The organism is Quadrisphaera granulorum (assembly GCF_003149145.1).
Classification (GTDB): Bacteria; Actinomycetota; Actinomycetes; order Actinomycetales; family Quadrisphaeraceae; genus Quadrisphaera; species Quadrisphaera granulorum.
Window position 1 is genome coordinate 115,344 of sequence record NZ_QGDQ01000005.1, and the last position, 53,424, is coordinate 168,767.

At 72.1% G+C, this 53,424-nt stretch carries 66 protein-coding genes and 1 tRNA gene (2 of these 67 running past the window's edge); 36 read left to right on the forward strand and 31 right to left on the reverse strand.

All coding sequences use genetic code 11. The annotated features are described in order from the left end of the window. The 3 genes from BXY45_RS05995 to BXY45_RS06005 all read left to right on the forward strand — a co-directional run. A protein-coding gene (locus BXY45_RS05995; RefSeq protein ID WP_109773410.1) for a cytochrome P450 crosses the window boundary here: on the forward strand, positions 1-621 show its final stretch. It extends 834 nt beyond the left edge of the window; only the last 621 of its 1,455 coding nucleotides appear in the window; its start codon lies beyond the left edge, outside the window; the stop codon is at positions 619-621. Between the two features lie 163 nt (positions 622-784). Further along, positions 785-3,166, forward strand: a complete 2,382-nt coding sequence (locus BXY45_RS06000) for a putative bifunctional diguanylate cyclase/phosphodiesterase (protein WP_109773411.1) — start codon at positions 785-787, stop codon at positions 3,164-3,166. A 16-nt stretch (positions 3,167-3,182) separates the two neighbouring features. Further along, a tRNA-Lys gene (locus BXY45_RS06005) sits at positions 3,183-3,255 on the forward strand. Positions 3,256-3,339: 84 nt separating this feature from the next. On the opposite strand, the gene BXY45_RS06010 is transcribed toward BXY45_RS06005, so the two are convergent. The 5 genes from BXY45_RS06010 to BXY45_RS06030 all read right to left on the reverse strand — a co-directional run bounded on the left by BXY45_RS06010 (position 3,340) and on the right by BXY45_RS06030 (position 6,670). Next, positions 3,340-4,419 carry an alpha/beta hydrolase gene (locus BXY45_RS06010; protein ID WP_146211100.1) on the reverse strand — a complete coding sequence of 360 codons (1,080 nt, stop codon included), beginning with the start codon at positions 4,417-4,419 and terminating at the stop codon, positions 3,340-3,342. 196 nt (positions 4,420-4,615) lie between these two features. Further along, complete coding sequence (locus BXY45_RS06015) at positions 4,616-5,317, reverse strand: DUF305 domain-containing protein (protein ID WP_109773413.1); 702 nt, start codon at positions 5,315-5,317, stop codon at positions 4,616-4,618. Positions 5,318-5,409: 92 nt separating this feature from the next. Next, positions 5,410-5,859: a DUF6153 family protein gene (locus BXY45_RS23125; protein ID WP_170131335.1), complete on the reverse strand. Its 450-nt coding sequence runs from the start codon at positions 5,857-5,859 to the stop codon at positions 5,410-5,412. Between the two features lie 23 nt (positions 5,860-5,882). Further along, a complete protein-coding gene (locus BXY45_RS24480; RefSeq protein ID WP_109773415.1) occupies positions 5,883-6,206 on the reverse strand; it encodes a metal-sensitive transcriptional regulator in 324 nt (107 codons plus the stop codon). A gap of 29 nt (positions 6,207-6,235) precedes the next feature. Beyond that, complete coding sequence (locus tag BXY45_RS06030; protein ID WP_109773416.1) at positions 6,236-6,670, reverse strand: DUF3237 domain-containing protein; 435 nt, start codon at positions 6,668-6,670, stop codon at positions 6,236-6,238. A 181-nt stretch (positions 6,671-6,851) separates the two neighbouring features. Here BXY45_RS06030 and BXY45_RS06035 point away from each other — a divergent pair, with 181 nt between their 5' ends. The 5 genes from BXY45_RS06035 to BXY45_RS06055 are packed head-to-tail and all read left to right on the forward strand — an operon-like array spanning position 6,852 to position 12,611. Further along, positions 6,852-8,057, forward strand: coding sequence for a sugar ABC transporter substrate-binding protein (locus tag BXY45_RS06035; RefSeq protein WP_109773417.1), 1,206 nt, complete (start codon positions 6,852-6,854; stop codon positions 8,055-8,057). Next, positions 8,057-9,643 carry a sugar ABC transporter ATP-binding protein gene (locus BXY45_RS06040; protein ID WP_146211101.1) on the forward strand — a complete coding sequence of 529 codons (1,587 nt, stop codon included), beginning with the start codon at positions 8,057-8,059 and terminating at the stop codon, positions 9,641-9,643. The genes BXY45_RS06035 and BXY45_RS06040 overlap by 1 nt, the downstream gene beginning before the upstream one ends. After that, positions 9,640-10,713: an ABC transporter permease gene (locus BXY45_RS06045; protein ID WP_109773419.1), complete on the forward strand. Its 1,074-nt coding sequence runs from the start codon at positions 9,640-9,642 to the stop codon at positions 10,711-10,713. The genes BXY45_RS06040 and BXY45_RS06045 overlap by 4 nt, the downstream gene beginning before the upstream one ends. Then, positions 10,706-11,734: a helix-turn-helix transcriptional regulator gene (locus BXY45_RS06050; RefSeq protein ID WP_170131336.1), complete on the forward strand. Its 1,029-nt coding sequence runs from the start codon at positions 10,706-10,708 to the stop codon at positions 11,732-11,734. Before BXY45_RS06045 ends, BXY45_RS06050 begins: the two co-directional genes overlap by 8 nt. Next, complete coding sequence (locus BXY45_RS06055) at positions 11,691-12,611, forward strand: alpha/beta hydrolase fold domain-containing protein (protein ID WP_172601928.1); 921 nt, start codon at positions 11,691-11,693, stop codon at positions 12,609-12,611. The genes BXY45_RS06050 and BXY45_RS06055 overlap by 44 nt, the downstream gene beginning before the upstream one ends. A gap of 93 nt (positions 12,612-12,704) precedes the next feature. On the opposite strand, the gene BXY45_RS06060 is transcribed toward BXY45_RS06055, so the two are convergent. Beyond that, positions 12,705-13,229 (reverse strand): nitroreductase/quinone reductase family protein, encoded by a 525-nt coding sequence (locus BXY45_RS06060; RefSeq protein ID WP_109773421.1) that lies wholly within the window; start codon positions 13,227-13,229, stop codon positions 12,705-12,707. Between the two features lie 82 nt (positions 13,230-13,311). Between BXY45_RS06060 and BXY45_RS06065 the strand changes: the two genes are divergently transcribed. Next, entirely contained in the window at positions 13,312-13,791 is a 480-nt protein-coding gene (locus tag BXY45_RS06065) for a MarR family winged helix-turn-helix transcriptional regulator (protein WP_109773422.1), read from the forward strand. A 297-nt stretch (positions 13,792-14,088) separates the two neighbouring features. Here the strand turns inward: BXY45_RS06065 and BXY45_RS06070 are convergent, their stop codons facing one another. From BXY45_RS06070 to BXY45_RS06080, 3 genes are all read right to left on the reverse strand, one after another. Continuing rightward, positions 14,089-14,331: a hypothetical protein gene (locus tag BXY45_RS06070; protein ID WP_109773423.1), complete on the reverse strand. Its 243-nt coding sequence runs from the start codon at positions 14,329-14,331 to the stop codon at positions 14,089-14,091. Continuing rightward, positions 14,328-14,636 carry a hypothetical protein gene (locus tag BXY45_RS06075; protein ID WP_109773424.1) on the reverse strand — a complete coding sequence of 103 codons (309 nt, stop codon included), beginning with the start codon at positions 14,634-14,636 and terminating at the stop codon, positions 14,328-14,330. Before BXY45_RS06075 ends, BXY45_RS06070 begins: the two co-directional genes overlap by 4 nt. Positions 14,637-14,953: 317 nt before the next feature. Continuing rightward, complete coding sequence (locus tag BXY45_RS06080; protein WP_109773425.1) at positions 14,954-16,078, reverse strand: CobW family GTP-binding protein; 1,125 nt, start codon at positions 16,076-16,078, stop codon at positions 14,954-14,956. A gap of 106 nt (positions 16,079-16,184) precedes the next feature. Here BXY45_RS06080 and ykgO point away from each other — a divergent pair, with 106 nt between their 5' ends. From ykgO to BXY45_RS06105, 5 genes are read left to right on the forward strand one after another with little or no spacing between them, the layout of a single operon-like run. Next, a complete protein-coding gene (gene ykgO, locus BXY45_RS06085; protein WP_109773426.1) occupies positions 16,185-16,307 on the forward strand; it encodes a type B 50S ribosomal protein L36 in 123 nt (40 codons plus the stop codon). A 17-nt stretch (positions 16,308-16,324) separates the two neighbouring features. Continuing rightward, complete coding sequence (gene rpmB / locus BXY45_RS06090; protein ID WP_109773427.1) at positions 16,325-16,561, forward strand: 50S ribosomal protein L28; 237 nt, start codon at positions 16,325-16,327, stop codon at positions 16,559-16,561. A gap of 2 nt (positions 16,562-16,563) precedes the next feature. Next, positions 16,564-16,731, forward strand: coding sequence for a 50S ribosomal protein L33 (gene rpmG, locus BXY45_RS06095; protein ID WP_109773428.1), 168 nt, complete (start codon positions 16,564-16,566; stop codon positions 16,729-16,731). 1 nt (position 16,732) lies between these two features. Continuing rightward, positions 16,733-17,038, forward strand: a complete 306-nt coding sequence (gene rpsN / locus BXY45_RS06100; RefSeq protein ID WP_109773429.1) for a 30S ribosomal protein S14 — start codon at positions 16,733-16,735, stop codon at positions 17,036-17,038. Between the two features lie 13 nt (positions 17,039-17,051). After that, positions 17,052-17,309, forward strand: a complete 258-nt coding sequence (locus tag BXY45_RS06105) for a type B 50S ribosomal protein L31 (RefSeq protein WP_109773430.1) — start codon at positions 17,052-17,054, stop codon at positions 17,307-17,309. On the opposite strand, the gene BXY45_RS22840 is transcribed toward BXY45_RS06105, so the two are convergent. Beyond that, positions 17,288-17,752, reverse strand: a complete 465-nt coding sequence (locus BXY45_RS22840) for a hypothetical protein (RefSeq protein WP_146211102.1) — start codon at positions 17,750-17,752, stop codon at positions 17,288-17,290. The genes BXY45_RS06105 and BXY45_RS22840 overlap by 22 nt on opposite strands. Further along, a complete protein-coding gene (locus BXY45_RS06110; RefSeq protein WP_119700366.1) occupies positions 17,667-19,085 on the reverse strand; it encodes a YibE/F family protein in 1,419 nt (472 codons plus the stop codon). Before BXY45_RS06110 ends, BXY45_RS22840 begins: the two co-directional genes overlap by 86 nt. A gap of 270 nt (positions 19,086-19,355) precedes the next feature. On the opposite strand from BXY45_RS06110, the gene BXY45_RS06115 reads away from it, so the two are divergent. After that, positions 19,356-20,612 carry a CvpA family protein gene (locus BXY45_RS06115; RefSeq protein WP_170131337.1) on the forward strand — a complete coding sequence of 419 codons (1,257 nt, stop codon included), beginning with the start codon at positions 19,356-19,358 and terminating at the stop codon, positions 20,610-20,612. Beyond that, complete coding sequence (locus tag BXY45_RS06120) at positions 20,602-21,297, forward strand: hypothetical protein (RefSeq protein ID WP_109773433.1); 696 nt, start codon at positions 20,602-20,604, stop codon at positions 21,295-21,297. Before BXY45_RS06115 ends, BXY45_RS06120 begins: the two co-directional genes overlap by 11 nt. A gap of 380 nt (positions 21,298-21,677) precedes the next feature. Here the strand turns inward: BXY45_RS06120 and BXY45_RS06125 are convergent, their stop codons facing one another. After that, complete coding sequence (locus tag BXY45_RS06125; RefSeq protein ID WP_109773494.1) at positions 21,678-22,373, reverse strand: HEAT repeat domain-containing protein; 696 nt, start codon at positions 22,371-22,373, stop codon at positions 21,678-21,680. A 153-nt stretch (positions 22,374-22,526) separates the two neighbouring features. Here BXY45_RS06125 and BXY45_RS06130 point away from each other — a divergent pair, with 153 nt between their 5' ends. The 3 genes from BXY45_RS06130 to BXY45_RS06140 all read left to right on the forward strand — a co-directional run bounded on the left by BXY45_RS06130 (position 22,527) and on the right by BXY45_RS06140 (position 24,423). Beyond that, entirely contained in the window at positions 22,527-23,192 is a 666-nt protein-coding gene (locus BXY45_RS06130; RefSeq protein ID WP_109773434.1) for a DsbA family protein, read from the forward strand. A 156-nt stretch (positions 23,193-23,348) separates the two neighbouring features. Beyond that, a complete protein-coding gene (locus BXY45_RS06135; RefSeq protein WP_109773435.1) occupies positions 23,349-23,897 on the forward strand; it encodes a VanZ family protein in 549 nt (182 codons plus the stop codon). A gap of 37 nt (positions 23,898-23,934) precedes the next feature. Further along, positions 23,935-24,423, forward strand: coding sequence for a YbaK/EbsC family protein (locus BXY45_RS06140; protein WP_109773436.1), 489 nt, complete (start codon positions 23,935-23,937; stop codon positions 24,421-24,423). A gap of 36 nt (positions 24,424-24,459) precedes the next feature. Here the strand turns inward: BXY45_RS06140 and BXY45_RS06145 are convergent, their stop codons facing one another. The 4 genes from BXY45_RS06145 to BXY45_RS06160 form a co-directional block, all read right to left on the reverse strand. After that, positions 24,460-24,930 (reverse strand): SAM-dependent methyltransferase, encoded by a 471-nt coding sequence (locus BXY45_RS06145; RefSeq protein ID WP_109773437.1) that lies wholly within the window; start codon positions 24,928-24,930, stop codon positions 24,460-24,462. A 392-nt stretch (positions 24,931-25,322) separates the two neighbouring features. Beyond that, on the reverse strand, positions 25,323-26,138 hold the full coding sequence (locus BXY45_RS06150) for an SDR family NAD(P)-dependent oxidoreductase (protein WP_109773438.1): 816 nt from the start codon (positions 26,136-26,138) through the stop codon (positions 25,323-25,325). A gap of 323 nt (positions 26,139-26,461) precedes the next feature. Beyond that, a complete protein-coding gene (locus BXY45_RS06155; RefSeq protein ID WP_170131338.1) occupies positions 26,462-26,941 on the reverse strand; it encodes a GNAT family N-acetyltransferase in 480 nt (159 codons plus the stop codon). Between the two features lie 52 nt (positions 26,942-26,993). Continuing rightward, positions 26,994-27,563 carry a dienelactone hydrolase family protein gene (locus BXY45_RS06160; RefSeq protein ID WP_109773440.1) on the reverse strand — a complete coding sequence of 190 codons (570 nt, stop codon included), beginning with the start codon at positions 27,561-27,563 and terminating at the stop codon, positions 26,994-26,996. A 169-nt stretch (positions 27,564-27,732) separates the two neighbouring features. On the opposite strand from BXY45_RS06160, the gene BXY45_RS06165 reads away from it, so the two are divergent. Together BXY45_RS06165 and BXY45_RS06170 are read left to right on the forward strand one after the other, a co-directional pair. Further along, complete coding sequence (locus tag BXY45_RS06165) at positions 27,733-28,368, forward strand: cysteine hydrolase family protein (RefSeq protein WP_109773441.1); 636 nt, start codon at positions 27,733-27,735, stop codon at positions 28,366-28,368. Between the two features lie 94 nt (positions 28,369-28,462). Next, the gene (locus BXY45_RS06170; RefSeq protein WP_146211103.1) at positions 28,463-29,008 is read left to right on the forward strand and encodes a hypothetical protein; all 546 of its coding nucleotides are present in this window, start codon (positions 28,463-28,465) and stop codon (positions 29,006-29,008) included. Positions 29,009-29,067: 59 nt separating this feature from the next. On the opposite strand, the gene BXY45_RS06175 is transcribed toward BXY45_RS06170, so the two are convergent. Both BXY45_RS06175 and BXY45_RS06180 read right to left on the reverse strand, forming a co-directional pair. Further along, positions 29,068-30,024 (reverse strand): DMT family transporter, encoded by a 957-nt coding sequence (locus tag BXY45_RS06175; RefSeq protein ID WP_109773443.1) that lies wholly within the window; start codon positions 30,022-30,024, stop codon positions 29,068-29,070. 149 nt (positions 30,025-30,173) lie between these two features. Beyond that, positions 30,174-31,565 carry a DHA2 family efflux MFS transporter permease subunit gene (locus tag BXY45_RS06180; protein ID WP_109773495.1) on the reverse strand — a complete coding sequence of 464 codons (1,392 nt, stop codon included), beginning with the start codon at positions 31,563-31,565 and terminating at the stop codon, positions 30,174-30,176. Between the two features lie 147 nt (positions 31,566-31,712). Here BXY45_RS06180 and BXY45_RS06185 point away from each other — a divergent pair, with 147 nt between their 5' ends. The 3 genes from BXY45_RS06185 to BXY45_RS06195 all read left to right on the forward strand — a co-directional run bounded on the left by BXY45_RS06185 (position 31,713) and on the right by BXY45_RS06195 (position 33,857). Next, on the forward strand, positions 31,713-32,351 hold the full coding sequence (locus BXY45_RS06185) for a TetR/AcrR family transcriptional regulator (RefSeq protein WP_146211104.1): 639 nt from the start codon (positions 31,713-31,715) through the stop codon (positions 32,349-32,351). Positions 32,352-32,431: 80 nt separating this feature from the next. Further along, complete coding sequence (locus tag BXY45_RS06190; protein WP_109773496.1) at positions 32,432-33,286, forward strand: alpha/beta fold hydrolase; 855 nt, start codon at positions 32,432-32,434, stop codon at positions 33,284-33,286. Positions 33,287-33,443: 157 nt separating this feature from the next. After that, positions 33,444-33,857, forward strand: coding sequence for an STAS domain-containing protein (locus BXY45_RS06195; protein WP_109773445.1), 414 nt, complete (start codon positions 33,444-33,446; stop codon positions 33,855-33,857). On the opposite strand, the gene BXY45_RS06200 is transcribed toward BXY45_RS06195, so the two are convergent. Next, positions 33,848-34,309, reverse strand: a complete 462-nt coding sequence (locus BXY45_RS06200; protein ID WP_211319270.1) for a MarR family winged helix-turn-helix transcriptional regulator — start codon at positions 34,307-34,309, stop codon at positions 33,848-33,850. The genes BXY45_RS06195 and BXY45_RS06200 overlap by 10 nt on opposite strands. A gap of 70 nt (positions 34,310-34,379) precedes the next feature. Here BXY45_RS06200 and BXY45_RS06205 point away from each other — a divergent pair, with 70 nt between their 5' ends. Then, positions 34,380-35,012, forward strand: coding sequence for a maleylpyruvate isomerase family mycothiol-dependent enzyme (locus BXY45_RS06205; RefSeq protein ID WP_109773447.1), 633 nt, complete (start codon positions 34,380-34,382; stop codon positions 35,010-35,012). Between the two features lie 11 nt (positions 35,013-35,023). Then, positions 35,024-35,335 carry a hypothetical protein gene (locus tag BXY45_RS06210; protein WP_109773448.1) on the forward strand — a complete coding sequence of 104 codons (312 nt, stop codon included), beginning with the start codon at positions 35,024-35,026 and terminating at the stop codon, positions 35,333-35,335. A 31-nt stretch (positions 35,336-35,366) separates the two neighbouring features. Here the strand turns inward: BXY45_RS06210 and BXY45_RS06215 are convergent, their stop codons facing one another. After that, positions 35,367-35,741 carry a MerR family transcriptional regulator gene (locus BXY45_RS06215; RefSeq protein ID WP_170131339.1) on the reverse strand — a complete coding sequence of 125 codons (375 nt, stop codon included), beginning with the start codon at positions 35,739-35,741 and terminating at the stop codon, positions 35,367-35,369. 99 nt (positions 35,742-35,840) lie between these two features. On the opposite strand from BXY45_RS06215, the gene BXY45_RS06220 reads away from it, so the two are divergent. Further along, positions 35,841-36,665, forward strand: coding sequence for an alpha/beta fold hydrolase (locus BXY45_RS06220; protein ID WP_109773450.1), 825 nt, complete (start codon positions 35,841-35,843; stop codon positions 36,663-36,665). Positions 36,666-36,810: 145 nt separating this feature from the next. On the opposite strand, the gene BXY45_RS06225 is transcribed toward BXY45_RS06220, so the two are convergent. Both BXY45_RS06225 and BXY45_RS06230 read right to left on the reverse strand, forming a co-directional pair. Further along, complete coding sequence (locus tag BXY45_RS06225) at positions 36,811-37,467, reverse strand: LysE family transporter (RefSeq protein WP_109773451.1); 657 nt, start codon at positions 37,465-37,467, stop codon at positions 36,811-36,813. A gap of 161 nt (positions 37,468-37,628) precedes the next feature. Next, entirely contained in the window at positions 37,629-38,876 is a 1,248-nt protein-coding gene (locus tag BXY45_RS06230; RefSeq protein WP_109773452.1) for a TolB family protein, read from the reverse strand. A 145-nt stretch (positions 38,877-39,021) separates the two neighbouring features. Here BXY45_RS06230 and BXY45_RS06235 point away from each other — a divergent pair, with 145 nt between their 5' ends. The 3 genes from BXY45_RS06235 to BXY45_RS06245 all read left to right on the forward strand — a co-directional run bounded on the left by BXY45_RS06235 (position 39,022) and on the right by BXY45_RS06245 (position 40,940). Beyond that, positions 39,022-39,597: a SigE family RNA polymerase sigma factor gene (locus BXY45_RS06235; protein WP_109773497.1), complete on the forward strand. Its 576-nt coding sequence runs from the start codon at positions 39,022-39,024 to the stop codon at positions 39,595-39,597. Positions 39,598-39,629: 32 nt separating this feature from the next. Beyond that, a complete protein-coding gene (locus BXY45_RS06240) occupies positions 39,630-40,580 on the forward strand; it encodes a hypothetical protein (RefSeq protein WP_170131340.1) in 951 nt (316 codons plus the stop codon). A gap of 144 nt (positions 40,581-40,724) precedes the next feature. Then, entirely contained in the window at positions 40,725-40,940 is a 216-nt protein-coding gene (locus BXY45_RS06245; RefSeq protein WP_109773454.1) for a hypothetical protein, read from the forward strand. Positions 40,941-41,036: 96 nt separating this feature from the next. Here BXY45_RS06245 and BXY45_RS06250 read toward each other — a convergent pair whose 3' ends face one another. Next, positions 41,037-41,228, reverse strand: coding sequence for a hypothetical protein (locus BXY45_RS06250; protein WP_109773455.1), 192 nt, complete (start codon positions 41,226-41,228; stop codon positions 41,037-41,039). A gap of 91 nt (positions 41,229-41,319) precedes the next feature. Further along, positions 41,320-41,709, reverse strand: coding sequence for a hypothetical protein (locus BXY45_RS06255; RefSeq protein ID WP_146211106.1), 390 nt, complete (start codon positions 41,707-41,709; stop codon positions 41,320-41,322). Positions 41,710-42,178: 469 nt separating this feature from the next. On the opposite strand from BXY45_RS06255, the gene BXY45_RS06260 reads away from it, so the two are divergent. The 3 genes from BXY45_RS06260 to BXY45_RS06270 all read left to right on the forward strand — a co-directional run bounded on the left by BXY45_RS06260 (position 42,179) and on the right by BXY45_RS06270 (position 45,244). Beyond that, the gene (locus BXY45_RS06260; protein WP_109773457.1) at positions 42,179-42,703 is read left to right on the forward strand and encodes an RNA polymerase sigma factor; all 525 of its coding nucleotides are present in this window, start codon (positions 42,179-42,181) and stop codon (positions 42,701-42,703) included. Further along, a complete protein-coding gene (locus BXY45_RS06265; RefSeq protein WP_109773458.1) occupies positions 42,700-44,463 on the forward strand; it encodes a hypothetical protein in 1,764 nt (587 codons plus the stop codon). Before BXY45_RS06260 ends, BXY45_RS06265 begins: the two co-directional genes overlap by 4 nt. A 232-nt stretch (positions 44,464-44,695) precedes the next feature. Continuing rightward, the gene (locus BXY45_RS06270; protein WP_109773459.1) at positions 44,696-45,244 is read left to right on the forward strand and encodes a hypothetical protein; all 549 of its coding nucleotides are present in this window, start codon (positions 44,696-44,698) and stop codon (positions 45,242-45,244) included. Between the two features lie 40 nt (positions 45,245-45,284). Here BXY45_RS06270 and BXY45_RS06275 read toward each other — a convergent pair whose 3' ends face one another. Continuing rightward, positions 45,285-45,782 (reverse strand): GNAT family N-acetyltransferase, encoded by a 498-nt coding sequence (locus tag BXY45_RS06275; protein WP_211319272.1) that lies wholly within the window; start codon positions 45,780-45,782, stop codon positions 45,285-45,287. 112 nt (positions 45,783-45,894) lie between these two features. Next, positions 45,895-47,475 (reverse strand): methyl-accepting chemotaxis protein, encoded by a 1,581-nt coding sequence (locus BXY45_RS06280; RefSeq protein ID WP_245961669.1) that lies wholly within the window; start codon positions 47,473-47,475, stop codon positions 45,895-45,897. Between the two features lie 197 nt (positions 47,476-47,672). On the opposite strand from BXY45_RS06280, the gene BXY45_RS06285 reads away from it, so the two are divergent. Beyond that, positions 47,673-48,518 carry an IS5 family transposase gene (locus BXY45_RS06285; protein ID WP_109773498.1) on the forward strand — a complete coding sequence of 282 codons (846 nt, stop codon included), beginning with the start codon at positions 47,673-47,675 and terminating at the stop codon, positions 48,516-48,518. 140 nt (positions 48,519-48,658) lie between these two features. Here the strand turns inward: BXY45_RS06285 and BXY45_RS06290 are convergent, their stop codons facing one another. The 5 genes from BXY45_RS06290 to BXY45_RS06310 all read right to left on the reverse strand — a co-directional run bounded on the left by BXY45_RS06290 (position 48,659) and on the right by BXY45_RS06310 (position 52,533). Beyond that, complete coding sequence (locus BXY45_RS06290; RefSeq protein ID WP_109773462.1) at positions 48,659-49,150, reverse strand: DUF4265 domain-containing protein; 492 nt, start codon at positions 49,148-49,150, stop codon at positions 48,659-48,661. Positions 49,151-49,323: 173 nt separating this feature from the next. Further along, complete coding sequence (locus BXY45_RS06295; protein ID WP_109773463.1) at positions 49,324-50,049, reverse strand: 3-keto-5-aminohexanoate cleavage protein; 726 nt, start codon at positions 50,047-50,049, stop codon at positions 49,324-49,326. A gap of 83 nt (positions 50,050-50,132) precedes the next feature. Beyond that, positions 50,133-51,083 (reverse strand): DMT family transporter, encoded by a 951-nt coding sequence (locus BXY45_RS06300; RefSeq protein ID WP_109773464.1) that lies wholly within the window; start codon positions 51,081-51,083, stop codon positions 50,133-50,135. Between the two features lie 309 nt (positions 51,084-51,392). Further along, on the reverse strand, positions 51,393-51,953 hold the full coding sequence (locus BXY45_RS06305) for a hypothetical protein (RefSeq protein WP_109773465.1): 561 nt from the start codon (positions 51,951-51,953) through the stop codon (positions 51,393-51,395). 1 nt (position 51,954) lies between these two features. Continuing rightward, positions 51,955-52,533, reverse strand: coding sequence for an RNA polymerase sigma factor (locus BXY45_RS06310; protein ID WP_109773466.1), 579 nt, complete (start codon positions 52,531-52,533; stop codon positions 51,955-51,957). A gap of 241 nt (positions 52,534-52,774) precedes the next feature. On the opposite strand from BXY45_RS06310, the gene BXY45_RS06315 reads away from it, so the two are divergent. After that, entirely contained in the window at positions 52,775-53,140 is a 366-nt protein-coding gene (locus BXY45_RS06315) for a YciI family protein (RefSeq protein WP_109773467.1), read from the forward strand. A 125-nt stretch (positions 53,141-53,265) separates the two neighbouring features. After that, positions 53,266-53,424 carry the start of a YciI family protein gene (locus BXY45_RS06320; protein WP_109773468.1) on the forward strand. The gene runs 198 nt beyond the window's last position, so only the first 159 of its 357 coding nucleotides appear in the window; its start codon is at positions 53,266-53,268; its stop codon lies beyond the right edge, outside the window.

Below are 53,424 nucleotides of genomic sequence, written 5' to 3' on the forward strand. Positions count from 1 at the left end.
GTGACGATGGTCATCGCCGGTCACGAGACCGTCGCGTCGTGCCTGACCTGGACGCTGCACCTGCTGGCCGAGCACCCGGAGGCGCAGCGGCGGCTGCACGCCGAGCTCGACGCCGTCCTGGAAACCCATGAGGACGACGACGGCGCCCTGCGGGCACCCTCGTGGGAAGACCTGCGCGCCCTCACGTGGACGCGGGCGGTGGTCGATGAGTCGTTGCGGCTGTACCCGCCGGCGTGGGTGGTGACCCGGAGAGCGGACGCCGACGACGTCGTCGACGGTGTCGTGGTGCCCGCGGGCACCCTGGTCATCGTCAGCCCGTGGCTGTTGCAGCGCCGCGCCGACGCCCATCCTGACCCGGAGACGTTCGACCCGGCGCGCTTCACCGGGGAGGGCCCCGCGGTGCCCCGGGGGGCGTACCTGCCGTTCGGTGCCGGGGCCCGGCTGTGCATCGGACGCGACTTCGCCCTCACCGAAGCGGTGCTCGTGCTCGCGGCGCTCCTGCGCGACCGGGAGGTCCGCCCCGCACCTGGCCCCGCCCCGGTGGTCGAGGCGCTCGTGACGCTCCGCCCTCGGCACGGGTTGCCGCTGCGGCTGGTCCCTCGCTCCCCGACGGAGCGATGACGGCGGCGCGACGTCGTCTTGACGCTGACCCGAGGCGAGCCGTACGGGGGAGCAGCCACACGAACGGACGTCTAGGCCACCGCCGTGCTCAACTCTTTCTGCGCTGGCGCCGATGTCTCCGTGCGGCCTCAGAGCGCGGGGCTGCCACGAGTCCGGGGGACCCATGTCGCGACGCGCGCTGAAGCTCAGTCCGCCTCCGGTGGCGCCGCGCCGTTCGGTGGTCGCCGTGGGGGTCGTTGCGCTCGTCGTCGTCCTCATCGGTGACCTGATCGGCCACCTGCCGGCATCTCGGTCCGCGCCCTCCGGCGTCGGCGGCACCACGGATCTTGCGGTGACGGTGTCGGGACTCGCCGCGCTGTGGCTTGTGGGGACCGCCGCCGTGCTCGACCGAGCACGCCGGGTGGCGTCCGACCGGCGTCTGTGGCGCGCGGTGGCACTGCTCGTGGGCACCCTCGGTGCCGCCCTGACCGCGCAGCCCCTCCTGGCGCGAGCCCTGGTCGACCACCCGCCGACTGCGCTGCCGTGGGTACCGGCTGCGGTGGCCGTGCTCGTCTGCTTCCTGCCGGTGTACGGCGCCTTCGTGCGGTGGAACCTCACCCGCACCCACTCCGCCGACCCCGACGACCGCCTGAACGCCGTCAGCGCCGTCCTCACCGGCCAGGCCTTGTTCGGCGTGCTCGCGGAACTGCTGGGCGGGCCGCTCACGCGGCTCCCGTGGTGGCAGTCGCAGCTGCTCCTGGCGGCCACCGCCGCCGCGATCGTGCTGGGTGGGACGGTGCTGTCGACGGCGATGCTCGCGCGCGGCGGGCGCGACCGCAGCACCTGGCTGGTCACCGCCTCCGGGTTCCCTGCGCTCCTGGGGCTCCTCGGCCTGGTGGTGGCGCCGAGCGGCACGTCCTACCCGGGCACCCTCGCGGCGCTGGCCGCGGCGCTGCTCCTGCTCGTCGTGGCGAGTGTGCAGCGCGCGGCGCTCGCCGTGCCGCAGGTGGTGCAGGGCGCCCCGGCCACGTGGGGGGCCTACGGCGTGGTGGTGCTCGCGGTGGTGGTGATGGCCGTCGCGGGGCTCCTGCACACGGGCGCAGACGCCAGCGCCCCGCTGGAGTGGGCGGTGGTGACGGCGGGGCTCGGCGCCGCCGGCGCGGCCACGCGGCTGCTGTTCAACCTCGGGGAGCTCGACCAGCTCGCCGACACCCACCGCCAGGCACGCACCGACGAGCTGACCGGACTGGCCAACCGCCGCGGTCTGCTCGGGCACGCTGACGCGGTGCTCGAGCGGGGCACGCCCTTCGTGCTGGCGTTGGTCGACCTGGACCGGTTCAAGGAGGTCAACGACGGGCTCGGCCACGCCGCCGGGGATGCGCTGCTCATCGCGGCCGCCGCGCGCCTGCGCGAGGCAGCCGGACGAGGCGCGGAGGTCGGAAGGCTGGGCGGCGACGAGTTCGCCCTGCTGCTGCCGCTGTCGAACCTCGCGTCGTCGTCCCTCACCCCTGAGGAGGCGGCTGCGGAGGGAGCCCGGGCGTGGGGCGAGCGCATCGTGACGTCGCTGCTGCCCGCTTACCACGTCGGCCAGGCCGTCGTGCACGTCGGCGGGAGCACGGGCCTCGCCGTGCACACGGGAGCCGTGCCGTTCGGTGCCGACATCGCGCAGGTGCGCTCGGAGGTCCTGCGGCGCGCCGACGCCGCGATGTACTCCGCCAAGCGTGCCGGCGGTGGGTGGGCCATCTACGACGCCGAGGTCCACGGCGACGGCGAGCACGCCCTGCGCACCGCGGAAGACCTGCGGCGGGCGATCTCGCAGGGTGAGCTCGTACTGCACTACCAGCCGCAGATCACCGTGGCCGACGGGGAGCTGGCCGGTGTCGAGGCGCTGGTGCGCTGGCAGCACCCCGGGCTGGGCTTGCTGCTGCCCGGGCGATTCCTGCCGGTGGCCGAAGACCACGGGCTCATCGGTCAGGTGACGTGGACGGTGCTGCAGGGCGCCGTCCGGCAGTCCGCCGAGTGGCGCCGGGCCGGTCTGGACCTGCGGGTCTCCGTCAACGTCTCCGCCACCGACCTGCTCGACCCCGACCTGCCGCGAGCGCTGGGCGCCCTCCTGTTGCAGCACCGGGTGCCTCCGGCCCGTCTGGTGCTCGAGGTGACCGAGACGACCCTCGTGCGCGACCAGGACCGCGCCTCCCAGGTGCTCGCGGAGCTGGCCGACCTCGGGGTGGCCACGAGCATCGACGACTTCGGCACCGGCTGGTCCTCGCTGGCGCAGCTGCACCGGATGCGGTTCAGCGAGCTGAAGCTCGACAGGTCCTTCACCCGCGACCTGCTCACCCACGAGCGGGCCGCCGCCATCACCGCGAGCACCGTCGATCTCGCCCACGCCCTCGGGCTGCGGGTGGTCGCCGAGGGCGTCGAGGATGCCGAGACGCTCGCGCGGCTTGCCAGCCTGGGATGCGACGAGAGCCAGGGCTACTGGCACGCCGTGCCGATGCCGGCCGATGCGCTGGTCGAGTGGGCGGCCCACCACCGCGAGGAGGCACTGCCGCGGGGCTGGTAGTGTTTACACCGCACTCGCGCTTCTAGCTCAATTGGCAGAGCAGCGGACTCTTAATCCGCGGGTTCTGGGTTCAAGTCCCAGGGGGCGCACCGCACGACGAAGGACCCATCCCTCTCTAGGGGTGGGTCCTTCGTCGTTTCTGCTGTTCCGGTGTTCTGGCGAGCCCGGAAAGCTCATCCCAGTGCCTCCCGCAGGAAGGTGAGCACGGCGTCGTACGTCGGGTCGGGGTCGCTGCTCGTCGTCGTGGTGCCCCCGCGGGTGGTGCTCACCTGGCGCTGTGCAGCCCCCTGCGCGAGGTAGGAGTCGTCGTGGCTGACGCCGTCCACCAGCGTCAGCGTGGCGGTGGCCCCGGCACGTTCGCATGCCGCGAAGAGCAGCTGCGACTGGCCCGGTGGCACGGTGGTGTCGGCGGTGCCGTGGGCGATCCACAGCGGCGGGCTGCCCGCCGTCACGTACCGGCTCGGGTCGGCCCGCTGCGTGGCCACGGGGTCGGACTGGATCGGGAACCCCATGAGTGCGGACTCGGGGGAGTCTGGGGCGTCGTGGCTCGCGCTCCCGGGCAGGTTCTGGGAGTCCATCGCGGTGAAGTCCGTGGGGCCGTACAGGTCGACCACGGCCTGCACCGCACTGCTCTGGTCGGCATAGCCCAGCTCGGCACCCTCCAGCTCGGGCACCCCGGTGACCACGCCGGTCATGGAGGCGCACCACCCGCCGCTGCTCGTGCCCATCGTGGCGACGCGCCCCGCGTCGAGGCCCAGCTCGGCGGCGCGCGAGCGCAGGTAGCGCACCGCGGTCTTCGCGTCGTGCACCTGGGCGGGGAAGACGGCCTGGGCGCTGCTGCGCACGTTCACACCCGCGACCGCGACGCCGAGCGGCCCCCACCGCTGCGCCAGCAGCGCCGCCGTCGTGCCACCGCTGAGCTCGGTGGGCCCGCCCTTGGCGTCACCGCTGCGCCAGGCCGACCCGGGGAAGAACAGCACCACGGGCCACGGGCCGGGCGCGGCGGCGGGGTCCGGCAGGTACAGGTCGAGCAGGTGGGCACGCTCGACGGCCTCGGCGTACGCCTGGTCGATGAGGACCTGCGGCCCGGACGTCGGTGGCGCGGTGGGTGGGGCGCTGCTCGTGGGCGGCTGCTGCGGGGGCGTCGTCGTCGCCGTCGGGGAGGGCGAGGGGCCGGAGCCGCTCGAGCCGCAGGCCGCCAGGGCGGCAGACCCGGCGGCCGCGGCCGCGGCGAGCAGACGGCGCCGGGTCACCACGCGCTCGCCGTTCGGCCTGCACGGGTGCCCGGGACGCTGCGGGAGGTGTCGGTGTCCGCCACGACGTCGACGCTAACCCCCGCTCTCCTTCCCGCACTTTCCTCGGCAAGTGCGGGAAGGAGGAGCCCCTTGCCGCACTTGCCGAGGAAAGTGCGGCAAAGGGGGCGGGGGCGCGGGCTATCAGGTGGGGCTGTCAGGCGGGGAGCTGCGCCAGGAGGGCGGCCATCTCCGCGATCTCGGCGGTCTGGTCGGCCTCGATGCGCTGTGCCAGGGCCTTCGCCTCCGCGTCGGTGCCCTCGGCCAGTTCCTGGCGCGCCATCGTCACCGCGCCCTCGTGGTGCACGGTCATCTGCTGCAGGAACAGCCTGTCGAAGGCGGTGCCCGTCGCCGCCTGGAGGGCGGCGGTGTCATCGGCGGACATGCCCATGGAGTCCATGTCCATGCCGCTGTGGCCACTGTGCTGGCTGGAGGGGTCTGCCCCCCACGCGGTCAGCCAACCCTGCATGAGGTCGATCTCCGGCTGCTGCGCGGCCATGATCCGCTCCGCCAGCGCCTTCACCTCGGGTGTCGAGGCGCGCTGCGTGGCCAACTCCGCCATGGTGAGCGCGCCCTCGTGGTGGACCACCATGTCGCGCGCGAAGCTGACGTCGGCGTCGCTGTGCGCCGAGGCGCCCGCTGAGATCGAGGACGACGACGGCGACGCCGCGCTGGCCGCGGGGGAGCTGCCGTGCTGCATGTCGTCGGCGTCGTGGTGGGCGCCGGACGACGAGGCGCCGCATCCGGCGAGGAGCAGGGCGGTGGCTGCCGAAGCGAGGAGCAGCGCTGCCGAGCGGGCTGTCGTGCGGCGGGTCGAGCGGTCCGTGCGGTTCGTGGCGGGGCGGGTGGAGCTGGGCATGGGTCCTCCAGGTGTGGCACGTGCTGCGGATGGTGCGAGGGCGCGCGTCAGCACCGGCCGGCGCCAGATGGCGCAGCCGGTGCTGGGCGCTCCTACGTCCGCAGGACGCAGGAGGAGGCGTGTCCCGGAGGGCCGGTGGTGGGCGGCAAGCCCCAGGTGGCCAGCAGTGGGGGAGTGGTCTCCAGCGCGGGCAGGGCAACGACGCCGGCGAGGGCGGTGACCAGCGGAGCGATGCTGCCGGCGGCGCCGCCGGGCATGAGGTCGCAGGTGGTGGCGCCGCCGTGGTGCGAAGGGCCGTCTGGTGAAGGGCCGTCAGGGCTGGGCGGCGCGTGGTGACGCTCAGTGGCTTGATCGTGGGCGGTGTGGGCGGTGTGGGCGGTGTGGGCGGTGTGGGCGGTGTGGGCGCTGTGGTGCCGGGTACTGGCGTTGGCGGTGGGCGCGGCTGCCACCACGTGCATCGCCAGGACGCCCGCGACCACGGCGAGCAGGAGCAGACGGCGCAGCAGCTGCTGGCCGGTGGCGCTCGCCGTCGTCGTCGTCATCCCAGCCCCCGAGTGATGTCCGGTCAGGACTTCACGAGGCGGGCGATGGCGGCCGAGGCCTCGCGGACCTTCTCGTCAGCGTCGGGGCCGCCGCGGCGGGCGGCATCGACCACGCAGTGCGAGAGGTGCTCTTCCAGCAGACCGAGCGCCACCTGCTGCAGCGCCTTGGTGGCCGCCGAGACCTGGGTGAGGATGTCGATGCAGTACTGGTCTTCGTCGACCATGCGCTGCAGGCCGCGGACCTGGCCCTCGATGCGGCGCAGGCGCTTGAGGTGGGCCTCCTTGGCGTGCGAGTACCCGTGGTGGGGTGCCTCGGCGCCTGCGGCGGCGTCCTCGGGGTGGTCCACTCCCGCAGGATACCCCCCGGGGGTGTCTCTCAGCCCTGCACCACGAGTTCCGCCACCTCGATGACCACCCGGTCTCCCTCCACGTGCGCCTCCCCGACGAAGACCGCGGCCGTGAGCCAGTGCAGCGCCGGGTCGACGGTGCGGAACCGCGGCGTGGTGAGGAAGTACGGCGCCGCGCCGTCGTCGCCGACGTCGGAGGGGCGCAGCACGCCGGTGTTGTGGACGTCGACGAGGGCACCCGACGCGGTCCGCACGAGGTAGCGCGCCTCGACGGCCACCACGCCGTCGCTGCGGGTGCAGCACCAGTCGCCGCCTCCCGGGACCACCTCGCCGGTGAGGTCGCCGCTGACGGTGCCTCCGGTGATGGGGATGAAGTCGAGCCGGTCGCCGCGGTCGACGAGCGGCTCGGGCGCTGCGATGAGAGCGGTGATGGTGAACCGGTGGCTCAGGGCGATGTCGTGCACGGGTGCTCCTCACGCCGCTCCGACGGTGGAGCGGGACTCAGATCCCACCCGACGGGCGTCTGTCTGCGACAGGTCGAGACGGACACGATGGCCGCCTAGGCACAGATGGTGACCGCTGTGGTCAAGTCGGCCGCATCGCGGCAGGTCATCTTCTGAGCCTCGTCGACGAAGGAGTCGTGTGATGACCAGTCACCCCACCCGCCCCGCCCGCCGGGCTCGCCCCGCCCGCGGGCTCCTCGCGGCGGCCGCGGCCAGCGCCGCCGCCGTGCTGCTGGCCGCCTGCACCTCCGCCTCGGGGGCGGCCCCGTCCGAGCAGGGCTCCGACGGGAGTGCCGCAGCCGTCCCGGCGGCCGTGAGCGACGCCGTGGCCGCCGGTTACCAGGGCCTGTCCACCGCGCCGCCCACCAGCTCACCGGCGGTGTCGCCCGGCCACGACCTGTGGGTGGTCTCCGCGTTCCAGCAGGTCAGCGGTCTGGCGAAGATCGCGTCCGAGGCGCAGGCGGCTGCCGCCGCCATCGGCTGGAAGGCGACGGTCTGCGACGGCCAGAACAACCCCGCCCAGTGGTCGACGTGCGTCCGCCAGGCCACCGCGGCCGGAGCCGATGCAATCCTCCTCGCGGGCGTCGACTGCGCGCCCGTCTCCGAAGCGCTCGCGGAGGCCCGCCGCGGCGGCGTGAAGGTGACCGGCGTCGCCTCCTTCGACTGTGACGACCCCACGCAGGGCGGCGGTGCCTCCCAGTTCGACGCGAAGCTCGGGTACACCGAGGGCGTCACCGGCACCGGTGACTTCTACGAGAAGGCTGGCAGGCTCCGCGCCGACTGGGTCATCGCCCAGACCGGCGGCTCCGCGAAGGTGCTCCACGTCGCCTTCAAGGGCGTCTCCATCGGCGAGTACCTCTCGAAGGGCTTCACCGATGAGCTCGCCGCGCAGTGCCCCGGCTGCAGCGTTGTCGACACCGTGGCCATCACCCCCTCGGAGATCGGGCAGCTGCGCCAGAAGTTCGACTCCGCGCTGCTGAAGAACCCCCAGGCGAACGTCGTGGTCACCGACCTCGACTTCATGCTCTCCGCCGGCGTGCAGCAGTCGCTGCAGCAGAACCCCTCCAGCGGCCGCGTGGTGCTCGGTGGTGAGTGCGTCCAGGAGACGCTCGACTACATCCGCGCCGGCGGAGGGGCCCAGGCCTGCGTCGGCTTCTCCAACGGGCGGGCCGCCTGGGCCGCCGTCGACCAGCTGAACCGCGCCTTCGCCGGTCAGCCGGGCGTGGTGGACGGCGTCGGCTCGCAGATCATCGACGCCGAGAAGAACCTGCCCGCCGCCGGCAGCCCCTACGAGGGCGCCCTCGACTACCGCGCCACCTACACCCAGCTGTGGAAGGCGGCGGCCTGATGGCCGCTGGCGCTGTCGCTGCGCAGCCTCCGCTGGTCAGCGTCTCGCACCTGTCCAAGACGTACGCCACCCGCGTCGTCGACGACGTCCACCTCCAGGTGCTCCCCGGTCAGGTGCACGCCCTGCTCGGCGGCAACGGGTCCGGCAAGTCGACGCTGCTGAAGATGGTCGCGGGCGTCGTCGTCCCCGACCCCGGCGGCACCATCACCGTCGGCGGCGCCGAGCACCCCAGCGAGGCGCACTCCCCGGCGCTCGCCGCGGCCGGCGGCCTGCGCTTCGTCCACCAGGACCTCGCCCTGGTCGACCAGCTGTCCATCGCCGAGAACGTCGGTCTGGCCTCCGGGTTCCCGCGCGGCCGCACCGGGCTGGTCAGCGCGCGCCGGCTGCGCGAGCGGACCGCGCAGGCGTTGGCGGCGTCCGGCCTGGACCTGCATCCCGACACCCCCGCGGGGGCGCTGCGCCCCAGTGAGCGGGCCCTCGTGGCGATCGCCCGAGCGCTCCACGGGTCGCGCGGTCTGCAGGGTGCTCAGGACGACGACGGTCCGCTCGCGCTCGTGCTGGACGAGCCGACCGCGAGCCTGCCCGTCGACGAGGTCGACCGGCTGCTGGCGTCCATGGCCGCGCTGCGCGACGAAGGACACGCGCTGGTCTTCGTCAGCCACCGTCTCAGCGAGGTCACCGCCGTGGCCGACCACGTGACGGTGCTCCGCGACGGCCGCGTGGCCGACGAGGGCCCGGCCGCCGACTTCGACGAGGCGCGGGTGGTGGAGGCCATGACCGGCCACGCCCGCGCAGCCGTCCACCACGTCAGGCGGCCCGCACCCACCGGTGCGACCGGCGCGCCGCGCCTGCGAGCCACCGGCCTGACCGGCGGAGCGCTGCGCGGGGTCGACCTGGAGGTGCGTGCCGGGGAGGTCGTCGGGATCGGCGGGCTCGCCGGCTCCGGGCGCACCTCGCTGCTGCGCGCACTGTTCGGCGACCTGCCCGCCACCGGCGCGGTCGAGCTCGACGGCAGGCCTCTGGTGCTGCGCTCCCCGCGCGACGCCGTGCGGGCGGGGATCGCCCTGGTCCCCGAGGACCGGCTGCGTGAGGCGGCGTTCCTGGACCGGCCGATCTGGGAGAACCTCGGCGCCCACCGGCTGCTGTTCGGCGGTGCGGGCAGCCGGCTGGTGAGCTCCGGGGCCGCCGAGCGCCGCGCCGCCCCCGGGCTGGTGCGCCGTTTCACCGTCCGCGCGCCGTCGACGGTCGCGCCCCTGGGTGCGCTGTCGGGGGGCAACCAGCAGAAGGTGGTCATGGCCCGCTGGCTGTCCACCGAGCCGCGCGTGCTGCTGCTGGACGAACCCTCCCAGGGCGTCGACGCGGTGGCCCGCGAGGAGATCCACCGACTCGTGCGGGAGGCGGCCGACGGGGGAGCCGCCGTCGTCGTCGTCTCCAGCGACCTCGAGGAGCTCGAGGCACTCAGCGACCGCGTGGTCGTGCTGGCCGACGGGCGCGTGGCCGCCGAGCTCACCGGCGAGGCCGTCACCCGGCACGCCATCACCGTCCACATGCAGGGAACCACCCACCGGAACGGGGCAGCAGCATGACCACCACCGACCCCTCGCCGCGCACCGAACCCCGGTCGCAGCCCCGTCGGGCCGCTGCCGAGCAGGTGACCGCTGACCGGCACGCCCGCAGGGCGCTGTCTGGGCTGGGGGAGCGGTACGGGCTGCTGCTGCTCGTCGTGCTCATGGCGGTGGTCTTCAGCGTGCTGCCGGAGTCGGGGGAGGCCTTCCGCAGCGTCGCCAACGCCCGCGCGATCGCCGCCAACCAGGGCGTCGGCCTCGTCGTAGCGCTCGCGCTGCTGCTGCCGCTGGCCGCCGGCCACTTCGACTTCTCGGTGGGAGCCGTCGCGGCGTCGTCGTCGCTCGTCACCGCAGCGCTCAGCGCCCAGCACGGCCTGCCGCTGATGGTGGCTGTGGTCGCGGCGGAGGGCTTCGGGGCGCTGGTCGGTGCACTGCTCGGATGGCTGGTGGCCTACCTCGAGATCAACCCCTTCATCTCCACGCTCGGAGCGGCCACGCTGCTGGGCGGCGCGATCTTCGCCTACACCGGCGGGTTGCAGATCACCAACGGCATCCCGCCGCAGCTGACCGCGGTGGGGTCCTCGCAGGTGCTGGGCGTGCCGGTCATCGCCGTCGTCGCCGCGGCGGTGGCGGTGGCGGTGTGGCTGCTCACCGCCCGCACCGCCTTCGGGCGGCGCCTGTACGCGGTGGGCTCCAACGCCCGCGCCACCCAGCTGCTGGGCGTGGACGTGCGGCGCACGCAGCTACTGGCCTTCGTGGGGTCGGGCACGGTCGCGGGGATCGGCGGGGTGCTGCTGCTCGCCCGGCAGGGCGCCGCGACCTCCGACAGCGGCATGTCCATGCTGTTCCCCGCGCTGACAGCGGTGCTGCTCGGCACCATCGTGGTGGACCTGGGCCGCCCGTCGGTGCCGGGGACGGTGGTCGGGATCCTCTTCGTGGCGGTGATCGTGAGCGGATTGGCGCTGGTGGGCGCACCGGCCTGGGTGAGCCCGGTGTTCAACGGTGCGGCGCTGCTGCTCGCCGTCGGGTTCGCCCGACTGGCGCGGACTCGCAGCGGCCCCGGACGCAGCGGACGGGCGCGCCGTGCCTGACACCCCTGACACGCACGAGACCCTGCTCTTCGCGTGGCTGCGCGCCGACGACGACGCCACTCGACCCCAGGACACCTCCGACGCGATCGTCGTGCGGTCCACCGGGCCGGCGCCGCGAATCTCCCGGCGCCTCGAGCTCGACACCGTCGAGTGCGCCGTGATCGAGGGTGAGGAGGTGGACGTCGAGCCGTTCCCCACCGCCCGGGCCTGGCGCGGCGTGCTGCTCGGCTACCTGGACGCCGGGGAGCTGTCCGTCGACCAGGAGGGGCGCCGGGTCGACCTAGAGCGCGGCGACTTCGTCTTCTACACCGCCGCGCAGCGCTACCGGATCCGCTCGGCAGCGGCGCATCGCTTCCTCGTGGTGCGCATCCCCACCTCCGCGCTGGTGCTGCGGCACGGCCTGTTCACCGACGTGCTGGCCACCGACCTCAACGACCTGCCCTCGGCGCCGCTGCTGCGCAGCCTGCTGGCGGTGCTGGCCGACCCCGCGTACCTGCCGAGCCTGCCCGCCCGGGCGCATGCTGCCGATGCGCTGGTGGCTGCGGCGCACGCCGTCATCGCCGACGCCCGGGAGCCGGGGACGGCGGAGGCGATGTCGCAGTTCCACCGCATCGTCGTCTGGATCGACGCCCACCTCGCCGACGACGACCTCTCCACCGAACGGGTCGCCGTTGGCAGCTTCGTCTCGGCGCGCACGGTGCGGCGGGTGTTCGCCCTGAACGGCACCACGGTGTCGGCGCTGGTGCGCCAGCGGCGCCTCGAGCGCATCCGCAACGCGCTCCTCGACCCGAGGGAGCAAGGGACGGCGATCGGTGCCATCGCCGCCCGCTGGGGGTTCCGCGACCCGTCCGTCTTCAGCCGCGCCTTCACCCAGCAGTTCGGGATACCCCCGCGCCGCTACCGGGCGCTGCACCTGCACCAGGGCGCCGCTGCCGCTGCACCGGCTGCCACCACCACCCCTGACCCAGGAGGTCCCCATGACCCTGCTCTCCCACCCGCCCGTCGCCCGCTTCGTCGCTAAGCGCCTACAGACCGTGCTGCCGAAGCTGCTGGCCAGGCAGAGCGGTGGGGCCGACCCACGCCACCGCCTGCCGCAGTTCGCCACCTCCCGCACCGAGCTGGTGGTCCCGAGCTCCCCGCCGGCGCCCCTCGTCGTGCACCGCGCGGCAGGGACCCCGCGCGACGCGCCCGTGCACGTCAACTTCCACGGCGGCGGCTACATCCTTGGGCAGGACCACGGCGATGACGCCCTGTGCCGCGTGGTCGCCAACCAGGCCGGGGTCGTGGTGGTGGACGTCGACTACGCCGTCGCCCCCCAGCACCCGTTCCCCGTGCCGGTGCTCCAGGCCGTCGAGGTGGTGCGCTGGGTGGCCGAGCACGGCGCCGAGCACGGCTGGGACGGCTCGCGGCTGACGGTGGGTGGGCAGAGCGCCGGCGGCGCCATCGCGGCTGCCGTCGCCCGGACCCTGCTGCGCGAGGGCGGCCCACGGCCGCTGCTGCAGGTGCTCCACTACCCGCCCCTGGACCTGACCGTCCCGGTGACCACCAAGCACAGCCCGCTGGCCAAGCCGGCGCTGACCCCGTGGATGGGGGAGGTCTTCGACACCGCGTACGTCCCCGACGCCTCTCGCCGCAGCGACCCGCTCGTCTCCCCGGCCTCGGCGGGTGACATCGAGGACCTCACCGGCATCGCGCCGGCGGTGGTCATCGCGTGCGCCCACGACGTGCTGCACGACGAGGACGTGCGCTACGCCACGCGACTGGAGCGGGCAGGTGCGCTGGCGGAGCTCATCGAGGTGCCCGACGCCGACCACGCCTACGACATGGGCGACGACGTGCGGGGCCTGCAGACCTACGAGGCGATCGCCCGGCACGTGGCGAAGGCCACCACCGTGTGAGCCCAGGCGCCTCCGGCTCCTGCCGTACGGACCCGACCGGGCTCACCGCCACGATCCTGCCCGGGATGTGTCGCCGCCGAGCGGACGGAGCGGTCACGGCCGCGACCAGTCGCCCCAAGGCGCCGGCTCCAGGCGGTACACCGCAACATCGGTCAGCCGTGCTCGGATCTCGTCGTCGGTGGCGCGTGCACTGAACGGAAACTGGTCTTGCGCCCACCGCAGCTGGCTGAGGTACAGACGGAGAGCGGCGACCGCCTCCTCCGGCTCGGCCCGATGCGCGACTGCGTCCTGCCTGCCATCCGCCGACAGCAGTGCGCACGCAGGGTTCGCCGCGAGATTCAGCGCCCAGGGCCTGTCTGCTCGGGGGGACAGCACGTACCGCCGACCGTGCACCTGCACGACGGCGATCGGTACGCGGTGCCAGGTTCCCGTGCGCCGGCCGCGGACCTCGAGCACGCGAACGGCGTAGCGGCCGTCGATCAGCGGCTGCACCGGCATCGTCAGGATCTTGTCTGCCATGGCGGCGTTGCTCTGCGCTGCGTCGACGCCGCCGATCGGCCGGTCCGTCAGCGGTGGCGTGAAGGCAGGTGGCGCTGTGTCTGGTGTCGCGTCGGTCATGGGGATCCTCCCGGTCGGAGCGATTGCTAGGGAACATAGCCATAAATGGCTAGTTTAACTAGCAATAGCTAAACTGGTCCTCATGGCGCGCAGCGATCAACGCCGGTCGAACCACCACGATGTGGCGTTGGCGCTGCGCGAGGTGCTCAAGGCCGACCGCTTCGCGGTCCGCGAACTAGCCGCTCGCCTTGGGCTCGGTGTCAACGACATCACCGCACTGCAGCACCTGACCGAGGGCCCCCTCGGGCCGACGGACCTCGCCGACAGGCTGGGTCTGACGACCGCATCCACATCGCTCCTACTCGACCGTCTCGAGGACGTCGGGCACATCTGGCGGGAGCCGCATCCCCGGGACGGCCGCCGCAAGATCGTCGTTCTCACCGACAGGTCGCGGGGCCTCGTCCTCGAGGCGCTCCAACCGCTGACGACCGCGCTGGACCGCGCAGCCGCCGACCTCACCGAAGACCACGCTGACGCGGTGATCAGCTTCTTGACGGTGGCGGCCACCCTGATGCGCGACTACTCCGCAGGGGGTGCGGACGGCTCGGTGACCAGACAGTGACCGCGACGCCGACGGCGAAGGCTGCACGGTCGAGGCGGCTGTCGCCATCGTCAGTGAGCTGCCAATCGGGGAGCCATCCGCTGCGGCGCGCTCCCGGACGAGGATCGCCAGTGAAGCCAGAACACCTCGATGCTTCAGGAGAAGTACAAGGAGACGGTGAGCCCGTAAGGGCGCAAGTTCGCCCAGCGCCGGTCGCAGCCGAGCACCGGCAGACCGGCGTGCGTGGCATAGCCCAGCACGCACAGGTCGCCCAGGGAGAGCTGGCCTCGACGGGTGCCGTCGTGCTGAGCCCGTCGGTCACGACGTTGGCGGCAGGGCGGCCAGGCGATACATGACGCGAACGACCTCGGCGCAGGTGACGGACGTCAGCACGCTGCGCTCCAGGACGCCATCGGCGACTCGGGCCACGGCTGCCGCGTCGCTGCGCAGCACCCCGACGATGAGGGAAGCATCCACCACGATCGGTCCGAGCGGCAGCGGCGCGTCCTGGCCGTCGGCCTGCGGTAAGGACCCCTCAGAGGAGACGGGGTCGTCGATCACCTCGGGGTGGCGGGGTTGGGGTAGCGGGCCAGGACGCGGGCCTCGTCAGCGGCGCGGTCGGCAGCGACCTCCTCCAGGGCGGTGGTGGTCACCGCGGCGGCAGGGTCGCGTCCCTCAGTGGCGGCGACGGCGGCCATGCCTTCGGTGACGGCTCGCTGGAGCTTGGACAGCACCGAGCCGGTGGACTCGAGCACGATCCGGCCAGGGCCTTCCACGCGGGCGACCATGCCCTCACCAGCTTCGACCCCGGCGGCGTCGAGCAGTGCCGCGGGGATGGTGGGGCGGCGCCGGGAGTCCAGCTTCACGACTGCCGTCAGCGGAGTGGTTACGGGGCGAGCCTACGTGAGGTGGGTGGCGCGACGCACTGCCCACGGATAGGGGAATGTGGGTGATGTGGGCAGACGTCAGGGCGCATCGATCATGGGGATCCGCGACCTCGCAGGTGCGTCGTCGTCCCTCCCACCTCAGCCTTCCGACGACGACGACTCCTGAGAGGTGCACTGGCGCGTTGACAAGAGCGAACGGTGGCGACTCGGCGGTGGTGCGCTGGCCGTCGCTGATCGGTAGCGGGGCTCGCGGGGCCGGGATGCATCAGCGGCATAACTGACAGGGGGCGCTCCCGTCAGGCGGCGCCGCCCACCTGGACGTCTCCCAGCCAGGGCTCGAAGCCGTCGCTGCGCCCGGCCCACCGGGCCAGGCCGCGCGCCAGCTCGGCGTCGGTGAGCAGGCTCGCGGCGAAGGCGTCGCGCACGAGAGCGGGGTCCTCCTCGACGCCGGTCACGACCAGGCGGGTGCTGCGCTCCACGGGCACCCCCGTGGCGTCCCACGGCCCTGCGTCGCCGATGCTGAGCTGGCCGCCCGCGCCGTCCCACATCCCCACAGCGTCGGGTCGCGTGGGCAGCCAGAAGCGGCCGCGGCCCACGAGCCGGCCGTCGGCCAGGGCCTCGAGGTTCTCGCGGAGCCGCTCGGGGTGCGCCGGGCGCCAGTCGTGCAGGTCGAGCGTCCAGACGCCGTGGGCGTCGGGGGCGCCGCTGGGCGCCACGGCGCGCGGGTCGTCCCAGCCCCGGGAGGCGCGAGGGTCGTGGCGGCTGCGCAGCAGGTGGTCGGCGGCGAGGTCGCTGGCGCCGTCCACCTGCACCGTGCCGGGCAGGGCGAGGTGCTCCAGGAGGGTGAGCGTGCGCGCGTCGGCGCCGGGGGCCAGCACGAGGTCGGCGCTGCGCAGCTGGCGGGCGAGCACCTCCCCGACGCTGCGCGCGTCGCCGTCGCCGTGGGCGAGGTCGCGCTCGTCGAGGAGGTCGTCGCAGAAGAGGTCGTGCTCGGCGGTGGCACCGTCGACGACGGCGACCACCCCGGCCAGGCTCAGCAGCTGGCGCACGCTGCGGTGCGCCGCAGCCCCGTCGAGCATGCCCAGCAGGCCCCGCACCACCGGCACCGGTTCGCTCGCGAGCGGCAGCGCGAGCAGCGCGGCGCTCCACCTGTCGAGCTCCGCCACGCGCACGAGCGTGGGCAGGAGGTCCTCGCGCACCGCGCAGGCCAGGCAGGCGTGCTCCAGGGGGACGACGACGTCCTCCAGCGCGCCCGTCCCGTCGCTGACCACGCGGCGCAGCAGACCCTGGCCGGCGCCGGTGAGGTCGTGACGGACGACGACGACGTCGGGAGCGTCCAGCTGGACGCTGAGCACGGCGGCGTCGCGGGAGGCGGCGTCGACGGCGGTGACGGCGGTGACGGGCAGGCGGGAGGCGGTCACAGGGGCCCTCCGGGTGTCGAAGCGAGAACAGTTCTCGCCTAGAGTGGCACATGACGAGAACGATTCTCGCCACACCTCGCCCTGTCACGACATCAGGAGGCCACCAGTGAAGGTCCGCTCGTCGCTGCGCTCGCTCGCGCGCCAGCCCGGCTCCAAGGTCGTCCGCCGCCGCGGCCACCTCTACGTCATCAACAAGCTCAACCCGCGCTTCAAGGCGCGCCAGGGCTGAGGGACGGTCGAGCAGCCATGACCCGCCCCTGCCAGGTGACCGGACGCCGCGGGCGCTCCGGCAACACCATCTCCCACTCCCACCGGCGCACCAAGCGCCGCTTCGAGCCCAACACCCAGTCCAAGCGCTACTGGGTGCCCTCCCTCGGCAAGCACGTCCGTCTCGATCTGACCCCTGCCGGCATGCGCGTCATCGACCGTCGCGGGATTGATGCGGTCGTCGCCGACCTGCGAGCCCGCGGAGAGGTGGACTGACCGTGGCCAAGGTCCAGGACGTCCGCCCGATCATCAAGCTCCGCTCCACCGCGGGCACCGGCTACACGTACGTCACCCGCAAGAACCGCCGCAACGACCCCGAGCGCATGGTGCTGCGCAAGTTCGACCCCGTCGTGCGCCGCCACGTCGACTTCCGCGAGGAGCGCTGAGATGGCCAAGAAGAGCAAGATCGCCAGGGACCTGCAGCGGCGAGAGGTCGTGGCCCGCTGGGCCGAGCGCCGCGCCGAGCTCAAGCGCCTCTCGACGGCGGCGAGTGCCACCGAGGAGCAGCGCTCCGCGGCGCGAGCGGCGCTCCAGCGCCTCCCGCGCGACGCCAGCCCCACCCGGCTGCGCAACCGCGACGTCGTCGACGGCCGCCCCCGCGCGTACTACCGGGCCTTCGGCCTGTCCCGCGTGCGGCTGCGTCAGATGGCGCTCGCGGGCGAGCTGCCCGGCGTGACCAAGTCCAGCTGGTAGGAGGGACCGCCCCGTGAAGAACGACCTGCATCCCGAGTACGGCCCCGTCGTGTTCCGCGACAACACCGCGGGCACCGCCTTCCTCACCCGCTCGACGGCGCTGTCACGCGCCCGCGGCACCGTGGAGTGGGAGGACGGCCAGACCTACCCCGTCATCGACGTCGACGTGTCCTCCGCGAGCCACCCGTTCTGGACGGGCAAGTCCCGCGTGCTCGACTCCGAGGGACGCGTGGAGCGGTTCCGCCGCCGCTACGGACAGCGGTCGCAGTGATCACGCCCTCGTCGTCGTCCTCGCCCTCCTCGGCCGCGCCGGCCGGTCCGCTCGTGGCGGTGTGCACCGGGCACCGGTGCGCCGCGCTGCGGCGCCTGGACGGCGAGGACGACGACGTCGGCGCCTCGCTGCGGGAGGCCGTCCGCGGCTCGCGCGGCGGCGTGCTGGTGTCGAGCCCCTGCGTCGGCGGCTGCGCCCAGGCGCCCGTGGCCGCGGTCGGGCAGCGCGCCGAGGGGGACGAGCGCCCCGACGTCGTCGTGTGGCTGGGGTCGCTGGACGCGGGCCGCCGCGAGCACCTCGCGGCGTGGGTCGCCGCGCTCGGCGCGCCCTCGGGCTCCGGCGCAGCGCCGGCGGCCCTCACGGATGCCGACGACGTGCCCGCTGCTCTGCGGCCCGCTGTGCTCGCCGTCCGAGGGGCGAGGGTGGCGGAGTCCCATGATCACGGACGGGGTGTGCGGCGTGATCATGGGACTCCGGAGCGCCGCCGGCAGCGGGGCGCTGCACCGACGCGCTCGCCACGGCAGCCGCCGCCACCGCCGTCGTGATCGGTACCGACAGCGCCACGCACGCGCCGCCGATCGCCGTCCTGACGATCTCCTCGGCCAGCGCCGAGGAGCTCACCGCGTCGATCCACCGTGGGTCGGTCACCGCGAGGATGACGAGCACCGGCAGCGCCGCACCCGCGTAGGCGAACGCCACCGTGTAGACGGTGGAGGCCAGGTGGTCACGGCCCACGCGCATCCCGGAGCGCACGAGCGTGGTGAACGAGGCGCCGGGCGCGTGCTCGCGGACCTCCCACACCGCGGAGGCCTGGGTGATGGTGACGTCGTTGAGCACCCCGACCCCCGCGAGCACGATCCCGGCGACCACGAGCCCCCGCAGCGTCGCCATCGACGTGAGCTGGCCGAGGTAGGCGGAGTCTTCGTCGGACAGGCCCTGCAGGTGCGTCGCGCCCACCGCCACGTGCGCCGCGACGCCGACCAGCACCAGCCCGCTCACCGTGCCGAGGTGTGCCGCCGCCGTCCGCAGGCTGAAGCCGTGGGTGAGGTACAGGACCACGGACATGATCGCCGTGCAGCCTGTCACCGAGACGAGCAGCGGCGGCTTGCCCGCGAGCAGCGCCGGGATCATGAAGAAGGCCAGGACGGCGCCCGCCAGCACCATGCCGCCGAGCGCCGCGAGCCCGCGCTTCCGAGCGACCAGCACCGTGAGCAGCGCAAACGCCCCTACCGCCAGCCCCAGCGGGCGCGTCCGGGAGAAGTCCACCCACTGCCACGTCGCGTCGTAGCCGGGGGTCGGCGGGAAGTACCCGAGGTCCACGCGGTCACCCGGGGTGATGCCGCCCTCGGCCACCTGCGCCGGCACCGGGACCTGCACCTGCTGACCCTTCGACGGACCCTGCAGCACGGTCGCCGTGAGGATCGGGCAGCTGGCGCTCGCGGGGATGGTGCCGTCGGGCAGACGGTCCAGCGACGTGCCCGGGCACGTCTGCTGCTGCAGCGACTCCGCCCGCGCCTCCACGTCGGTGACCACCGATCCACCTGAGGCCACCTGCTCGCGCAACGTCGTCAGCGTGCCGGCGGGTGGCCACAGCAGGGCGACTCCTACGGCCGAACCGAGCGCGCACAGCAGGGCGAGGACGACGACGACGCGCCGCGCGGTCGCGCCGACCCGGACATCGTCGCCCGGCCGGGACCCGTCGGGGCGGACGTGTCCGTGACCGAGGTGTTTCTCGGAACCCGAGTGGCTGTCGGTGAGGTCGAGGTCTGAGGCCACCCGACCATGGTTGCCGCTCGTCGCCGTGCCCGTGCCCGACTCGAGAACTTCCCCGCAGGCTCTCCCCTCCTCCACGATCAAGGAAGTTCTGGACGCTCCCGAGTGCGGAGGACGGTGAGCGTGCACAACTTCCTTGATCGTCAAGGGGGGAGGGGGAGGGGGACGGGTTCGGGTCCATCTTCAGGTTCTGCTTCAGGTCCGCTTCAGAGCCGACGCGCAGGCTCGGCGCATGGACATCGTCACGATTCCCCGGCCGTGCGGGCGGTCGCGGTGACTCCGTGGGCCTGGCAGGTGCTGCTCGACGTCGCCGTCGTCGTCCTCGTCGTGGCTGCGGTGATCCTCGGGGCGCGAGCAGGCTGGCGCAGCGGTGCCAGCCGCTCGGTGCTGTCGCTGGCCGGCCTCGTGGCGGGAGCTGTGGTCGGCCTCGCGCTGTCGGCGTGGTGGGTGAGCGAGCAGCTGTCACCGCTGGTGCACCTGGTGCTCGTCGCCGCGTGCGTGGTCGGGGGCGCGCTGGTCGGGTCGGCCCTCGGCGGCGCCGCGGGCGACCTGCTCGGCCGCGGCCTGGCGCGCCTGCACCTCGGGCTGCTCGACAGGACCGCGGGGGCGGGCGTGCGCGCCGTGGTCGCGGTGGTGGTCTGCTCGCTGATGGCGGGGCTGGTCACAGCGTTCGCGCCGCCGTCCAGTGCGGTGGCCCGCAGCAGCGTCGTCGCTGACCTCGCCGACGTCGTGCCGCAGGCTCGCTCGCTGTCGGGAGTCGTGCCGCCGGCTCGCAGCGTGCTGGACGACGTCCGCGGCGTGCTGCCGGCCGGCGCCGGCGACGACCTGTTCGCAGTCGTCCCCGCAACGTCCAGCGCTGCGGTGGCGCCCAGCGAAGCGGTGGTGCGCCGGGTCGGTGAGGGGGCGGCGGCCAGCGTGGTGAAGGTGGTCGCGCCCACCTGCCGGGCCGACCAGCTCGCGGAGGGCACGGGCTTCTGGGTGGCGGCGAGCTCCGAGCAACCCTTCGTGGTGACGAACGCGCACGTCGTCGGGTCGGCCACGCGCGTCGTTGTCGAGGGGGAGCGAGGGCGGGAGGACGCTCGCGTCGTCGTCGACGATCGCGACGCCGACATCGCCGTCCTCGCGGTCTCCGGGCGCTCCGGTCCTGCGTTGTCGCTGGCCAGCGGCACCGCCGCCAACGGGACCCCCGCGGTGGTGCTCGGCCACCCCCTCGGCGGCCCGCTGACGGCGACGTCGGCCGTGGTGGTGCAGCGGCTGCCCGAGGTGGTCGAGGCCGACGGCACCGACGTCCTGCCCGGCAGCCGCGAGGCCTTCCGGCTCGACGCCGACGTCCAGCACGGCAACAGCGGCAGCCCGCTGCTCGACACCTCCGGCACGGTCATCGGCGTGGTCAACGCCGCCGGGCTGACCGGCCAGGGCACCGGTTACGCCCTCACGCTCGGGCCGCTGCGCACCGACCTCGCCACGGCCGCGGCGAGTGCAGGGTCGATGACGACGACGACCATCGGAGGAGCGAGCAGTGGCTGCTGACCAAGGCCGGTCTGACCCGCGCGACCTGTCCGACCCCCACGACCCGCTCGCCCAGCTGCGTGCCGACCGGGAGCGCCACCGCGCCGAAGAGCGCGAGGACGCCGCCCCGCCGCGTGACTGGCGCCACGACACCCTCGACCTTGACCTCGACGACGTGCGCGCCGCCTCTGCCGCCTCTACCGCTCCTACCGGGGCGGAGCCGTCGCGCGTGGTGGGTGGCACGGTCCTGAGGTCGCGCACCCACGGCGGCGCGTGGCGCGTCGTGCGACGGATCCGCGTGCCCACCGGACTGGTCGCTGGACTGGTGCTGCTGCTCGGCGCGGGCGCGACCAGCGCCGCCCTCGAGGGCGGCGGCTCGGGGACGTCGCCGCAGACGTCCGAACGGCAGACCGTGACGATGGACACGGGAACGTCGCAGCAGGGAACTGCGGAGGCCGGGACGGGAAAGCCGGGGACGACGGTGGGCGACGACGCTCCGGCGGACGCGCCAGCAGGACCAGCAGCGCCCGCTGTGCCAGGAGCTGAGCCTGCGCGCGGACCGGGGGTGGCCGGCCCCCGCGGCGCATCCGGCGGCGGACCGGGAGTTGATCCTGGCGCTGGACCTGCTGCCGGACCAGGCGCTGGGGCCGGCCCAGGCGCTGGACGGCCCGCAGGAGGCGGTGGCCCGGCGGGCGTCGGCCCCTGACCGTGTCTCGCGAGCGATCGCAGGCTGGGGACGCTGAAGACCGCGCTGGGGGCCATCAACGGGCTCCACAGTCCCCGACCGGAGTGCGCCGCGGTGCTTCGCCTCTTGACGAGACGTCGGCCGACGGTGGCGGGTTCGTCTGGGGACTTCCCGGCAGGCCCGCGAGGGCTCTCGGTGAGCCTGTATGTCCCCAGTCGGTGTGGGCAGACGCACGCGAACCCGACCGTGGTCGCTGAGTTCCGGTGTGAAGCCTCAGACCGGAACCCAGCGACCACGGTCGGTCAGGCGCCTCCGCCTACCTGACGCTCACTCGCTTGATCGTCGAAGGGGGCAATCATCGGGTGCCGACGGGTCGGCCGCGGGGATGCGCGGTGGGCCGATCAAGATTCGCCGTTGTCCGCGGGCTCCTCGCCGTCGGGATCGGCGGAGGCGTGCAGGGCTGCGGTCTTCTCGCGCCCGAGTGCGGTCGCGCGGTCGGCCACTGCGATGTCCGCGGCAAAGGCGACCTCGGGACGGCGCAGCAGGAGCAGCGCGGCGGTCGCGTGCTCGGCCACCTCCGGCCGCGGGGAGGTGGCCGAGCGCTCCAGCACCGGCTCGACCTCCGGGGCGAGCCGCAGCATGGTGCGACTCAGGCTGCGCTTCACGTCGTCGTCGCCGCGGCCCAGCTGCTGCGCGAGCAGCTCCGCCGCAGCACCACGCTCGGCCTCCGGCGCCAGCGCTGCGACGGCGCGCCAGGCGGCGCGCGCGACGTCGTCGTCGTCATCGGAGACCAGATCCAGGGTGATCCACGGATACGCCTCGGCCGCCCCGACCTTCGACAGCGTGTGCAGCGCCTGGGCGCGTGCTTGCGGATACGCGCTGAAGAGCTCGCGGCGCAGGCGCGGCAGGGTGAGGTCGGCGGGAAGCCGCGTCAGTGCCCACGTGAGCGTGTCGCGCACGAAGGGGTCGGGCTCGGCGGCGCACCGCTCCATGAGCACCTCCAGCAGCTCCGGCATCGGGTGCGTGCCCAGCGCCATCGCCGCGCGCAGCCTCACCGACACGTGCGTCGACGCCAGCGCGGCTGCCACCGCCTCCATGTCCACCACGACCACCTCCGGTTGGCAGTCAACGCCCTGGCACCGTGTCAGCGTCAAGCCGACACGGATGTTGGCGACGGCCCACCGGGAATAGTTGAGTCTTTAACTACCTTGACGGTGACGACCGCCGACGACCCCCGGAGGAGACCGCTCATGAGCGACACAACCAGCACGACCACGACGACGACGACCTCCGCGGCATCGCTGCCCCTGACCTACGTCTTCGACGCCTACTGCGGCTGGTGCTACGGCTTCGGCGCCTCCGTCCGCGAGCTGGCGCAGACCGCCGACGTGGACATCGAGGTGATCAGCGGCGGCCTCTTCAGCGGCCCTCGCGCCAGCTCCCTGTCCGCCCACCCGTACATCCCCGAGGCGAATGCCCGCATCTCGGCGCTGACCGGTGCGCAGTTCGGCCCGGGCTACCAGCGTGCGGTGGCCGACGGCACGCTCCACATGGATTCCGACGACGCCGGCCGCGGCCTCGTCGCGCTGAAGACCGTCGCCCCGCAGCGCCGCCAGGTGGAGCTCGCCGGGGCCCTGCAGCGCGCGTTCTACGTCGACGGGCTCAGCCTGTCCTCGCCGCAGACCTACCGGGTCATCGCCGAGCGCGAGGGGTTGGATGCCGACGCGCTGGTCGCGGCCTTCGAAGATCCGGCCACCGACGCCGCGGCTGCCGCCGAGCGCCAGCGGGCGCGCGCCCTCGGCGTGGACAGCTACCCCACGCTGCTCGCCCGCACCGACCGCGGACTGGTGAAGATCGGTAGCCCTGTCGCCGGAGTGGAGCACCTGCGTCAGGCCGTCGCAGCGCTGCGCGGCTGACTCTCCGCTCCTCGCCCTCCCGGCTCCCGGCTCCCCGCTGTCCGCCCTCCGCTCCCCGATCTCCGTTTCCGCACTGGCGGAGAACAGGGTCAGGTCGAGCCCGATCCTGGCCCCGATCTCCGCCGCGGCGGCCCTGTGACACCCCATGATCGCTGGGTGGACGTCTTCCGGTACCTGCCCGTGCCGCTGCTCCTGCTGGTGCTCACCGTGGGGCTGGTCGCGGCGGCGACTGCGGCGGTCCCCGGCATGCGCCGCGGAGACCGACGGGCGGCTGCGGTGGCCAGCTGCCGCGTGCTGCTCGCGGGTGCCCTCCTCGGGGTGCTCGCGTTGACGCAGGTGACGTCCTACGGCGGAGGCCGGGTCAACCTCGTCCCGTTCGCGAGCATCGCTAGCGAGCTTGGCAACGCCAACCCGCGGCTCGCCGTCGCGAACATCCTGGGCAACGCCCTGCTGTTCGTGCCCGTGGGGCTGCTGCTCCCCACCGCGACCGGGTGGCGCTGGAGCCGGAGTGCTGTCGCGGTGGTGGTGCTCGTCGTCGCCATCGAGCTGCTGCAGCTGCTCACCGGGCGCAGTGCCGACATCGACGACGTCATCCTCAACAGCCTCGGCGGCGTGCTCGCGGCCGTGCCGGGGGCCTGGATCGCCCGCCGAGCCTCGGCTCTCCCGCCGCGCGTGCGCACATCAGGGGCGAGAACCGGGGTGTGACGCCCCTGGACTGTGCACGTGCGCGAGCATCGCCGCCGTGAGCCAGTCCGCTGACCTTCCCGCCCGCAGCGTCGCCGTTCAGGAGGCCCTCGCGACGGCCGGCATCGACGCGGCCGTCAAGGTCCTTGACGACTCCGCCCGAACCGCCGCGCAGGCAGCCGCCGCGCTTGGCTGCGAGGTCGGCGCCATCGCGAACAGCCTCGTGCTCATCGCCGACGGCGCGCCGCTGCTTGTCATGACCAGCGGTGCGCACCGCCTCGATCTCGGCGTCGTAGCGGCAGCGATCGGCGCCACCGACGTGCGGATGGCCAAGCCTGCCGAGGTTCGCGACGTCACAGGCCAGGCCATCGGCGGTGTCGCGCCAGTGGGGCACCCGGCCCCGCTGCGCACGCTGGTCGACGAGGCGCTCGCCGCCCACCCGCTGCTGTGGGCCGCCGGTGGAACGCCGCACACCGTGGTCCCGCTCACGTTCGAGCAGCTGCTCGCCGTGACCGGCGGCGTCGCGACTCGCGTGGCGGCCGACTGATCAGCCGTCGCCAGGCGGTCGGAGGGAAACGGTGCGCTACTGGCTCCAGTAGCCCGCCATCAGCTCGTGGGACCACGCGGGCTGGAGCAGCGGCCCTCGAGGCGCGAACTCCACCATGTACGGCTTGATGTCGAGCACGGGAGTGTTGTCGATCGCGTCCAGTCCCTCCAGCCTGAGCGTCAGGCCGTCGACCTCCAGGAGACGGCACGTGGTGACCCCGATGCGGTTAGGCCGGCCCTTGGCGCGCTGGGCGAAGATGCCGACCTCGGGCCACGCGGTGTTGCCGCGGGGGTGGCGGGCTCGGGTCTGCACGCTGGCTGAATCGACGCGGTCGAAGAGGTAGACGACGTCGACGTGGCTGAACTCGCTGAGCCCAGCCAAAGCATCGGGCGAGAAGCGAGCGGCGTCGAGGGTGACGCTCGCCTGCACCGTGTCCCAGTCGTCGTCGAGAGGCTCCTTCCGCGTCGACTGGACCCAACCGATGGGGAGCACCTCAAAGCCGCTCATCGACCCAGGATTGCGCCTCAGTCTGCGAAAACGCCGGAGCCTTGACCGCTGGCGTCCGACTGATCAGCCTCTACCGAGCGTCGCGCTCGGCAGGTCGCTCGACCATGGCTGCCCCTCCACCTTGCCTCGGTCGGCCTTCGAGGGCGCCCAGAAGTCGTCGCCCGATGGCGGCGCCTCGGGCGACAGAACCGATGGGGACGGCGTCGGCGTCGCCTGCGGCGCACCGGGCAGCAGTGGCATTGCGACCCCGAGTGCGGCCACCGCGGCGCCAGCGGCCACGAGGCTGACCGCCCACCGTCGCCGTCGTCGTCCTGATCCATCACCGGAGCGCACGGAGATCACCCTCGCGACGGTAGATCGGGCCGCCGCCGCGCAGTGACCAGACGCGCCGGTCAGCCCTGCTGCGGCTGGATCCAGGTGGAGGTGGCGGCGAGCACGCGGGAGCCGTCGAGGTCTGCCAAGGACAGCCCCGCGAAACGGACGGCGGCCTCGGAGGTCTGCCAGCGGAACGTCGGGGAGACCGTGGTGGCGGCCTCGACGACGGTGCGGGCGGCGTCCTCCGGGGCCTGCGCGGAGGCGAACGCCGCCTGGGTCCGGGCGAGGTAGGCCTGCAGCTGCTCTTCGTACGGACCGGCGTGGCTGACGTCGACCGACTCCACGAAGTGCGACGCGACCGCGGCCGGCTCGACGATGCTCACCTGAACGCCGAACGGCGCGACCACCGGCGCGAGCGACTGCATGAGCCCCTCGACGGCGAACTTCGCCGCGCAGTACGCGTCCGCGAACGGCTGGCCGACCGCCCCGCCGACGCTGGTCACCGTGACGATCCGCCCACGGCCACGCTCCCGCATGCCCGGCAGCACCAACCGCGTCAGGCGCGCGACCGAGAGGTAGTTGGTCTCGAGCTGGGCTTGCAGGTCGGCGTCGCTCAGCTGCTCCAAGGTGCCGACGGCGCCGCGGCCGGCGTTGTTGACCAGGACGTCGACGTCGCCGGCGGCCTCCACGAACGCCGCTGCGCCGGCCGCGTCGGTGACGTCGAGGGCGCGGATGTCCAGGCTCACCCCGGCGGCGTCTGCGGTCGCGCGCAGGGCGTCAGCGCGCGAGGTGTCGCGGACGGTGGCGATGACGTGGTGCCCAGCGGCGGCGAGCTGCACCGCCGTATGGAGGCCGATGCCGCTGGAGGTGCCGGTGACGATGGTGGTGGTCATGGGCCGCATCATCGACGGGGCGGCTGGGAGGTCCGCGTCAGAAGGTGTTGGGCGGTCTCGTCGGGGTGCTCGCGCACGGCCGACCTGCCGTCGATCTGCCGCCTCCGCAGTCCCCACCTCAGGCCCACCGCTACGCCCGGTGAGCGGTTGAGGGAGCTGTGCAGACTTGGCCCCTTCAGTGTGACCACGTGGTCACCGCCAAGGGGCCAAGTCTGCACAGCGGCCCGCGAGGACCTCTGCACCGTCTTCTGCTGTCTGCGAGACCTCGGTCGACCTCTCGACGTCCCCGAGTGGGGGAGCCGAGACGGCCACCCGGCACAGTTTCAGAGGTTGTGCTCGTAGAGGACCAGCGATGGGTCGTCCTGGCGCTCCGCCTCGACGAAGCCGCCCCGCAGCAGCACTCGCTGCGACGCCCCGTTGCCTGCGCGCACCCGCGCGACCACCGCGGCCTGGCCCTCGACCCGACACAGCTCCACCCCGTGCTGGAGCAGGCGTCCGGCGTAGCCGTGGCCCCAGTGGTCCGGGGCCACCCAGTAGCCGACCTCCACGCGCCCGGGAGCCCGCAGCCGCAGTGACAGGAGGCCGACGCGCGCGCCCGTCTGGTCGCAGGCGATGAACCACCGCACCTGGCTGCCGGCCAAGGCCTCGCGCAACCGCTGCTGCAGGTACAGCTCGGTCCACGGCTGCCCGTCACCGATGAAGCGAACGACGCGCGGGTCACTCGCCAGACCGCGGAGGAAGTCGACGTCGTCAGGCAGCAGCGGCCGGATGTTCAGCTCGACGTCGGCAGGAGAGGGAGCCACGCGCCCATCGTCGTCGACCAGCAGGTGCGAACCGGGTGGGGGAGTGGGCCGGTCAGACGGCGGCGAGGAAGGCGCAGACGCGGTCCAGCAGGAGGGCGGCGGCCGCCGGGTCGTACGCGGGCAGAGAGCTGTCGGTGAACAGGTGCTCGTCACCGGGGTAGAGGAAGAGCTCTGCCGACGGCGTCGAGGCGGCCAGCTGCTGCGCCGCGGGGAGGTCTTCGAGGAAGAACTCGTCGCTCTCCTTGGCGTGGACCTGCACCGGCAGGCCCTCGGGCCAGGCCCCGCCGAACTCCGAGACCGGTAGGCAGGAGTGCAGGAGCAGCGCCCCGCGGGCGCCCGGCCTCGTCTGCGCGAGCTGCTGCGCGGGGATCACTCCCAGGGAGAAGCCCGCGTAGACAAGTCCTGGCGCCAGGCCGTCAGCAGCGGCTACTCCCCGCAGCCTCACCGCGTCGAAGCCCGTCTCTTGGACGTGCGCCAGGCCCTGCTCGATGGTCGCGAAGGTGCGGCCGTCGAAGAGGTCGGGCGTGTGCACGGTGTGGCCTGTCTCGCGCAGGGTGTCCGCGAACGCAAGGACCCCCTCGGTGAGCCCCTGGACGTGGTGGAAGAGCAGAACCTCGGCCATGACTGCCGCCCCCTCGTGATCAGCCCGACGCATCGCAGTCGTGGACACTAGTTCGATGAACTGGGAAGGCGCAAGAGATCGCAGCGATAGCTTGTGCTCGGTGTTCAGCGGGGTTGATGAGTGCGCCGCCATGAAGGAGCGCCCACGTCGAAACGGAGCCAGCAGCGCCATGACCGACTACACGAGCCTGAACCTCGCGCGCTGCGCGCTCGTCGTCATCGACGTGCAGGCCGACTTCGTGGACGGCGCGATGCCGGTACCCGGCACGGCAGAGCTTCTCCCGGTCTTCGAGCGGCTCGTCCAGGCATTTCGGGCCGCCGAGCGGCCCATCGCTCACGTGATCCGTTTCTACGAGCCCGGCGGTTCCGACGTGGACACCGTGCGGCGGGCCTCCATTGAGGCGGGGGCGGTGGTCGCGGCACCCGGGACCGCGGGTTCTCGGATTCCCGCTCGGCTCACGGATGGGCATGACGTCGAGCTGGACCATCGCACCCTGGTCGCCGGTGGCCTGCAGCACCTCGGTCCCCAGGAGGTGGTCATGTTCAAGCCGCGCTGGAGCGCCTTCCACCGCACGGCCCTGCAGACCTGGCTGGAGCAGCACGCGGTCGACTCGGTGGTGGTCGCCGGCTGCAATCTGCCCAACTGCCCCCGGGCGACGCTGTTCGACGCTGCCGCTCGCGACTACCGCACCGCCGTGGTGACGGATGCGGTCTCGCAGGTCACCGAGGAGCGGCTCGCCGACCTCCGCCTCATCGGCGTCAACCTCGTCACGACCTCCGAGCTGGAAGAGCTCCTCTCGGTGTAGCTGGCTGCTGGTTGCGCTATCGGAGGTGCAACGCGAGCTGAGCCTGGCGCGTCTCTGATCTGTGATCGCGAACCGGAGGCCCCTGGCGGCAGTGGTGACGGCCCTGGCGGGCCTGCTCGCCGTGACCGGGTGCGGCGGGTCGCCCGGAGGGGCGGCGGGTGGCGTGCAGACACTGGCCAAGGTCGACGGCCATCGGGCAGAGATGGCCATGCCGCCCAACACGTTCGCCGTGCTCGAGGTGGCGTACGACGCCGACACCGCCCAGCGCATGTGGCAGGACAACGTCCCCGCTGACCTCCCGACGCAGGACGGCGAGCCTCGTGACGCTGGCCGCTACGGCGACCTCTCGGATGTCGACTTCAGCCGGGAGGCGGTGGCCGTGTGGTCGAGCGGGGAGTCGGGCAGCTGCCCGGCAAGAGTGTCCGATGTGGAGCTGGACAGCGGCTACCTCGTCGTCACCGAGGACGACGACAGCGACATCGGCGGCGCATGCACCGCGGACTACAACTCCTACCGCGTACTGGTCGTCGTCGATCGCGCGGACCTGCCCGAGCCCGATGCCCTCGCGACGACGGGCGTCAGGATTAAGGACACGAGCATCGGCTCGCAGGTGCTGCTCTCGCTGTATCCCGTCAGCTGAGCGACCACCGCCCCGGGAGACCACCTCGCCGTCGTCGTCCGACGCGGAGCGGCCGACCATCAAATCCTGGCTGCCCTCCGCCGCGATGTCACCGTGCGGTGCAGTCCCTGCGACACCGCGATGCCAGTTAGTACGACGACGGCCCCCAGTGGCTGGTTCCACTGCACGTGCTCACCGAGCACCGTGACCCCGACCACCGCCGCGACGACCGGGGTCACGTACGTGACGCTGCTGGCGGTACTGGCCCCCGCGACAGCCACGATGCGGAAGTTCAGGACGTAGGCCACGCCCGAGCACAGCGCTCCCAGCGCCAGCATCGCGGCGACGACGTCGGCGGTGACGGGCGCCGTCGGCGTCGCCCCGGTGATGAGCAGCACCGGGGCCATCAGGCAGGCCGCCAGCAGCACCTGCGCGCTGGCCAGTGCCAGCGGCCCGTCGCCGGTGCCGGTCAGGTAACGCCGCGAGTAGGGAAAGGCGACTCCGTAGCAGGCCACCGCCCCCAGGCATGCCAGGACGCCGGCCAACTCGCTCCCGGCGAACCCTCGCCAGACCCCGAGGACGACGGCGACGCCGAGGAAGCCGATGAGCAGCCCGGCAGCGCGCTGGCGCGTGGGTCGCTCCTCGCGGAAGGCAGCCAGGATGACCACGAGAGTGGCCAGCGGGGTGGTCGCGTTGATGATGCCGGCCAGCACCGAGGAGACGCTCTGCTGGCCGATGGCGAACAGCGTGAACGGGACGGCATTCAGCAGCGTCGCCAGGACCAGCAGGTGAGCCCAGGTACGCGGGCTGCGCGGTAGGCGCGTGCGGGTGGCGACGACGATGATCAGTAGGCTCGCGGCTCCCAGGGCCAGGCGCCAGAAGGCGACCTGCACCGGGGTCAGGGCATCCAGGCCGATGTGGATGAAGGCGAACGAGCATCCCCACAGCAGTGCCAGCAGCGCGAAGGCGGGGATCCAGCTCTGGGCCCTCGTCGTTGTCCTCGGTGTCGCTGCGGGCGCGACGCGGTCAGTGATCATGCTTTGACGCTAGGGATGCAGGCCGTGCAGAGGCACTCCGCTTCGCGCCGTCCTCATCTGCAAGGCCCCTGCTCGTTGTCGAGAGCTTGGCGGTCGGACGCGCGGGAGAGGGGCGCGGTCGATCACGGCCACGCCCCTCGACGTGACCGTCAGGCGGGGGTGAGCGGAACCGTGCTGGGCTGCTTCCGCTGCAGCGGAACGTGGGCGTCTCCGGCAGGGGTTGCGCTCGTCCGGCCGGAGGGCAGGAAGGCTGCGAGCACGGCGGCGAGGAGCACAGCGCCCGCTCCCACGAGGATGGCCGGTACCGCCGCCGAGACGTAGCCGGTCGGGGTGAGCTCGCCGCCCGCGCCGGTGAAGACAGCGGTGAGGACGGCGATGCCGAGGGCCACGCCGATCTCGCGCAGCGTGGAGTTGGTGCCGGAGGCCTTGGCGTGATCGTCCGGGTTCATCGCCGAGAGGACGGCGGTGGACAGCGGCGCGAACGCCAGGCCCATCCCGAGGCCCGCAGCGATGAAGCCGGGCAGCATCGTGAGGTAGGAGACTCCGGCGTCCATGGTCAGCGCGATCTCGAAGAGCCCCGCGGACAGGAACAGCATCCCCGCCACGATGAGCGTGCGGGTGCCCACGCGCGGCGCCAGCAGTCCGGCGAGGGGTGCGATCACCATCGGCGCGAGCGTCCACGGCATGGTCGCGACGCCGGCCTCCAGTGGCGACTTGCCCTGAACGACCTGCAGGAACTGGATGAGGACGAACACCGCGCCGAACGCCCCGAAGCTGAAGGTGGCCCCGACGGCGTTGGCGAGGGAGAAGCTGCGGTCACGGAAGAGCCGCAGCGGCAGGAGCGGGTGGTCCGTCAGGGACTCGCGGACCAGGAAACCCGCGAGCAGCACGGCGGCTGCGACAAGAGCGGTGACCACCTGCACGCTCGACCAGCCGGCCTCGTTGCCGCGGACGATCCCGAACACCAGCGCCAGCACGCCCAGGCTGGCGAGCAGCACGCCGAGGACGTCGGCCCGCACCCGTGCGCCGAGGCTGTTGGGCAGCGCGAACAGCGCGAGGGGGATGGCGACGACGCCGACGGGCACGTTGATCCAGAAGATGGCCTGCCAGTTCCACCCCTCGACGACGGCACCCCCGATGAGCGGGCCGAGCGCCACGCCCAGCCCCGAGACGCCGCCCCAGATGCCGATCGCGAGGGAGCGGAACCTGTCGGCGACGCTGCCCACGAGCAGGGTCAGGGACAGCGGCATGATCGCCGCAGCACCGATCCCTTCGAGGGCCCGCGCGGCGATGAGCGCCGTCGAGTCGGTGCTGACAGCGCAGAGTGCGGACGCCACCGTGAAGGTGGTGATGCCGGCGATGAACACGTGCCGTCGGCCGTAGCGGTCGCCCAGGCCGACGGCCAGCAGCATGAGCGCCGCGAAGGCCAACGTGTAGGCGTTGGTGATCCACTGGAGGTCTTCCATGCTCGCGCCGAGCTCGGCGTGGATGACCGGCAGCGCGCTGGTCACGACGAGGTTGTCGAGAGTGGCCATGAACATCGGCAGGGAGGCCGCGACGACGGCGAGCCAGACCGGGACGTGCCGTGTGACGTTCGGCGATCGGTGCAGGGTGCCCACGCTGGTGCTCCCGAGGTAGTTATCGAATGATTACCGGCAAGGTAGTAATCCGCTGCTAACCTGTCAACCGTGCCTTCAGAACTCGGCGAGACGACGACGTCGACGCCCCGCATGACCGCTGCTGAACGCCGGGCGCAGATCCTCGACGCAGCCCGCGCCGTCTTCGGTCGCCGTGGTTACCACGGCTCCACCACGGACCAGGTGGCCAAGGCTGCAGGGATCAGTCAGCCGTACGTGGTGCGGATGTTCGGCACCAAGGAGCAGCTCTTCATCGAGGTGCTCCATGACACGTTGACGACGCTGCTGGGGGCTTTCCGTGCTGCCCATGCGCAGTCGGTCGCGCGCGGAGACGACGCGGACCGGCGCGCACAGGCGATCGGAGTGGCCTACCTGGAGCTGTCGGAGACTCGCGGCTTCCACACAATGCTGCTGCAGGGCTTTGTCTCTGGAGCGGAGCCGGCCATCGGGGCCGCTGCCCGAGCCGGCTTCCTGGACATCTACCGCTTTCTCGTCCACGAGGCCGGCTTCGATGATCCCCAGGTCAGCTCGTTCCTCGGCGGGGGAATGCTGTTCAGCGTCCTGCTGGGGATCGAGATGCCGACGCTGTTCGACGCCGACACCGACGCCGCCGCGCTCATGCAGGCCACCTTCGGCGACAAGTGCCCCTTCATCGTCGAGGCCGAGCGGGCCCGGCGCGCCTCGGCCTGACCCCACCCCCGGGGGAGCCCTCGTTCCTCGAAAGTGAACTCAGCTTCCTGCCGATCGAGGTCGGGTTTACGGTCGCTGCCGTGCCGCGGGTCCGCATCGGAGACGGTGACATCGCCTACGACGACGACGGAAACGGTCTTGCTGTCGTGCTCGTCCATGGCGGGCTGGGAGACCGGCGCATGTGGGACGCCCAGGTGCCAGCGCTCGCGCAGCATCACCGCGTGATCCGGTACGACTGGCGTGGCGTCGGCCAGCCGGATTCCCCGGCCGATCGGGTCGCTCATCACGAGGACGTGCTCGGTCTCATGGACGCGCTCGACATCGACGTCGCCGTCCTCATCGGTGCCTCTATGGGAGGTGCCTTTGCACTGGATGCTGCCTTGACGGCGCCGCACCGGGTTTCGGGGTTGGTGCTCATCGGCTCCGCGCTGTCCGGCTACGCGTGGCCGCCTGCCATGGCCGAGCATGCGCGCGAGCGCATCGCGGAAGCGGTTCCGACCGAGCGGTTGCGCGCCTACCTCTCCCGGACCGCTGTTGAGGTTCGGGGTGACGACGTCGCGGCCATGGCCGAGGCCCAGGCGGAGCTTATGGTCGTCGGTCCGGGTCGGCGGCGCGAGGACATGGATCCGGCCGTGTGGGACTCGGCGACGCGGATGTTGCGCGACGTGTTCGCTCGTGAATGGCACTCACCGCTGGTGGTGGAGCGCCGACTCGAGCCGCCGGCTGTCGGCCGACTCGCCGAAATCGTTCCACCCGCCCTCGTGGTCAACGGGCTGGAGGACCTCCCGTGGATCCAGAGCCTTGCCGACGTGCTCGCGGCTGAGATCCCCGGCGCTTGCCGTCTCGATCTGGAGGGCACAGCGCACCTGCCTACGGTCGAGCGTCCCCGAGAACTGAACGGCGTTCTGCTCGACTTCCTGAGGCGGATCCGCTGAGCCTGGCGAGAAGGGCAAAGTCGCAGGCAGCGCGGGCAATCGTCGCCCGTGTGGCGGTGACCTCGTGACATGATCGGTGCGGCTCGTAGTCCGGGAGCGCGAGCGTCGAGCAGTACGGCGCTCCACTGGAGGCGGCCGCAGTGGCAGGGGATGCGACATGCAGATCGCAGCAGAGCAATACGACCGAGGCCACTTCCGCGTCGTCGCCGTCAGCGGTGACATCGACATCTACAGCGTTCCGTCGCTGAAGTGCACCCTGCTGGAGGCCCTCGATGGGCTCCCGGCGCCGATCGAGCACCACGACGACAGCGATGCCGTCAGCCCGATGATTGACGGGCTGGTGCTGGACCTTTCAGGAGTCACCTTCATCGACTCCTCCGGTCTCGGGGTGCTGGTGGGGACCCATCGCAGGGCCCGCACCGATGGCGTCACGGTGCGCCTTGCCGGTGGGTCGGAGCAGGTACGGAGGCTGCTGACCATCACCGGGTTGGTCCGGGTGATGCCGCCATTCGTCGATGTTGATGCGGCCACTACGGCTCCCATCGAGTCCGGAGCCTCCGGTCAGCGGTAGGGGTCGGTGATCTCCCGCAGCTTGGTGAGCAGCTCGTGCAGGCGCTCGGTCTCGCGTCGCCCGAGGTGGCGTGTCCACTCTTCGTGGACCGCAGCTTCGGTCTTGCGGGCGATCTCCAGCGCCGCCAGTCCGCGCTGGTCGAACACGACCAGTCGGGCACGTGCGTCGCTGGGGTCCGGGATGCGGCGCACGTAGCCGGCGCCGGCCAGCTGATGGATGGTGGTGACGACGGTCTGCTTGGTGACCCGGGCCTGCTCGGCCAGGTCGGTTACCCGGGTTCCCTGAGGGCCGATGCGGGCCATGACCCGGGACTGAGCCATGGTGAGGTCGTCGAAGCCTGCCGCTGCCAGGTCAGCGAGCACGCGGTCTTCCATGGTCCGCTGGACGATGAAGCAGAGCAGTCCGATGCCGAGTGGGCCGTCTCCGGCCGGCGGTGAATCTGTCACGGTCACCTCTTGACGGTGGTACGTCTTCCGAACCATTATCGTTCGAGAATCGAACGAGTGTCAGCCGGGGGGCGCGATGGACACCGACGAGGTGTGGCGCATCGTCGACGCTGAACGCAGTCGACTGGCCGACCTGCTCGACGATCTCACGGCCGATGAGTGGGGTCGTCCCTCGCTGTGCACGGACTGGACGATCCGCGACGTCGCCGCCCACCTCACGCTGGCCCACATGGGGCCGGGCGTCGCGGCCGTGGCGATGCTGCGGGCCCGGGGCAGCTTCAACCGAATGATCCACGACACCGCAGTGCGGAAGGCCCGCCTGCCGGTGCAGCACTTCCCCCAGGACCTGCGCGCGATGATCGGCTCCCGCAAGACCGCGCCCGTCATCACCGTCTACGAGCCGCTGATCGACGTGCTCTGTCACGGCCAGGACATCGCCCGCCCTCTCGGCCGCGCGTACGCGATGCCGGTGGATGCGGCGGCGGCTGCCGCCTTGCGCATCTGGGACCAGCCCTTCCCGTTCTGGGCTCGTCGACGACTAACGGGCTTCGAGCTCGTCGCCACGGACACCGCCTGGCGCGTGGGAGCCGGCCGCCACGTCGAAGGCCCGATGTCGGCCTTGCTGCTGCTCGTCTCCGGTCGGTCGGCTGCGCTGGCCGAGCTCTCCGGCCCCGGCGCTCCCGCCCTGGCCGCCACGTTCACGTCCTGAGGAGAGCCGTCATGACCTACTTCGCGTTCACTCTTGACGTCCCTGCGCCCATAGCCGTGTACGACGCCATGCACACCGAGCTCCTTGGCCGAACCGCCGGCGCAGTCGAGGGCCTCGTCGTCCACCTGTGCCACGAGACCAGCACCGGCTTCGAGGTGACCGAGGTCTGGTCCGACCGCGACGCCTGGGAGCGCGCCAACAGCGAGTTCGTCGCCCCAGCTCACGCACGGCAGGACGACGGCGGCGCGGTGCCCACGCTCCCCGTGCCTGAGGAATTCACTGTCCACGGGCTGGTCCTCCCCGGCAGCGGACTCGCTGTCTGACTGGCGATCCAGCCGCGGTGGGTGTGCGAGCTCATCGCTGCCGGGTGGCCGCGTAGCGGGCGCACTCCGGGCAGCGGCTCATCAGTGAGTGGCGGCAGTCCAGGACGTGCTCGAGGAAGGCGCGGGTGCGTTCGAGGTCAGTCAGCTGCTGTTCGACGCGCCGGTGCTGTTCGCGGACGACCTCGTCACGGCCGGCCTGGTCTCGGTGGAGCACCAGCCGCGTCTGCGCCAGGCTCAGGCCCGCGCCGCGGCAGCCCAGTACGACTCGTGCCCGGGTCAGCGCCTCGTCGTCGTAGTCCCGATAACCGTTAGGCGATCTAGCGGGGACGAGCACACCCTCGTCTTCCCAGTGGCGCAGCACGTGGGGCGCCACCCCGAGCAACGCAGCTGCCTCCCGGATCTGCACGGGAAGAACGGTAGCCCTTGCCTTCAGGTCGGCCTGAAGGTTCATCCTCGCTCGGAGGCGCTGGCGGAGGGCCGGCGATGGCGACGAGAGGCGGCCGCGATGCACGACCAGGAGTTCGCGTGGGAGGGCAGATCGATCGCGTGGAGCCGCAGGGGAACGGGACCCGCCGTCGTCTTCGTGCACGGCACACCGTTCTCCTCCCGGGTGTGGGCCGCCTACGCGGCGGAGCTGAGTACCTCCTACACCGTCTACACGTGGGACCTGCCCGGCTACGGGGAGTCGTCCAAGCACTCTGAGCACACCGTGGACCTGGGCGTGCACGCCAGGGCGTTCGCGGCGCTGCTCGCGCACTGGGGCCTCGACGCGCCACACGTGGTGGCTCACGACATCGGCGGCGGTGTCGCCCTGCGCACCCACCTGGTCGAGCAGGTGCCCTTCGCGTCGCTGCTGCTGGCCGACGCGGTGGCGATCCCGCCCAGCGGATCACCGTTCTTCCGGTTCGTCCAGCAGCACCCGTCCGTGCTCACGGAGCTCCCGGCCAACGCCCACGAGGCGCTGCTGCGCGCCTACATCTCCGGCGCCAGCCAGCGAGGGCTGCCTGCTGAGGTGCTGGACGAGCTAGCCGGCCCGTGGACCGGGCCGGTGGGACAGCAGGCGTTCTACCGGCAGATCGCGGACTACGACGAGGGGTACCTGGCGGAGAACGAGGCGGCGCTCGAGCGCCTCTCGATGCCGGTGCGGGTCCTGTGGGGCGGGCACGACGCGTGGCTGCCGGTGGAGGTGGGGCGCCCCCTCGCCGGTCTCATCCCGGGTGCGCAGTGGCGGGAGGTCGAGGGGGCTGGCCACCTGCTGATGCTCGACGCGCCGGTCGCGGTCACGTACGAGATCACGAACTGGCTGGCCGCTCGCACCCATCGCTCGTGAGCGACCGCGAGCAGCCCGGCCGCCCCAGCTCTCGCTCCACGGCCCATCACGTTTGCGCGTGCCTGCCCGCACTCTTCTCGTTCTGCGTGCAGCTCCTGCGGAGAGCTGTTCGCCGGGGGAGCGGGAGCGATCGTCATCGCACTGCTTACGCCGACGCGCGCGGTGCACTGGTCAGCAGGGTCTTGACAGCGAAGAAGGTCAGCAAGCCTGCGGCGGTGAGCCGTTGGGTCAGCAGCAGCCGGGGACGGCGCTGCAGGACGACGGCGACTCGCGCGGCCGTGACGACGATCAGGCCGTTGACGGTCAGGGCGACGGCGATCTGCACTGCACCGAGCTGCAGCAGCTGCGCCGAAGCTGCTCCTGCGTCAGCACGCACGAACTGCGGCAGCAGCGCGGCGTACATCAGCGCGATCTTTGGGTTGAGAAGGTTGGTCACCAGGCCTGTCGTCACCAGACGTACGGCCGAGTCTCGGCGTTGGTCGATCGTCGTGCCCTGCGGCAGAGCCGCCAACCCTCCGCCTGAGCGCAGCGCCTTGTATGCCAGCCATCCCAGGTAGGCAGCCCCGGCGGCCTTGACCACCTCGAAGGTCAACGGCACGGCTCGGAACAGTCCCGCGAGTCCCGCCACGGTGGCGACGAGGTAGGCGGCGAAGCCCAGGGCAACGCCGAGCAGTCCCCACATGCCGGCGCGCCGTCCCTGGGTGAGGGTGCGCGAGAGCAGGAAGACCATGTTGGGTCCGGGGCTCAGAACGACGCCGAGCGCGACGAGCGCCACGCCCGCTGCTGCTGCCGCGCCGATCACTGTGCTGCCCAGCCGAGCGGCACCAGGCGGAGGGCGTTCGTGGGTGGCGGCATCCGGGTCGTGGTGGGCATGCGATCACGTTGCAGTAAGGCCCTTATGCCCATCAACCCTTACGGGGAGTGTGTGTTGCTGATGGCGCCCGTCGGGGGCGACCTCGCTGCTCAGACCAGAGGTGCTGCCGCCAGACCTGCGTCGAAGCCGGTGACGGTGTCCGAGACCTGGCGTAGCTCTCCACCGCTGGCGGGGACCACGCGAAGGTCTGTGGTCGCTGTCGCGACGTCGCAGCCGCCTGCGGGCGCAGCGAGACCGACGACGCCGCCGTCGCGGCCGTCGTCGTCGTCGCACGCCATCGTCACGACGGCCCCCGCCACCACCAGGTGCGAGCCGTCCGACATCCACGCCAGGCCGTAGTCCTCGGTGCCCGTCGTCGCCACGTCACGCAGACCACTGCCGTCGGCAGCGCCCACCGCGATGGTCGCCGTCGCCCCGGGATCCTGACCGGCGCGGTGCCGCAGCACCGCCAAGGACCGCCCATCGGGCGAGAAGACAGGGTTCGCCTCCACCACGTCGGGCGTGCTCAGCCGCGTGGCCTGCGCGGAGGCGACATCGACCAGGACGACGTCGCGGTCGGGGTAGCCAGAGTCGCTGCCGTCCAGCACGACGGTGTTCCCGTCGGGGGAGAAGCGCGGAGCCCCCGGCATCGCCGTCGCGCCCGCCACCACGCGCGTGACACCCGTGGCGGTGTCGATGAGCACCAGCCGGGACTCGCCGGGGTTGCACCAGTCCCTGCCCTGCGGGATGACGGTGTCGTCGCCCATGTCGACGACGGCGGCAGTGCGTCCGTCCGGCGACAGCGCCAGGAAGCGCGAGGCCGTCGGCACGTCGACGACCCTCCGCGCGCCGCTGCCGTCGACGGCGGCCACGTACAGGCCCATCCGCTCGGTCGCTGCCGGGTCCGAGCAGGCGTTGGACGACGTCTCGGTCCGTCCCAAGAACGCCAGGTGCTGACCGTCGGCGCTGCTCGCGACCTCCCTCACGTCGGCGACGCCGCCGATGGGGGTGCCCTCGTCGCTGCCGTCGGCGGCCACGAGCACCAGCTCCCCGGGGCCGTCACCGCTGATGCGGGCGTGACCTCGGACGACGGCGAGCCGGTCAGCGCCGGCCCACGCGACCGACCACGCCTCCTGCTGGTCGCCCATCCGCACCTGCCGACCGGTGGCCAGGTCCAAGACCAGCGCGCCGGAGCTGCGGTCATTCGGTAGGGCGCCGAAGTAGGCCAGCCGTCCCGTGGCCGATGAGGTCGATCCCGGCGCAGCGTCGTTCATTGGGGTGGCGCCTTCACCGCAACCCGTCAGGACGACGACGAGCGTGGCCGTGGCCGCGGCCGTCCAGAGATGACGTGAGTGCACCGGGGTCCTCGTCTCAGGCTGGGGGCGCCGCGGGCGGCGGTCCCTCAGTGTGGGCAGTCACCTCTCGGACGCCGTGACGACGCGCGGCGTTGCGTGTGGACGAGGGAACCTTCTGCGGGACCCAGGCCCTTTGCAGGGTGTGATCGTGCACAGCGGCTCCTCACCCCCTGGTTCCGGGGGCGCGCCCGAGGGCTTCGACGCCTTCGTCACCACCGCCTATCCCCACCTCGTGCGGCTGGGCGCGTTGCTCGCCGCTGACGCCCACCACGGCGAAGACCTGGCCCAGACCGCGTTGGTGCAGACCCTGCGGGCGTGGAGCCGGCTCCACCCGGACGGCGATCCGGCCGCCTACACGCGCCGCGTGATGACTCACCTGGCGACAAAGGCGGGACGTCGACGTTGGCGCGGAGAGCACCCCACCGAGCACAGTGCGCTGCCCGACGGCGGTGTCCCTTTCACCGACGCGGTGCACAGCGCCGTCGACGCCCAGCGCCTGCTCGCCACCCTGCCCGCCCACCAGCGGGCGGTGCTAGTGCTGCGCTTCTGGGCCGACCTCACCGAGGGGCAGACCGCTGCCGAGCTCGGCTGCTCCGTTGGCACCGTGAAGAGCCGTACCGCGCGCGCCCTGGCGACGCTGCGAGCCCGTGCTCCTCAGGGGCAGGACGACGACGGCTCTCGCTCCGCGCCCACCGATCTCACCTCCTGGATGGGAACCCCGTGATGGCCAGCAGCTCTCGTTCGGACGCTGACGCGTTGCCCGACATCCGCGACCTGCTGTGCGCCGCGTCGAATGTGCAGCCGGTCGAGGCCGACCCGGCCTCCGCTGTGCTGCGTCGTCGGTCCATCGCGCCACGGCCGCTGCTGGGCACCCGTCGGCGGACCGTCGTCGTCGTGAGTGCTGGTCTCGTGGCCGTCGCCGCGGGGACTGCCCTCGTGCTGGCCGCGGTCAACGCCCTCCCTGGGACTGACAGGTCCGTCAGCACCCCAGCCGTCGCCCCCAGCGAACCTCCTGCGCTCTCTGACGACCCGCATGACTGGCCGGAAGGCCTCGTGTGCACCCTGATCGGCAACGCGGAGGGGGTCAGCGTTGACCTGACCTTGGCGCTGCCGCTGGAAGGTGGCGACTACTACGCCACCGTCAGCGTCCCGTCGCTCGGTGCGAGCGCCACGACGGGGTTCGCCGGGAACGACGGATACGGGCTCGGCGGAGGTACCGAAGCCAACCTGACGTCAACCCCGGTGGAGGTCGACGTCAGCGTTGCCACCGAGCGCGGTGACGTCGTCTACCAGCGCAGCGTCGTCGCTACGCCGCAGCTGCACCAACCCAACGGCGCAGCCTGCGACGGGGAGAACTACGCGATCCGACTTGTCGCCGACCGGGACGGCGACCTCCGGCAGCTCGACAACAACGCACGGTGGCAGCCGCCCCGTGACGAGCAGGGCCGCACCTCCGACATCGTCTGGACCGCCTGCGGTGTGCGCTGGCTGACTCTCAGCCAGCCCGACGGCACGGGTGTCGACTACGAGCGCGTCGGGGGAGTGCTCGACGACGGCGCCGGCGGCCCACCGCCCGGCTGGAACACCCCGGCCCAACGCGGCTGGGTGAGCGTCGACGGCGATGTCGCGACCTTCCAGGACGAGCGCGGCCACACGGAGCGTTTCCAGCGCGTCCCTGCCGACGAGTTCCCCCAGCCGTGCGGCTGACCTGAACGGCGCTGACATGAACGTCGGCGTGCGCGAGCCGGGGTGGGACTGGGTGATCGCCCGGGGCGAGGGCGTGCCGTGCCCACAGTGCGGCGCCGAGGGAACGCAGCGGATGGCGCGGCGGCTGACTACCTCCGTTCCGCGGTGGCTGCGCCGGTGGAGCGCCGCGCCGTCGTCGTCGTTCTCGACGGGACGGCCGTGGAGGCGCCCTCGCTGCGCGGCGACGGCCGCTGGGTGGTGCTCGTGCGCACCGCCGGCATCCACGTCGAGGTTCGCGGGACGGGCGAGGTTCCCAACGACCTACGGCTGGAGCGCCTGCGCGACCTGAACACCTACCCCTCGGCGCTCCGCCTCCTCTGACTCGACCGCGCCGGCCCAGCAGCGTGACGTCGAACGTGCAGAACTCCGCGACACGCCGCCAGCAGCGCCCTCCGGCGCACTTCTGCACGTCCGGCGTCACCACAGCGGCTCGGCTCGCCCGGCCGCCCGTTGGAGCACGTCGGTGTCGACCACCACGGAGGTCTCGTCGATGCCCCGGTCCGGCCAGGCGCACACGAAGCGCATCGTCGGCAGGGGCGGCAGCGGCCACAGCCAGATCCCGCGCCGCCAGCACCACCACGACGACGCCGCTCTGCCCTGCCTGGACATGACGGGGTGCGAGGGCGTCCACTCGCTGGGCGCGGCGCCCTCGGGGAGCTCGTTCCACGCGTCCTCGTCCAGCGTCGTGACCCGGCTCCCGTCAGCCAGCTCGACGCCCCACCGCAGTCCTCCCCGCTTGAGGTCCAGGTTCAGCTGACCGCGTCCGTGATTGAGGTCGAGCGAGGCCCAGAACCCGGCGGAGCGCCTCCCGCCCGCGCTCGCGGGGATGCACCACGAGGTCGAAGACCACGCCCGTGGCGTACACCTCGGCGCCCTGGGCAGCGACCACGGTGTACTCCGAGCGGCCGAGCTCCACCACGAGGTCCGCTACGCCGGGTCGGACGCGCTGGGGCGGCCCGTCCCAGACGCCGTACAGCTCGTCGGGCAGCTCCTCGTCCTGGTCGTCGGGAGCGGGGGTGAAGTCGGGGAAGAACGACGACGGAGCCATGATCCAGCCTGGCACCCGGGGCAGGTGAGCGTCACTAGGCACGTTGCGGGAGCGTGCCGATGCGGATCGCTACCGGCGCCCGCGGGACCCTGGCGAGGTGAAGTACGTCCAGGCGCGTCGCCAGCACTGGTAGCGCGTCTACCAGGACGCCCAACGAGGTCGCCGCGGCGGGTTCCTTCATCGACGTCGATGACTTCGGCACGTCCGTGGCCCTGTGCTTGGACGCCGAGCAGCCCCGCCTCGTTGTCCCCGTGCTGCAGGGGCGCGACCTGCGATGCCTCCGCTGAAAGCACCGATGAGGCAGACGGAAGGGGCCGGAGCCCCAGTCTGGTGCCGTGCCGCTGCGGATCGGGTGTCGGTCAGCGTGCCGTGACGATCCTGGTGCGGGAGCGGGGCGCGGCTGGATCGACCGGTCGGCCCGTTTTCCTCTTCATCATCGGCGGGGATTTTCGTGAGCTGGTGCCAACCTCCTGATCGCCTGAGGCGTATGGAGTGGCCGAGGAGGTGAGGCATGAGCCCGCCAGGTGTGGAGTCGTTCGAGGAGTTCGCCTCCTTTGCCATCCCCCGGCTGCGGCGGGTCGCCTTCGCCTACTGCCAGGACTGGCACCACGCCGACGACGCCGTCCAGGGCGCCCTCGAGCGAGTCTTCGCGGCGTGGTCACGCGTGCGGCCTGGCGACGCCTACGGCTACACCCGCACCACCCTCATCCGGCTGCTGGTCTCCGAGGGTCGGCGCGCTTGGCGCCGCCACGAGGTCACCACTGACGACGTGGCCCTGCACGAGCCCACCCGTCGCCATGGCGACGACGACGGCGACCCCGCGCACGGCGAGCAAGAGCTCTTCGCTGTGCTCGCGGGCCTGTCGGACGGGCAGCGCGCCGTCGTCGTCCTGCGCTATGTGGAGAACCTTTCCGTGGCCGAGACCGCTGGGGTGCTCGGGTGCGGCGAGGGGAACGTCAAGAGCCAGGCCCACGCCGCCCGACGGCGCCTGCGGGCGCTGCTGGGCGACCCGTCCACGCGAGGAGCCCAGCGGTGAACGAGCCCGAGCAGACCCCCGTCGACCTCGACTTTGTCGAGGACCCCTCCGCTTCGGAGCAGGACCGAGCCGACGACGCCGACCTGGCCCGTCTGCTGCGCGGCCGCGTGCTGACGCTGGAGGCGCCGCCGTCACGGGTCGACGTCGCGGCGATCACCGGCGGCGCTGCCCCGGGTGCGCGTCCGGCTGGTTGCTGGGGTGGGGGTCGTCGGCGCGTGGTCTGGGTGGTCGTGGGGGCGGCAGCAGCGGCGGCGGCCGTCTTTGCCGCTGTGGTGATTGGCGGGCGTCACCTCGGGCCGACCGAGCCGGCCGAGCGCCGCGGCGCCGTGGCCACCGAGGATGGCGGTGGGACCGCAGCCGTGCCGCTGCGCGCCGGGGTGCCCGAGCTGCCGGCCGAGGAGGTCACACGGCTGGAGGCGCTACAGGATCGGATGCCGCTCGCCCCTCCCACGTACTTCGCCGAGCCGTTCAGCACGTGGACCACCCCGGTCGAATGCACCACCAACGAGCCGGTCGTCGGGCCCGACGTCGCACCCGCCGTGCTCGACGGCCTGGAGACCAGCGGCCTGCGTCAGGTGTGCGCCACGGCGGCGGGTATCGCGGGCTTCAACGGTGACAACAGCGCCGATGACGTGAAGTTCCTGTACCGATTCTACCTGCCGGCTGGTGTCGACCTGGACGACGTGGGTCTGGGGAACGCCCCCGACCACGGGGTCTCCTGGACCGTGATCGACCTCGACGAGTCGGCCCAGGCGATCCAGCCGGGTGACTGGCCCAGCGAATCGGGTGGCGGGGTGACGACGGTTCGGTGGCAGGACGCCTTCGCGTCGGTGCACCGTTGGGGGCCGGGGCGGACCGATCTCACCTGGGTCGAGCCCCACGGGTGGTCCGATGCCAGCGGCGCTCATCCCGTCACCGTCCGCGCCACCGTGGCGGCTGATCCCGTGCTTGCCGTGCGCGCGGCCGTCGGCTTCCTCAACCAGGGCGGGATCCGCGTGGTGCGCGGAGACGACGGCTCGCTGCTGCTGGTGCCGGACTCCGACCCGAGGGGCGAGATGCAGGCTCTGGGTGGCGGGAGGCTGACGCGCACGCCAGAGGGTTGCCTGGTCCTTGGACACGGGGACGGTGGGTTCCAGCTGGTGCTGTGGCCCTACGGCACCATGTGGGACGCCGGCGAGCAGGTGCTGCGAGTTCCCGCTGATCATGACGAGAGGATCGACTACAGCCTCGGCGACGATGTGGTCCTCGGCGGTGGTGAGGGTGACAGCCAGTACGCGAATGCGCTCGTACCTGCTGGCTGCACCTCAGGGAAGGTCTGGGTCAGCGGCGGTGCGGTTCACTCCGTCGACTTCCAGGCCGAGGCGCCGCCGTCGGCGTCCTCGGATGAGGTGGGGCCCTTCGGCGCCACGTCCCAGCAGCTCACTGCCGTGTCCCTCGCCGAGGGTTCCTACGCCGTCGTGTCGCCCCACGTGCCCGACGCGGGAGGGTTGCGCGGCAGCGGTGGGGCCAAGATCACCGGCGACGTCGGTATCCTCGCCGGTGGTTGCTTCGGCATCGTTCCCGAGACCCCTGTGGTCTGGCCGGAGGGGACGATCGCCCTGCCGGACGGTTCGGGGGTCCAGCTCCCCGGCGGTGCTGTCGTGCGTGTCGGTGACCAGCTAGACGCCGGGGGCAGCTTCGGTGCCGTCACGTTCACCGGACGCGCAGCGGGGTGCCCCGGTGCCCACGTGGCTTTCGTCAGCGCTACCTCCCTGCGGTGAGCCAGTCCGGCGCCGTCGTCGCATGCAGGCCGGGTCCCTCTCGTCAGGTGCCGGTGTGACAACAGGTGAGGAATTCGGACCCGGGACGTGAACCGAGACGACACCTGCTGCAGACTCCTTGGCTGCGCGCTGCCGCCGGCCGGACGGAGCTGAGCGCGGCGGTTGGGGCTCTGCTCGGAGCAGCCGACGATATCCAGTGGATCATCGGCATCCCGCGCGACAGGGTGGCGCCATGCGACTGGTCCTCCTCGGCGGCGCTCCGGGGATCGGCAAGAACAGCGTGGCGCGAGCCGTGCTGACCCACCACCACAGCACCTCCGACGGGCCAGATCCGCAGGGCGACCTCCGGCAGGCCACTCCGCTGCTGCAGTGGATCGACGTCGACGGGCTGTGGCTGCACCAGCCGTGGCGGGTGGACCAGGCGATGCGAGACCTCGTCGGAGCCAACCTGCGGGCACTTCTCGGCAACGCCGCCGCGGCCGGGGTAGACGTCGTCCTGGTGACGTGGACGTTTCACAACAACCAGCTGCGCCGGGTCGTCGTCGACGCCGCCCCCGAGGGCACGGGCGTCCGAACGGTGCAGCTGGTGGCTGATCAAGGTGTCTGGGAAGCCCGTTTCAACGCCGACCCGGACCGTCCCACGGTGGACGACTTCTACCGGGGTCGTCATGCAGACGCTCAAGCCATGCGCGCTGACGTGGTGGTGGACACGACAGCTGTGAGCATCGAGCAGGCCGCTGCACGGGTAGCCGCAGAGACGCTGGGTGCGGGCATGCGCTGAGGCCCCACGGGCTGCGCGCTCCACACGGTGTTGCTGATCGTCAGGACATCGTTGCGCCCTCCGGAGCCAGGCGCCGGTGGTAGCGGCTGTAGCTCCCCATGTCCGCCACCCGGTCGAAGCCTGTGCGGTGGAGGACGGCGGCGCTCGCGTGGTTGTTGTGGGTGACTCCGGCGTACACGTCACTGGCATGCAGGTCGTCACGGGCGTACTCCAGCAGCGCGAGTACCGCGAGGGTGGCCAGGCCGCGGCCGGTGGCCCAAGGAGCGAGCCAGTACCCCAGGCCGTAGCGAGGCGGGTCGACGGCGACCAGGTCTACCCGCCCGACCATCGCATCACCTTCGACGACGGCGAAGCTCAGCGGAGCTGGCTGCTGGGCAGCTAGCTCCGCGGCGACTGCGGCCAGGTCTGCAGCGGCGATGGCGGTGAAGTTCCCGAGGCGAGTCAGGTGCGCCTTGGAGGCCTGCAGCAGAGCGTGGAGAGCGCCGGCGTCCTGCTCGACCAACTCGCGGAGCACCAGACCGGCGCGGGCTGTGTTCACGACCAGCGGGCTTGTTCTCACGAGGCTGTCCTGTGGGGAGGTCGATCATGGGCGAACGGCGGACCGGCGGGCGAGGACCTCAGCCTGACGGGGAGGGCCCGACCGGCGGCGGTCAGACGGTGAAGCGACCGGTGAGTTCGGCCAGGCGGGCCGCGGAAGATGTCAGGTCGGTGGACATGGAGGCCGTGTGCCCCGCACTGCCACGGTTCTGCTCCGTCCCGGCGGCGATGCTTGCGATGTTCGCCGAGATCTGCCCCGAGCCAGAGGAGATCTCGGTGACGTTGCGGACCATCTCGCTGGTGGTGGCGGACTGCTCTTCCACCGCCGCCGCAATCGTGGACTGCACCTCGTCGATGCGCGCGATGACCCCACCGATCTCCATCACCGAAGCGGCGGCGGTGGCGTCGCCCTGGGTGGCGGAGACCTTGGCGATGATCTCGTCGGTGGCCTGGGCCGTCTGGCGGGCGAGTTCCTTGACCTCCCCGGCGACGACGGCGAAGCCCTTGCCCATCTCCCCGGCGCGGGCGGCCTCGATGGTGGCGTTCAGCGCGAGGAGGTTGGTCTGCTCGGCGATGGAGGTGATGAGCTTGACGACGTCGCCGATCTCACGGGAGGAGACCTCCAGGCGCGAGATCGCCTGACCGGCAGCACCCGCGGTGGCCACCGCCGAAGCAGCCATCGCCGACGCGTCGGCAGTGGCGGTGGCGATCTGGGCGATCGCCGCGGTCATCTCCTCACCCGCAGCGGCGACGGTGGAGATCGACACCGTCACCTCCTCAGCGGCAGCGGAGACGACCTGGGTCTGGGCGGCGGACTCGGCAGCGCCGGAGGACAGCTGGGCGGAGACGCTGGAGAGGCCCGCGGCGGAGGTCGCCAGCTGACGAGCCTCAGCGGTGATGTCGCTCATCGTCGCCGACAGGGTCGTCAGGGACGCGTCGGTGGAGGCGGCCAGCTGACCGATCTCGTCCTTGCGGACCAGGCCGACCCGGGTGCCCAGGCGACCCTCTGCCACCTCGGCCATGACCTGCACGATCCGGGCCAGGGGGCGGTTGATGGAACGGGTGATCACCACGGCAACGAGCACGGCCAGTGCCACAGCCAGCACCGCGCACCCCAGGAGCAGACCGAGCGCCGTCCGGTAGTCGGACTCGCCTCGGGCGGTCAGGGCGTCCACGTTGGCCTGCTCGACCTGCGTGATCGTCACCAGTGCTGCCATGGCGGCTGTGACGGCCGGTAGTGCCTTCTCGTCGGCCTTGACGAAACCGATCATGTCGTTGGCCTCGGCCAGGGACCTCAAGGCCGGCAGGTCGGCGGTGAACGCTTGGAACGGGTCGATGAACGCCTGCCGCTGGGCGACAGTGGTGTACGGGTCGGAGTCGAGGTAAGCCTTCCAGGCTGCCTGCAGCGCCGCGGTGGACTCCGTCAGGGTCTTGCCGGCGTCGGCGATGTCGCTGGGTTCGGTGACCAGCGCCAGGTGCGCCAGGTCGTAGCGCACCTGGACCATGGCCTGCGCGGTGTCCCTGGAGGTGAGCAGTGAGGGAACGGCCGAGGTGGAGACGTACTCCAGGGTGTTCTGAGCCTTGCCGAGCTTGACCACGCCCACCCCGCAGACCACCGCCAGCAGCACGCAGACGACGGCGAATCCCGCAGAGAGCTTGTGAGCGATCTTGAGGTCAGCGAGTGCTCGCGACACGGTCGCTCCTGGGGTTGGGGACAAGGGGGCGGGTACGCCACAGTGATCGACACCCGGCCATGCTTCTTGCGACCACGTATCTCTAAGGGCGTCCGCCAGTAGGCGCTGAGGGTGCAGCGGCGGGGCCACGTGAGGGCAGGCGCGGGGCAGCGACCGACCATGGGGTTGCTGACACTCCGTGACCGGAAGGCTTCCCCGTGCCTGCCCTCCCAGCATGCATCCTCAACCCCCTGCGCACCCAGTTCCTGGACCTGCTCCACACCGCCCTGCCCCCAGTGCCGGACACCCACCCCCTGGGCTGCCACCGCCCCCGCATCCCCGACGACGTCGTCTTCGACCACCTGATCAGCGCCCTCGTCCTCGGGGTCGGCTACGAGAAGATCGCCACCGATGCGTGCTCGGCGACCACGATGCGCCGCCGCCGCGATGAGTGGGCCCGCGCCGGGATCATGGCCCAGCTGCACACCTCGGTACTGACAGCCTACGAACGCTTGATCGGTCTGGAGCTGGGCCACGTGTGCATCGACGGGTGCATCACCAAGGCCCCCTGCGGGGGCCAGTGCGCTGGCCGAAGCCCCGTGGACCGCGGCAAGGGCGGGATGAAGCGGTCTCAGGTGACCGACGGGACCGGGGTACCGCTGGCAGCGGTACCCGCGCCGGCCAACGTGCCCGACCACAAGCTCCTGGCAGCGTCGTTGGACAACCTCAAGGACCTCGCGCCGCTGGGTGGTGACGTCACCGTGCACTTGGATGCCGGCTACGACTACGCCCCATGCCGCCAGGAGCTGGACGCGCGTGGCCTGGCGGCGTCGATCTCGAAGCGGGGCACCCCGATCCAGGTCGGGCGTCGCTGGGTGGTGGAAGCCGCCAACTCCTGGATGAACGACTTCGCCAAGCTGCGTCGCTGCACCGAGCGCACCGAGCTGGCGGTGCAGGCCTACCTGGACCTGGCGATGGCGATCGTCACGCTGCGTGCCCTGTGGCGACGGGCACACAAGCAGTACCGGTGGGAGGGACGACCGCGCTCAGCCAGGCTCCGCTGACCTACTGGCGGACGCCCTAAGCGGACGCTGACCGCGGTGAGTCCACGTGCGGGAGCGTGCCGCTGCGGATCCTCCAGCCGTAACGCTGGTTCATGAGGTCTGCCCGCCGCCTGACCAGGCAACGGGCCAAGAGAACGCCATCAGTCGGCGTCGGCGTCTTGTGCAAAGCGAGCGGACTCCCATATCCACGCAGAGGCGGGGTGTCCCTGCGCCAGCACGTACTGCAGCGCCTGATCCGCGTCGTCGTCCTCGACGCCTATGGACAGCATCTTTTCGTTGTAGACCTCCACGAGGCACCCCATCGATGAGAACGAGGAGGCAACGCTCTGCATGGCGGTGGCAGAGGGCTGGTGGAGCACGACGCGGTAGGTGTCGCGTCCACTGTGGTGGACGACTTCGCTCACCTGCCCCACTCCGTCACTGTCGACGACGACGCGGATGGTGTCGCCGAGGGCGAAGCCGTACTGCCACCAGCTGAGGGCGCAGACTTCGAAGAGCCCACCTGGCAGCGCACGCACGGGCAGCAGCTCCAGTATCTCGTCGGGACTGACGTCTTCGACGGGGAGGAGGACTTCCTGGTCGGCGCGATCCGCCCAGGCGGCGTGAGGGTGTCCGTCGATGCGAGGTGGCACCGGGCGAGGCTACTGATCACGGGTTCGGTTGCTCGCTGCAGCGAGCAAGCAGCACTCGCACGGAGGGCGGGGCATGGACCTGACTCAGCTGGGGCCTTGAGGCTGCCCTCTGTCTGCCTTCGACACGATGAGTGCCGAGTTCGTAGGCGAGGAGCGAGGCGCCTCGGCCGGTGCTACGCGCTCTTCGTGAGCCCTCGGGCGTTGGCCACCATCGCAGCGTTGCCTGGAGCCAGCGAGCCGTCCGGAAGCAGCAGAGTGTCCTCCAAGCCGATGCGTGCTTGCAGGCCCCGCCGGGCCGCGAGCTCCAGCAAGGGCCACGCGGAGCTGCCCTCTCCGTGCAGCAGCACCGGGATGTTCCGCTGTGAGGCAGGAAGCGCGCCCAGCAGCTCATCAGCGTGCTCGGCCGCTTCCTGAGCCGAGAGGCCGTCGGGAAGTTCCAGCAGCACCCGGGTGCACCGCCCCCGCAGCGGTGACGTTGCCCAGGCTCGGGCCGCGGTGAGGGTCCAGAGTCCTGCCTCGACTCCAACCCCGCGCTGCAGGAGCGCCTCGGCGACCAGCTCGGCGCCGTCCTCGTGCCAGTTCACCGAGGCGAAGTCCGGCAGCACCGACCAGGCGGTGATGGCGGCTGCTCGCACGCGGGGATCCGGGTCGATCCAGTCTCCGGTGGTCACCCCGACCGGGACGCCGGGGCTGTGCTCACGCGAGGCGCGCAGCGTCACGGCGGTCGGAGCGTCCGCGAGGGTGTCGCGGCCGACGTCGTCCTTGATGTGCACGTGCACCGCGTCAGCTCCTGCCTTCACGACGGCGGCAACGTCAGTCGCTACCTGGCGAGGTGTGACGGGCAGCGCAGGGTGCTCACCGAGGGCCCGGGCGCCGTTCAGGCACGCCTTGAGGAACACGGCGACATGGTGGCGGACGGTGGCGCTCTGGCCTCACGGGGCTCCGAGGGGCAGCGGCTCGAAGCTCCTCGGAACGCGTCAGGTCACCGAGGGGCGAGCTCCGAGGCGGCGTCGCCCTCCACCGCCAGCATGGCGACGGCGCTGATGGTCAGGGCCGTTCCGAGCCACGCCGTCCACGACAGCACCTCTCCTAGGAGCAGCACTGCGAGCACCGCCGTCGTCGCAGGTTCCAGCAGGGAGGCCACGGCGGCCGTGCTCGCCGTGGTCTTGCGCAGTCCGGAGTTCAGCAGCAGGAACGCCACCGCCACGGTCAACAGGCCCATGTACGCGATCGCCGCTGCGGAGGTGGTGTCCACAGAGATCGTCGACAGCGTCAAGGGCACTGCCGGGAGCAGCAGGAGTGCGGCGGCCGTGGTCGTGAGTGCGGTCATCGGTAGCGGGGATGACTGCGTCGCAGTCCTTCGTGCCAGGACCGTGGTGGCGGCGAACGTCATCCCTGACAGCACGGCGAGCCCGATCCCGACCGGGACGGCGACGGCGACGGTCGCCGCGTGGCTCTGCGAGGTCGCGACCAGCCACAGCCCTGCGAGGGCGAGGCCGACGGCGAGGAGTCGGCTCGCTGATGGCCTCCGGCGCGCCCGGAGCGCGTCCCAGGCGGTCAGCAGCACCGGAGCCACACCGAGGGCGATCACCGTGGCGATCGCGGCGCCGGCGTTGACGATGGCTGCGAACCACAGGGTCTGGTAGGCGGCGACCCCGGCGCCGATCGCGAGCAGGACCAGAGGCCGTCGTCGAAGGAGCTGCCAGGTCTGCCTCACGGTGCCAGTGGCGGCGGTGAGGCACCACAGCGCGGCTGCTCCGAGGAGGAGCCGTCCGGCGCTGGCGGCGACCACCGGCAGGGAGTGGGTGGCTGCGAGGGCGACGGGGGCGGTGCCCCACAGCACAGCGGCCGCGCAGACCTGCGCCAGACCGAGTCGGCGTTGTCGGCGGTTGGTCAGGGAGTGAGGGGTGGCGGGCGTGTTGCGGTTCGTCATGGAGGCTCCGGTGCTGTTCGCAGGGGCGGGGTGCGAAGGGACCGGAGCAGGCCTCAGGAGCCGACCGCGGGAGCACGGCCGGCCGGGGGACTCCGGTCAGACCGTGACCGGAGGGGGCAGAAGCCTCATGCGCATGATCGTAGAACGCCGCAGGCCGGGAGCGTCGGGCTGAACGTCGTCGCCCGCAGGCGTCGCCCAGCTGTGCCGCAGCCCCACAGCCGACCGGCGCTCCTGAGCCTCTCGACGCCGCCGACCGACCGCAGGGCGGCTCAGGCAGATGCACGAAGGGGTCTTCTCGGGGCAGGTCGTTCAGCTACCTGCCCACGGTGTCATCGACTGGGACGCGCACTGCTGCTCCGGGTCCTCGTCGTCTCGCACGAAGACGTTGTTGACGCCGTTCGCCGCGGTGCACGCCGTCAGGGGAGGCACCGGGAAGTTCGCGGCGTTGGGGTCCTCCGGCGGTGCGGCCTGGCCGAGGACGCCCCATCGCCAGACCGAGCTGCACATCGCCAGTGGATCTACCAGGTCGCGTTCCGCGCTCTGACCGTTGGCGTCGACTGCCTCGGCCGTGCCGGCACCGGCGAGGCGGGAGTCCGTCGTCGTCCCCTCATAACAGTTCACCGAGTAGTCGATCTCCTCCTGGGAGGCTCGCTGGACCGCCCAGGCTCCTGCGGTGAGCGCGAGGGCCGAGACACCCGCGACGACGACGGTGGTGCGGCGCCTCGACCTTCCCCAGCGCGCCGATCGGTCCAGGGGACTGGTGCTGGCGATCTCCGCGTCAAGGGTGGTGAGCAGTGCGGTCCTGGCGGCGGCGACACGGCGGTCCACCTCGTCGTCGTCGGGTCGTCCTGGGGTGGAAACGCTGGGCATGTCAGGACTCCTGCTCTCTCGTGGTGCGCAGGGCGCGCAGGTGGGCTCGGGTGCGGGAGATCCGCTTGGTGGCGCTGGCCAAGGTCAAGCCGAGCTCGGCGGCGGCCTGGGCGTAGGAGCGTTCTTGGATCAGGCAGAGCTCGACCAGGCGGCGATCGGTGGGCGTGAGCTGGCCGATGGCCTGCAGCACCCACCGCAGCTCTTCGTCGCGCTCGAGGCGATCGGCGAGGTCCTGCGGGTGGCTTGCCTGCTGCCGGTCGCCGAGGTGCGCTGCGTCGTCGTCGAGGAGTGCAACGGTGCGTCGTCTGGCGCTGTGTCGGCGGTGGTTGGCGGCGAGGTTGCGGCAGGTCACGAGCAGCCAGCCCAGGAGCGAGTCGGTGGCCAGGTCGAGGTGGTCACGTCGTCGCCAGGTCGTCAGGAAGGTCTCCTGGAGCAGGTCCTGCGCGGTGTCGGGATCACCGGTGAGGCTGTAGGCGTAGCGGTAGACCGCGGTGGCGTGACGGTCGTAGACGGTGGTGAAGCTGGTGTGGTGGTCAACGTCCGGTGGCGGTGTGGTCCACAGCTCTGCGTCGGTACTCATCGGCGGCGCCTCATACCGGGGAATGTCTCGAAGGATGCAGACCTGACGCCGCTGTTGGAGTAGCGGAGATCCCGCTCAGTCACCACGAGGTGAGGCGCGCTCGGGCCCAGGCTCACCCGGTAGGCGAACTGGCGACCGTCGGAAACTTCGTGGTCCTCGGTTGTCGATGTGGGACCGGGCCGTGCGACGGGAGAGTGCAGGGCCGGAGAGGCCGACCCGGACGCGGACAGGAGTTTCCGTCATGAGCAAGTACGTGATCCTCATTCACGAGCGCGAGGCCGACTACGCCACGATGACGCCCGAGGGCTGGCAGTCGGTCGTTGATGCGCACGGCGCGTTCACCAAGGCCGTTGGCGAGCTTGGCGGCACGCTGGTCGGCGGTGAGGCGCTGCAGCAGACCACCACCGCCGCGTCGATCAGGTCGGGTGAGGTCACCGAGGGGCCGCTCGTCGAATCCACCGAGGCGCTCCTGGGGTACTACGTCATCGAGGCTCGCGACTTCGACCACGCCGTCGAGATCGCCAAGGTCACGCCCGCACCGTTCGGCGCGGTCGAGGTTCGACCGGTCCTGGATCCTTCGGCCGCCAGCGCTCCGCTGACCGTCTGACTCGGCAGCTCACCCGGCGATCTCTGAAGTTCTCTCGTTCCCCGGTGTCGATCCGGGGTCAGGCTGTGCAACGGAGGAGTGCGGGGCCGGAGAGACCGGCCCGCACCAGGCGACAGGAGACCGGCATGACGCAGTACATGATCTCCCTCTACGAGCGCGAGGCCGAGTACGCCACCATGACGCCGGAAGCATGGGGCGCGGTCCTCGAGGCGCACGGCGCGTTCGCCCAGGCCGTCGCCGACCTGGGCGGCACGATCACCGGCGGCGGCGTCCTGCAGCCCACC

Coding starts and splice junctions, on each gene's coding strand:
- BXY45_RS06300 (WP_109773464.1), bottom strand. CDS start 51,083: ATGACGAACCGCAACACGCCCGCCACCCCTCACTCCCTGACCAACCGC.
- BXY45_RS06060 (WP_109773421.1), bottom strand. CDS start 13,229: ATGACCGACGCGACACCAGACACAGCGCCACCTGCCTTCACGCCACCG.
- BXY45_RS06000 (WP_109773411.1), top strand. CDS start 785: ATGTCGCGACGCGCGCTGAAGCTCAGTCCGCCTCCGGTGGCGCCGCGC.
- BXY45_RS06045 (WP_109773419.1), top strand. CDS start 9,640: ATGACCACCACCGACCCCTCGCCGCGCACCGAACCCCGGTCGCAGCCC.
- BXY45_RS06160 (WP_109773440.1), bottom strand. CDS start 27,563: ATGGCCGAGGTTCTGCTCTTCCACCACGTCCAGGGGCTCACCGAGGGG.
- BXY45_RS06270 (WP_109773459.1), top strand. CDS start 44,696: ATGCGACTGGTCCTCCTCGGCGGCGCTCCGGGGATCGGCAAGAACAGC.
- BXY45_RS06315 (WP_109773467.1), top strand. CDS start 52,775: ATGAGCAAGTACGTGATCCTCATTCACGAGCGCGAGGCCGACTACGCC.
- BXY45_RS06220 (WP_109773450.1), top strand. CDS start 35,841: ATGCACGACCAGGAGTTCGCGTGGGAGGGCAGATCGATCGCGTGGAGC.
- BXY45_RS06015 (WP_109773413.1), bottom strand. CDS start 5,317: ATGCCCAGCTCCACCCGCCCCGCCACGAACCGCACGGACCGCTCGACC.
- rpmB (WP_109773427.1), top strand. CDS start 16,325: ATGACCCGCCCCTGCCAGGTGACCGGACGCCGCGGGCGCTCCGGCAAC.
- BXY45_RS06210 (WP_109773448.1), top strand. CDS start 35,024: ATGACCTACTTCGCGTTCACTCTTGACGTCCCTGCGCCCATAGCCGTG.
- rpsN (WP_109773429.1), top strand. CDS start 16,733: ATGGCCAAGAAGAGCAAGATCGCCAGGGACCTGCAGCGGCGAGAGGTC.
- BXY45_RS06145 (WP_109773437.1), bottom strand. CDS start 24,930: ATGAGCGGCTTTGAGGTGCTCCCCATCGGTTGGGTCCAGTCGACGCGG.
- BXY45_RS06130 (WP_109773434.1), top strand. CDS start 22,527: ATGAGCGACACAACCAGCACGACCACGACGACGACGACCTCCGCGGCA.
- BXY45_RS06310 (WP_109773466.1), bottom strand. CDS start 52,533: ATGAGTACCGACGCAGAGCTGTGGACCACACCGCCACCGGACGTTGAC.
- BXY45_RS06250 (WP_109773455.1), bottom strand. CDS start 41,228: ATGTCCAGGCAGGGCAGAGCGGCGTCGTCGTGGTGGTGCTGGCGGCGC.
- BXY45_RS06035 (WP_109773417.1), top strand. CDS start 6,852: ATGACCAGTCACCCCACCCGCCCCGCCCGCCGGGCTCGCCCCGCCCGC.
- BXY45_RS06150 (WP_109773438.1), bottom strand. CDS start 26,138: ATGACCACCACCATCGTCACCGGCACCTCCAGCGGCATCGGCCTCCAT.
- BXY45_RS06165 (WP_109773441.1), top strand. CDS start 27,733: ATGACCGACTACACGAGCCTGAACCTCGCGCGCTGCGCGCTCGTCGTC.
- BXY45_RS06055 (WP_172601928.1), top strand. CDS start 11,691: ATGACCCTGCTCTCCCACCCGCCCGTCGCCCGCTTCGTCGCTAAGCGC.
- BXY45_RS06125 (WP_109773494.1), bottom strand. CDS start 22,373: ATGGAGGCGGTGGCAGCCGCGCTGGCGTCGACGCACGTGTCGGTGAGG.
- BXY45_RS23125 (WP_170131335.1), bottom strand. CDS start 5,859: ATGACGACGACGACGGCGAGCGCCACCGGCCAGCAGCTGCTGCGCCGT.
- BXY45_RS06195 (WP_109773445.1), top strand. CDS start 33,444: ATGCAGATCGCAGCAGAGCAATACGACCGAGGCCACTTCCGCGTCGTC.
- BXY45_RS06260 (WP_109773457.1), top strand. CDS start 42,179: ATGAGCCCGCCAGGTGTGGAGTCGTTCGAGGAGTTCGCCTCCTTTGCC.
- BXY45_RS06175 (WP_109773443.1), bottom strand. CDS start 30,024: ATGATCACTGACCGCGTCGCGCCCGCAGCGACACCGAGGACAACGACG.
- BXY45_RS06205 (WP_109773447.1), top strand. CDS start 34,380: ATGGACACCGACGAGGTGTGGCGCATCGTCGACGCTGAACGCAGTCGA.
- BXY45_RS06065 (WP_109773422.1), top strand. CDS start 13,312: ATGGCGCGCAGCGATCAACGCCGGTCGAACCACCACGATGTGGCGTTG.
- BXY45_RS06180 (WP_109773495.1), bottom strand. CDS start 31,565: ATGTTCATGGCCACTCTCGACAACCTCGTCGTGACCAGCGCGCTGCCG.
- BXY45_RS06040 (WP_146211101.1), top strand. CDS start 8,057: ATGGCCGCTGGCGCTGTCGCTGCGCAGCCTCCGCTGGTCAGCGTCTCG.
- BXY45_RS06305 (WP_109773465.1), bottom strand. CDS start 51,953: ATGCCCAGCGTTTCCACCCCAGGACGACCCGACGACGACGAGGTGGAC.